This window comes from Vibrio sp. 5S239, assembly GCF_041439575.1.
Lineage (GTDB): Bacteria > Pseudomonadota > Gammaproteobacteria > Enterobacterales > Vibrionaceae > Vibrio > Vibrio kanaloae.
On the sequence record NZ_JBGOOM010000016.1, the window covers coordinates 57,672 to 100,073 of the forward strand.

General features: G+C 44.9%; 35 protein-coding genes and 1 pseudogene (1 of these 36 cut by a window edge). 19 read left to right on the plus strand and 17 right to left on the minus strand.

All coding sequences use genetic code 11. From position 1 onward, the window contains the following. From ACED48_RS13435 to ACED48_RS13465, 7 genes and pseudogenes are all read left to right on the plus strand, one after another. On the plus strand, nucleotides 1-1,411 hold the 3' portion of the coding sequence (locus ACED48_RS13435) for a DEAD/DEAH box helicase (protein ID WP_017055469.1). 1,292 nt of this gene lie to the left of the window's left edge; only the last 1,411 of its 2,703 coding nucleotides appear in the window; its start codon lies beyond the left edge, outside the window; it ends in the stop codon at nucleotides 1,409-1,411. 53 nt (nucleotides 1,412-1,464) lie between these two features. Further along, nucleotides 1,465-4,538 (plus strand): annotated as a pseudogene (locus tag ACED48_RS13440) (TrlF family AAA-like ATPase). Between the two features lie 705 nt (nucleotides 4,539-5,243). Further along, complete coding sequence (locus ACED48_RS13445; RefSeq protein ID WP_017055470.1) at nucleotides 5,244-5,435, plus strand: AlpA family transcriptional regulator; 192 nt, start codon at nucleotides 5,244-5,246, stop codon at nucleotides 5,433-5,435. Between the two features lie 12 nt (nucleotides 5,436-5,447). Continuing rightward, a complete protein-coding gene (locus ACED48_RS13450; protein ID WP_017055471.1) occupies nucleotides 5,448-7,121 on the plus strand; it encodes a DUF927 domain-containing protein in 1,674 nt (557 codons plus the stop codon). A gap of 60 nt (nucleotides 7,122-7,181) precedes the next feature. Further along, on the plus strand, nucleotides 7,182-7,517 hold the full coding sequence (locus tag ACED48_RS13455; RefSeq protein WP_017055472.1) for a helix-turn-helix domain-containing protein: 336 nt from the start codon (nucleotides 7,182-7,184) through the stop codon (nucleotides 7,515-7,517). 163 nt (nucleotides 7,518-7,680) lie between these two features. Next, on the plus strand, nucleotides 7,681-7,806 hold the full coding sequence (locus ACED48_RS13460; protein WP_017055473.1) for a hypothetical protein: 126 nt from the start codon (nucleotides 7,681-7,683) through the stop codon (nucleotides 7,804-7,806). 153 nt (nucleotides 7,807-7,959) lie between these two features. Then, nucleotides 7,960-9,543 (plus strand): hypothetical protein, encoded by a 1,584-nt coding sequence (locus ACED48_RS13465; RefSeq protein ID WP_029626856.1) that lies wholly within the window; start codon nucleotides 7,960-7,962, stop codon nucleotides 9,541-9,543. 53 nt (nucleotides 9,544-9,596) lie between these two features. Here ACED48_RS13465 and ACED48_RS13470 read toward each other — a convergent pair whose 3' ends face one another. The 9 genes from ACED48_RS13470 to ACED48_RS13510 all read right to left on the minus strand — a co-directional run bounded on the left by ACED48_RS13470 (nucleotide 9,597) and on the right by ACED48_RS13510 (nucleotide 17,291). After that, on the minus strand, nucleotides 9,597-10,781 hold the full coding sequence (locus ACED48_RS13470) for a site-specific integrase (RefSeq protein WP_017055475.1): 1,185 nt from the start codon (nucleotides 10,779-10,781) through the stop codon (nucleotides 9,597-9,599). 171 nt (nucleotides 10,782-10,952) lie between these two features. Then, entirely contained in the window at nucleotides 10,953-12,314 is a 1,362-nt protein-coding gene (gene mnmE, locus ACED48_RS13475; RefSeq protein WP_017055476.1) for a tRNA uridine-5-carboxymethylaminomethyl(34) synthesis GTPase MnmE, read from the minus strand. Nucleotides 12,315-12,444: 130 nt separating this feature from the next. Next, a complete protein-coding gene (gene yidC, locus ACED48_RS13480) occupies nucleotides 12,445-14,064 on the minus strand; it encodes a membrane protein insertase YidC (protein WP_017055477.1) in 1,620 nt (539 codons plus the stop codon). 2 nt (nucleotides 14,065-14,066) lie between these two features. Then, on the minus strand, nucleotides 14,067-14,324 hold the full coding sequence (gene yidD, locus ACED48_RS13485; RefSeq protein WP_077681038.1) for a membrane protein insertion efficiency factor YidD: 258 nt from the start codon (nucleotides 14,322-14,324) through the stop codon (nucleotides 14,067-14,069). Further along, nucleotides 14,291-14,614, minus strand: a complete 324-nt coding sequence (gene rnpA, locus ACED48_RS13490) for a ribonuclease P protein component (protein WP_017055478.1) — start codon at nucleotides 14,612-14,614, stop codon at nucleotides 14,291-14,293. Before rnpA ends, yidD begins: the two co-directional genes overlap by 34 nt. A 45-nt stretch (nucleotides 14,615-14,659) precedes the next feature. Beyond that, nucleotides 14,660-14,794, minus strand: coding sequence for a 50S ribosomal protein L34 (gene rpmH / locus ACED48_RS13495; RefSeq protein ID WP_004735800.1), 135 nt, complete (start codon nucleotides 14,792-14,794; stop codon nucleotides 14,660-14,662). A gap of 206 nt (nucleotides 14,795-15,000) precedes the next feature. Beyond that, nucleotides 15,001-15,738: an amino acid ABC transporter ATP-binding protein gene (locus ACED48_RS13500; protein WP_017055479.1), complete on the minus strand. Its 738-nt coding sequence runs from the start codon at nucleotides 15,736-15,738 to the stop codon at nucleotides 15,001-15,003. Next, nucleotides 15,735-16,406, minus strand: a complete 672-nt coding sequence (locus tag ACED48_RS13505) for an amino acid ABC transporter permease (RefSeq protein WP_017055480.1) — start codon at nucleotides 16,404-16,406, stop codon at nucleotides 15,735-15,737. The genes ACED48_RS13500 and ACED48_RS13505 overlap by 4 nt, the downstream gene beginning before the upstream one ends. A 135-nt stretch (nucleotides 16,407-16,541) precedes the next feature. Further along, nucleotides 16,542-17,291 (minus strand): amino acid ABC transporter substrate-binding protein, encoded by a 750-nt coding sequence (locus ACED48_RS13510; RefSeq protein WP_017055481.1) that lies wholly within the window; start codon nucleotides 17,289-17,291, stop codon nucleotides 16,542-16,544. 308 nt (nucleotides 17,292-17,599) lie between these two features. Here ACED48_RS13510 and dnaA point away from each other — a divergent pair, with 308 nt between their 5' ends. The 5 genes from dnaA (at nucleotide 17,600) to ACED48_RS13535 (ending at nucleotide 24,740) form a co-directional block, all read left to right on the plus strand. Next, a complete protein-coding gene (gene dnaA, locus ACED48_RS13515; RefSeq protein WP_017055482.1) occupies nucleotides 17,600-19,021 on the plus strand; it encodes a chromosomal replication initiator protein DnaA in 1,422 nt (473 codons plus the stop codon). Between the two features lie 81 nt (nucleotides 19,022-19,102). After that, nucleotides 19,103-20,203, plus strand: coding sequence for a DNA polymerase III subunit beta (gene dnaN / locus ACED48_RS13520; protein WP_017055483.1), 1,101 nt, complete (start codon nucleotides 19,103-19,105; stop codon nucleotides 20,201-20,203). A gap of 82 nt (nucleotides 20,204-20,285) precedes the next feature. Beyond that, complete coding sequence (gene recF, locus ACED48_RS13525) at nucleotides 20,286-21,365, plus strand: DNA replication/repair protein RecF (protein ID WP_017055484.1); 1,080 nt, start codon at nucleotides 20,286-20,288, stop codon at nucleotides 21,363-21,365. 17 nt (nucleotides 21,366-21,382) lie between these two features. After that, complete coding sequence (gene gyrB, locus ACED48_RS13530) at nucleotides 21,383-23,800, plus strand: DNA topoisomerase (ATP-hydrolyzing) subunit B (RefSeq protein WP_017055485.1); 2,418 nt, start codon at nucleotides 21,383-21,385, stop codon at nucleotides 23,798-23,800. 505 nt (nucleotides 23,801-24,305) lie between these two features. Then, nucleotides 24,306-24,740 carry an Hsp20 family protein gene (locus tag ACED48_RS13535; RefSeq protein WP_017055486.1) on the plus strand — a complete coding sequence of 145 codons (435 nt, stop codon included), beginning with the start codon at nucleotides 24,306-24,308 and terminating at the stop codon, nucleotides 24,738-24,740. Between the two features lie 117 nt (nucleotides 24,741-24,857). Here ACED48_RS13535 and ACED48_RS13540 read toward each other — a convergent pair whose 3' ends face one another. The 4 genes from ACED48_RS13540 to glyQ all read right to left on the minus strand — a co-directional run bounded on the left by ACED48_RS13540 (nucleotide 24,858) and on the right by glyQ (nucleotide 31,647). Next, complete coding sequence (locus ACED48_RS13540) at nucleotides 24,858-26,108, minus strand: valine--pyruvate transaminase (RefSeq protein ID WP_017055487.1); 1,251 nt, start codon at nucleotides 26,106-26,108, stop codon at nucleotides 24,858-24,860. 256 nt (nucleotides 26,109-26,364) lie between these two features. Then, nucleotides 26,365-28,452, minus strand: coding sequence for an alpha-amylase (locus ACED48_RS13545; RefSeq protein ID WP_017055488.1), 2,088 nt, complete (start codon nucleotides 28,450-28,452; stop codon nucleotides 26,365-26,367). 202 nt (nucleotides 28,453-28,654) lie between these two features. Next, complete coding sequence (gene glyS / locus ACED48_RS13550) at nucleotides 28,655-30,721, minus strand: glycine--tRNA ligase subunit beta (RefSeq protein ID WP_017055489.1); 2,067 nt, start codon at nucleotides 30,719-30,721, stop codon at nucleotides 28,655-28,657. Nucleotides 30,722-30,723: 2 nt separating this feature from the next. Beyond that, nucleotides 30,724-31,647, minus strand: a complete 924-nt coding sequence (glyQ, locus tag ACED48_RS13555) for a glycine--tRNA ligase subunit alpha (RefSeq protein ID WP_017055490.1) — start codon at nucleotides 31,645-31,647, stop codon at nucleotides 30,724-30,726. 420 nt (nucleotides 31,648-32,067) lie between these two features. On the opposite strand from glyQ, the gene ACED48_RS13560 reads away from it, so the two are divergent. Both ACED48_RS13560 and ACED48_RS13565 read left to right on the plus strand, forming a co-directional pair. After that, the gene (locus ACED48_RS13560; RefSeq protein WP_017055491.1) at nucleotides 32,068-32,622 is read left to right on the plus strand and encodes a TMEM165/GDT1 family protein; all 555 of its coding nucleotides are present in this window, start codon (nucleotides 32,068-32,070) and stop codon (nucleotides 32,620-32,622) included. A gap of 151 nt (nucleotides 32,623-32,773) precedes the next feature. Beyond that, nucleotides 32,774-33,028, plus strand: coding sequence for a hypothetical protein (locus ACED48_RS13565; RefSeq protein ID WP_004736676.1), 255 nt, complete (start codon nucleotides 32,774-32,776; stop codon nucleotides 33,026-33,028). 83 nt (nucleotides 33,029-33,111) lie between these two features. Here the strand turns inward: ACED48_RS13565 and tusA are convergent, their stop codons facing one another. After that, nucleotides 33,112-33,363 (minus strand): sulfurtransferase TusA, encoded by a 252-nt coding sequence (gene tusA / locus ACED48_RS13570; RefSeq protein ID WP_017055492.1) that lies wholly within the window; start codon nucleotides 33,361-33,363, stop codon nucleotides 33,112-33,114. A 149-nt stretch (nucleotides 33,364-33,512) separates the two neighbouring features. On the opposite strand from tusA, the gene ACED48_RS13575 reads away from it, so the two are divergent. Further along, nucleotides 33,513-33,698 (plus strand): hypothetical protein, encoded by a 186-nt coding sequence (locus ACED48_RS13575; RefSeq protein ID WP_017055493.1) that lies wholly within the window; start codon nucleotides 33,513-33,515, stop codon nucleotides 33,696-33,698. A 156-nt stretch (nucleotides 33,699-33,854) separates the two neighbouring features. Continuing rightward, nucleotides 33,855-34,796, plus strand: a complete 942-nt coding sequence (locus ACED48_RS13580) for a LysR family transcriptional regulator (RefSeq protein ID WP_017055494.1) — start codon at nucleotides 33,855-33,857, stop codon at nucleotides 34,794-34,796. Nucleotides 34,797-34,898: 102 nt separating this feature from the next. On the opposite strand, the gene ACED48_RS13585 is transcribed toward ACED48_RS13580, so the two are convergent. The 3 genes from ACED48_RS13585 to fadB all read right to left on the minus strand — a co-directional run bounded on the left by ACED48_RS13585 (nucleotide 34,899) and on the right by fadB (nucleotide 39,483). Next, nucleotides 34,899-35,879, minus strand: coding sequence for an MDR family oxidoreductase (locus ACED48_RS13585; RefSeq protein ID WP_017055495.1), 981 nt, complete (start codon nucleotides 35,877-35,879; stop codon nucleotides 34,899-34,901). 242 nt (nucleotides 35,880-36,121) lie between these two features. After that, complete coding sequence (gene fadA / locus ACED48_RS13590) at nucleotides 36,122-37,285, minus strand: acetyl-CoA C-acyltransferase FadA (RefSeq protein WP_017055496.1); 1,164 nt, start codon at nucleotides 37,283-37,285, stop codon at nucleotides 36,122-36,124. Nucleotides 37,286-37,311: 26 nt separating this feature from the next. After that, nucleotides 37,312-39,483 (minus strand): fatty acid oxidation complex subunit alpha FadB, encoded by a 2,172-nt coding sequence (gene fadB / locus ACED48_RS13595; protein ID WP_017055497.1) that lies wholly within the window; start codon nucleotides 39,481-39,483, stop codon nucleotides 37,312-37,314. A 227-nt stretch (nucleotides 39,484-39,710) separates the two neighbouring features. Between fadB and ACED48_RS13600 the strand changes: the two genes are divergently transcribed. From ACED48_RS13600 to hemG, 3 genes are read left to right on the plus strand one after another with little or no spacing between them, the layout of a single operon-like run. Next, nucleotides 39,711-40,334, plus strand: coding sequence for a YigZ family protein (locus tag ACED48_RS13600; RefSeq protein ID WP_017055498.1), 624 nt, complete (start codon nucleotides 39,711-39,713; stop codon nucleotides 40,332-40,334). 34 nt (nucleotides 40,335-40,368) lie between these two features. Beyond that, on the plus strand, nucleotides 40,369-41,826 hold the full coding sequence (locus ACED48_RS13605) for a TrkH family potassium uptake protein (protein ID WP_017055499.1): 1,458 nt from the start codon (nucleotides 40,369-40,371) through the stop codon (nucleotides 41,824-41,826). Between the two features lie 9 nt (nucleotides 41,827-41,835). Next, on the plus strand, nucleotides 41,836-42,363 hold the full coding sequence (hemG, locus tag ACED48_RS13610; RefSeq protein WP_017055500.1) for a menaquinone-dependent protoporphyrinogen IX dehydrogenase: 528 nt from the start codon (nucleotides 41,836-41,838) through the stop codon (nucleotides 42,361-42,363). Nucleotides 42,364-42,402 lie beyond the last annotated feature (39 nt).

The following is a 42,402-nucleotide window of genomic DNA, read 5'->3' on the forward strand; positions in this document are numbered from 1 at the left end:
GAACCGTGCCTATGCACATCTTGCTACGTCGAAGTTCGCAAAAGCAGCTCAAGAGCTGACCGATAAGCTCATCGCTATGGGCTTTGAAGAAATGGAGATCGCTGCATTTTTACGAGAGCAGGCTCCGACGGGTGGTCAAGGGGAACTATTTGGTGGTGAGCCGGAGCAATCTAAAGCAAAACCGACACCACCTCCTGCTATTGTTGTAGAGGTTGAGGATCTACCAGACCTAACAGAGCTTTCCGAGTTAGAGAAGAAACAGATCACGATGACTCGGGATGAGCAAACCGACACCGCAGTGGTCAAAGTGACTGGCGAAGTATCACCAAGCATCCAAAAAGCGCTAACGAAGCACGTAAAAGCGGGTAAAAAGCGTAAAGCCTTTGAACGTGATATTCGTGTGCATAATCAGGCTATCGAAGCCACGAAGGCACCTTCAGAACGTGGGGAAAAATTCGGCTCACTTCCTTATCTGTGCATGATGGAACAAGGCGAGTTGGAGCTGGTTGAATCAGAAGTTTTCCTTCACGCACACAGCTGGAATCTGCTCGACTACCCAGCAGAGTTGACCAACTTTGTAATGAACGAGACTAGCAATAGTTTTGCGATTGACATGGACGGTAAGTCTCTCACTTATAAGGTTGCCGATCAAAAAGAAGTCATTGCTTTCAACCAAGGCTTTATTGACGTTACAGAGCAAGATCTCGTCCGCTGGCTAGACAGGGAGTTGCGACAACCAGATGTGCTTCAGCATCAACTTGTTGGCTTCTTGGGTCGTCTAGTCAAAAATTTGCTTCAAAAGCCTAACTTGACCCTTACAGCTTTGGTTCGCAATAAGTTCCCATTGGCCCGTGCTATACGAGATCTTATCCGTTTGTACCGAAAACAAGCTCAGCGAGCTGGATATCAAGCGTGCTTGTTCGGTGCTGAAAGTACAGCTTGTGTATCCGATGAATTCATGTACCACTTCGAGCCGAGCCACTACCCATCTCGTCCACCTTACTACTCTGGTCGCTACAAATTTCAGAAACATTACTTTCCGCAGAACCTTATTGAGGATCTGAAAGCTACAGGTGAGGAATACGAGTGTGCTAAAGCTATAGATGGCCTACCGGAGATAAAACATTGGATTCGCAACCTGGTACGCCGAGATCAAGCTTCATTCTGGTTGCCACTGGCTCATAACAAGTTTTACCCAGACTTTGTATGTGAGCTTAACGATGGCCGCATGCTAGTTGTTGAGTACAAAGGCGAAGCTTATGTAACTAATGACGACTCAGCGGAAAAACGTGCTATCGGTGATAAATGGGCAGAACTGAGCAATGGGAAATGTCTGTTCATTATGGCCGTTGAACAAGACGGGCAAGGCCGAGATGTTCGCCAGCAGATCCAAGCGTTAATTTCGAAATAATAATGAGGGAGCAAGCTTAACAGCTTGCTCCGATAACAAATTAGGAATAGTAGATGGCTAGTAGTAAATATCCTCGTGGTTCTGAATGGCGTAAGTGGGATCTACATATTCATACCCCAGCGTCTTTTCATTGGAATGGCCCAAGATTTAACTCAAATCCGTGTGCACCAGAAAATGCTCCTTTAGTAGATGAAATGATCCATGCAATGAATGCAGCAGAACCAGCTGTATTTGCAATTATGGATTACTGGACTTTTGATGGGTGGTTTGCGTTAAAGCATCGTTTAACACAAGATGATGCTCCCAAACTGGAGAAAACCGTGTTCCCTGGCATTGAGTTGCGGTTAATGGCTCCAATGCGAGGTAGGCTAAATGCACACGTTCTTTTCCTGATAGCATTCCAGATCAAGAACTTGTTGATTTCAAGAGTAAACTACAAATTGCACTAATAAACAGGCCGTTGTCTGATAACGCCTTAATACAAGTTGCGAGAAGCGCTCAACCCGATAAGTTACGACACCACGGTCTAAATCAACAGCGTGTGAATGAATCTGACAGTGAAGCACTCAAAGCGGGATCTATAATCGCTGAAGTCACATGCGAAAGCTACCAAGATGCCATTAGCAATGTAAGCAAAAATCAGGCAATTGGTTACATGCCGTTTAATACTTACGACGGCCTTACTGAAATTGAACGTAATGAGCATTACGCCTACTCATTAACCCTTTTCAAGTCTTCGCCAATCTTTGAAACAAGAGACTACATAACATGGGCAGCGTTCGCTGGTGTAAAGATCACTGAAAATGAACGTTGGTTTGATGCTTTCCAGATAGCTCTGAACAACCAACCTCGACTTGCTGTTTCAGGAAGCGATGCTCATAGATTCACTGGTGAACCAGGAAACAATGATCGCAGGGGGTATGGCGACTACCCGTCAGGAAAGGCAACGTGGATAAAAGCGAACCCAACATTTGAAGGGTTACAGCAAGCAATAAAGGAACCAGCAAAGCGATCATTTATTGGCGCAACTCCTCCAAAGCGACAACTTGTAAGTGAAAACAGAAGTCGTTTCATCGAAAAGCTAGAAGTCAGTAAATCTAGTGGGGCACCACTTTCAGATGCCTGGCTTGACCAAACCGAAATACATCTAAACCATGATTTAGTAGCAATCATTGGCAATAAAGGCAGTGGTAAAAGTGCATTAGCAGATATTGCTGCGCTGCTTGGTAACTCCAAACAAAGCCACCACTTCTCTTTCTTAAAAGAAAATCGTTTCAGGGGGAAAACAGGCGAGCCAGCACGTCACTTCAATGCAAAAGTAACATGGGGTGATGCCGAGAATTTATCTAAAAATCTTAATGAAAACCCAGCAACTGAAAATGTTGAACTCGTAAAGTATATTCCTCAGGGTCACTTTGAAGAACTGTGTAATGCACATGTCTCTGGCCAATCAGATGCTTTCGAGAAAGAGCTAAGATCTGTAATTTTCTCATATGCTGATGATTCTATACGTTTAGGGGCTCATGACTTTGACCAGCTTATCGAGCAGCAAGAAAGTTCACTTCGAAGTCAGCTCGAAAGCTATCGCAGCGAATTGCACAAGATAAATGAACAAATTGCATTCGTTGAAAGTCAGATGACCGATGAAGCGAGAAAAACACTCGAAGAACTATTAGCTCAAAAACAGAGGCTACTCGAAGAACTTATAAAGGTTAAGCCGGAAGAGGTTCCTGAGCCAACGAGTGAGCTCACTACTGAACAACAAGAAGTAGCTGAACAGCTTACTGTAATTAGTCAGGAGCTTGAAGAATTACAGCAACAGCAAGAAACAAATCGAGAAGAGATAACAAAACTAGCAGCAAAGAAAAAAGCATGCAAGAACATCAAAGCAGGCTTTGAAATTGTCAAGCGCGCAGTTAATCAGTTTACTTCTGAGTTTAGCTCTGATGCCAATCTTTTAGGCTTAGACGTCGAGAGATTGATCAAGCTAGAAATTGATGAAAAAGTAATTTCAGATTCCGAGAGCGCTAGCACCACCCGTGACAATGAACTAAAAGAAAGTCAATTGTCACTTGATGCCAAAAAGCAATCACTTACAGAGAAGAAGGCTCCATTAAACGCACAGCTAAATGCACCACAGCAAGCATTTCAGCAATATAAAGAACAACTTAAAGCTTGGGAAGAAAAGAAGACGACGTTATTAGGAACCAAGGATGAACCAGACTCTCTTGAGGGGCTTAAACATAGAAAAGCTCAACTGGACCAGCTGCCAATTCAAAGACAGGAACTACATGAGCAACGACAGGGTTTAACCCGCCAAATATTCAGAGTTCTTAATGAGCAAAAGGCGAATCGAGAGGCACTTTTTGAGCCAGTACAATCTCTCATCCAGAATAACGCCCTGATCCGTGATGAATATAAATTGCAGTTTAGAGCTGAACTGAGTAGTACAACAGACCAAGTTTCGAATAAGTTATTCTCTATTGTAAAGCAAGCATCAGGAGAGTTTAGAGGTGAATCTGAGAGTCTGGCAGTAATGAAAGAGCTAATGGATAAGCACGATCTTGATAACAAAGAGTCTCTTATCGGATTTGTTCAAGAGCTGCACCAAAAGCTAGAGGATGCTTCTAAGAACCCAGTTGGCATAGCTTCACTGCTGCGTAAGGATCGTTCAGCAAATGAAGTTTATGATCTCATCTTTGGCCTAGATTACCTTGAGCCAAGGTACACACTAATGTTCCAAGACGCACAAATTGGACAGCTATCACCAGGGCAAAGAGGTGCATTACTGTTGATTTTCTATCTGCTTGTGGATAAAGGCAATACCCCAATTATCTTAGATCAACCAGAAGAAAATTTGGACAATGAAACAATTGTTAGCCTACTTGTGCCAGTGTTGACTGAAGCAAAACAAAAGCGACAGATCATTATGGTTACACATAATCCAAACCTTGCTGTCGTTTGCGATGCAGAGCAGATAATCCACTGTGAGTTTGACCGAACAAATGGTCACAACATCACATATACACCAGGAGCTATTGAGTGCAGAATCATCAACAACAAGGTGGTTGATGTACTTGAGGGGACTATGCCTGCATTCGACAACCGTAGAGTTAAGTACATGTAAACCCACCACGCCAAGCTTAGCCTGCCAGTGCAACTCTGACAGGTGCCATTTGACGACAATTCTGGAAAGACTTAGATACCAGTAGCAACGCAAGCACTGTAAGGTTTTCCAGATTTTCTATACCGTTGAGGTGTGGAAGTGGACAAGATGTTCTGATGTGAAGAGTAGGGAGGCTTAGACCTTTCCCTGATGCCGTTAACATTAATTATGAGTGCAAACTTTCCCCTGCTGGGTATCTAAAGTTAGCATTTGCTCTGGGCGGAGAAGGTGTACCGTTTTCGTCAAATCGGTACAGTTTTGCAATGTAGTAATTAGCAAAAGTTTATCTATAACAGCTCCTTATATGTACTGTTAGGTTGAGCTGTACCGTTTTATGTGTACCGGATAAAAGCGGTACACTTGGTTGTTCTATCCGTTCAAAGCTTCATGTTTTGCTACTTTCACATGTGAAAGTGAGTCTCTAATCACTATGCGTTAACTATGGTGAGCAACTTAACGCATAGCGCTTTGTGGCTTGGTGAATAATAGTGAAGCAATGCCTACTCACATTACCGCTTCATTATCTGCTTCTGTAATTCTAAACCATGAATTCAATAGGCTTCTTTTCACGCGAAACTGCCCAAAATGGGCCTGAGCACCGCGCGCCTTTGCGTTGCTCACCCTGCAAACTATTTCTTGATTATTCATTAGCTATCAGGAGTAGTTATGACCGCACAAAAACAATCAAATCAGCTATTAAGCTATCAAGAAGTTTGCAAACTAACGCAACTATCTCAAGCGACGATTCGCCGCTATGTAAAAAGCGGTTCTTTTCCTTCTCCAGTGAATTTATCGCCTCGCTCTCGAGCTGTGAGGTTTCGAGTTGAAGATGTGCAGAAGTGGCTTTTGAGCCTGTGATAGGGAGGTCATATGAAGTTTCGTCATCACCATGATCAACTACAGTATTTCTGCCGTGAGCGAGGTTGGCGTTCGTTGAGCTCTTCGGTCAAGGTTCTTGCTAGAACACGTTCACCTGATCGGAAGTCAGGTTTCAGTGCTTGTATTGAAATCATCAATATGGACAAGCAGACGATTCGAATGATAGTACCTGCCAGAAAGATCATGGGAGGGACCAACTATCAATTAAGAGATGAATTATTTGATACCGGTTTTTGGCTGGAGCCTGAGCAAAATGCATGGAATATGGTCCAGCGCTATTTGCGGGAAGAGCTCAAAGCGGCGGAAACGGCCTTTTGTGTTACAAGAACAGGTTGGCATGACAAGGTGTTCGTTACTCCGGAGAAAAGTTTCGGACGGTCAGATGAGTCCTACTACTTTTCTGGTGGGATGGCAGACTCACTCTGTTTGGCAAAAGGGAGCTTAGCGGAATGGCAAAGCGAAGTCGGTTCTTTGTTGGTCAGCAATCCCTTGCTTATATTTTCTGTTGGCGTCGCTTTGGCCGCGCCGCTGCTCAAGCCAGTAGGGATGGAAAGTGCGGCATTCCATGTGATGGGGCCGTCTTCGTCGGGTAAGTCTGTCACATCGTTTGTCGCTGCGTCTGTTTATGCTGATAAGTCTTATATCAAGTCCTGGAAAACAACCGCTAACGGTATTGAGGCGGTTGCATCAGAGCATCATGACATGTTGCTTGTGTTAGATGAGCTAGGGTTGTGCTCGGCGGAAGAAGCCAGTTCTGCGGCTTATCAAATCGTCAACGGATGTGGGAAGCTGCGAGCCACCGAAACAGGCGGCCTGGCGAATATAGCCAATTGGCGAACGCTGACATTGAGTAATGGAGAAGTTGGCCTGACAGAGCTGATGGAGTCCTCTGGTTATCAAGTGAAAGCTGGTCAGCTCATTAGAGTAATCGAAATTCCTGCCGAAGAGCGCTTTGGCTGTTTTGCGGATCTACACCGCTTTTCCTCACCATCTCAGTTTGCTGAGCACTTAGAAAAGCAGACTCAAAAGTACTTTGGCACTTTGTTCACGGCTTGGATGACGCTTATTTCAGATAAGCCCGATCTGGAAGTCGTTTTACAGCGTGAAATCGAAACGCTGAGGCAGCATTGGTCTAAAAGCAATTATTCAGGTCAGGTTCATCGGGTATTGAAGCGCTTTGTCCTTGTTGGTGTCGCGTTGTCTGTTGCATCACGAAACCAGTTAGTGCCGTGGACTGAAGAAGAGTCGTTGTATTCAGTCTATAACGTTTTTAGTCGTTGGATAGCCCATCGAGGGCATCAGCACAATCAAGAAACGTATGAGGTGTTGAGTGCTTTGAAACAAGCTATTCGGTATTGGGAAAATAAGCTTCCTGAATTCTGCACAAGCAGACAGTCAAAGTTTGGTTACTGGCGGCAGGATGGTGATGACGTCCAGTGGCTTATTCACAAACAAGAGTTTGTTAAGCAGCTACGACTGCGTCGTCAGTACAAGAGTCAATTGAGCCCTTTGATTCACAAAGGGTGGTTTGAAACCAATGAAGATCGTAGAGGAACACTTCGGATTATCGAGAAGAAAAACGGTAGTGAGTTTGATCATCGTTTTTTCGCCTTCTGGCCGGAAAAGATCCTCTCTGAGTTGAAGGAGATGGGTATTGATGAATAGTGCATTTCCCAGTTTTCCCACTCTTCCCTGAAATATTTCAACGAGTGAGGAGGTGATACGATGACAACCAACGAGCAAGTTCTTCTTCAATCCATTCTCGCCAAGATTGATCGTGTTGAGCGCGCTGTTCTGGATCAGCGTTTACAGCAACGAAAGGTGGAGTTGCTTGGGAAGGACATTCTAACCGTTGATGAATGTGCTGCCTTGCTGGGTTTATCAACCAACCAGCTTTATAAGCTGACCAGCTCTGCGGAAATACCATTTTTCAAAATTGGCAAACACCTTCGATTTGAGCGTCAAGCCATAATGAAATGGGTTGAGGAGCAGCGTGTTTCATCTCATTATGAGATCGAAAAAAGGGCAGCAAATTATCTCGCCACCGTTTCTCGTAAGTAATACTTTTATAGCAGCGGCCTTAGGCCGCTGAGTCCCTTTGAAAATTAACGTCGTCAAAAAGCCCGGTGTTACCAATGAACCTTTTGATTAGATTTGTACTGTCAGTGCAGAGTTTGTTTTGCGCTTGATGCGAGTAAATCAACATCATTAAAGGAGTAACATCATGTCAAAAGGTTCAAGTAAATCTGGTGGCCGTCCTCAATCATCACATCCAGGACCAGGTGGAAATTGGCCGTCCACGACAGGTCAAAAATCAGGTGGTGGTCGTGGAAATGCTAAAGGTAAGTAATTGATATTTGGTTTTGAGTTAATATGTACTAAAACCAGATTCAATGTGCAGAGTGCTTGTGCACTCTGTACTTTACTGGAGAAAATGGGGCGTGGGGGATCACTGGTGAGCTGTGTTATGACTGTCAGAAGGAGAAAGACTTGATGGATGGATATGATGATGACGATGACTAGGCATTCCTTCCCAACTCTTGGTGAAGCGGTAAAGTTTGTCTTCAACAGTACTGGCTTGTTGGCACAGAAACACAGTCAATCAGTGATACTGGATGACGAAGCAAAGAAAAAAAATATCCAAACTAAGCTAAACAGATTAGCCAAGGAAGATGGTGATCTTGATAAAACCCTTGAGGAGCTTGAGGTTTACTTAATTGGCTTGGTGTATGAAGCGACTCAAGACCCACGGGTTAGTGAAGCACTTCTAGCAAGTGCGAGAGATTTGTATCAGTCCTACAGAGCCACGTTAAGTGATGAAGGTACCTATCTTTCAAGACAGAAAACGATCAAATGGCTTATTGAATACCGTTTGGCTGATCTTGTTATTAAGTCTGCGCATAAATATGCGTTGATGTATGGTGCAGCTGTGAGCAGTTTAAAAGCACCTTGCGAAATTGATTGGTGGTTGCCCACATTTTCGGGAGAGCATGTTTGCTGGCCGTTAGAAAAAGTTTGGCGTTGGATTTATCAAGAATGCGGAACGAATCAAAGTCGATTTCATAATCCTTCAAATTTAGATGGAAGGGCGAGCCAAAATTTGGAAAACGTATCTCGTTGGTTTAACCGAGGACGATTACCCAGTTGGGGAGAGCTACAGAAGAACTTTGAGTATTCGGTTGAGCAACTGGCAAGTTGCGGTGACAAGCGACATGGCAGAAAACTGAGTGCCGAAGATGTTCATCGCTTCACATGTATTCTGTTTCTTGCTCGACTATCGACTGATATTTTTCAGCAGATAAATTCTGCTTTCGGGAGCAGCTTTATTCAACGCTTGGTTGTTCAAATGAAAGCTCAAAACCGTAGAATGGTTAAGTTAAATCAAGAGCTTAAAAAATTGATTTCCGTTGAGTTGTTTGAGATTGGTCCCTTAACTCCACAGCAACACTACGAGTTTTGGTTTCAAAAAGTGGATTTGTACTGGAGGCAGTATGCTCAGCATCTAGCCCAGGACGCAAGTATATTTCAATCGATATTGATAGAGCGAAAAGGCTCTCCGTTTTCACTATCAGAAGTTAAAAGGCTTAGGTGGCGATTTGATGCTTATTTTCTTGCCATGTGTCTAAGGGTGCACCACAAACAAATAGATTCAGATAAGAAAAGCTTTATGCTGAAGTACATGGATGGCGGAAGGCGGAGAAAGTCATCAACCTTATCACTCACGGATATTCAAGACTATCAGCGCAGTATCGATGACGCTGGACATGGTGATACTTTGCACTGGATGGTTGAATGGATGTTCGCTACATATTTTTACCGAAAAGACGATCATCGTTCAGCCTTAGGGCACTATAAAAAAGCGTTTGAGCTTTCCAAGCATAGCGTGGGTCGGGATACGTATCTACTCGTGAACCAATTTGCTGAGTGTTGTGCAAAAAATGACAAATGGCGCGAGTTTAAGAAGTTAGTCGCTTGGGCTTGCCATCAGAAGGTAGAGATTCGCTGGCATAGAGGATTTGATGAGTCCGAAGATGCTGTGAAGGGAGCCTTTGAAATGTTAAAAATCGCTAATTATCCAATCCTATGACTTCAAATTAAGGTGATAGTGAGCAATGTCACCATCACCAGAATAAACGAGTCTTAGGTCGCTGAATCCTTTCCAGAAGAAGCAAAAATATCGGGGAATGTGAGCATGGCTTCCATCCTACGTTGTTCTATGATGTCAGCGTAGATCTCGGTTGTCTTGAGTTCGCTGTGGCCGAGCAGTTTCGATACTGCGTATATATCGATTCCTCGGCTAAGCTGAATTACAGCAAAGGTATGACGACCAGCATGGAATGTAACGTGCTTACTTATTCCAGCAGCCAGAGCCCATCTAAGCAGTTCTACATTTATATAAGAAGAGTATTTCAATCCCTTGAATACGCGCTCGTGAAAGGCTTTGGGGCTACCCAAAAGTGATTCTGCTGACTTTGGTATGTCTAAATACTGAAGGCTCTTAGCATCGCCGTGAGAGAGTTTGACCTGGTCGAAGATAATTCGTTTGTGATTATTGAATGTCTCTATTTCTGACCAAGTAAGTCGATGGATATCGCACCAACGCATCCCCGTTGCACATGAGAACAAAAACGCACGTTTAAGGACTGGGTAGCGACATTCTGTATGAGCTAACGCGTTGACCTCATCCAGTGTTAAATAAACCCGCTTAGTCGTTTTCGCTTTGATACTGGTCACTTGTGAAAGCGGGTTATCGCGAATAATACCTTCTCGATGTGCTTCGTTGATCGCCGCACGAACTTTATTGAAGTAGGAGCTTTGTGTATTGCGAGATAACGGTGTATCACTTTTGGTTTTCGCTTCATTGGTTAGGTAATACTTAAACCCGTCTAACCAGTCTTTATCCAGTTCATCAAAACTAAGATCATGTTTCCCGCAGTAGAACAGTAGGTGCTTACGAGCTGAAAGCCAGATTGAATGGTTGGAGGTTGAGGTGGTTTGTTCTTTGATGTCAATTTGCCGTTGAAAGTAATCAATGAAGCTAGCTGAGAGCTTGGTTCGATCCTCAAAACCATGCTTCTGAGATTGCCACTCAACCAGTCGTTTACTCTTAATGGTTTCGGCGAGAAGCATATGCTCTTTGTTGTGTTGGCGCTGGGTGGGTGTTTTAGGTTTGTCGTGAACGTACAGGTCTAAAGTTTCGTAGCTGCGTTTACGTTTATTTTGGCGTCCACCTAGTGTGTTTGTGGCATAACCATGATCATAAACTAAACGTAGTGAGCGTGTGCCATCAGCTCTAAGTGTTCGTTTTTGAATGGAAATTTTCATTTTAGACTCCATTTGGGCCCCAATCAGTGCGAGTAGCATGTCATGGAGCCCAAATGGGGACTAGATTTGGCAATTAACGGCAACGGATGGAAACAAACGGCAAATGACGATCTAATAAAATCAGTGTGTTATCTACCGTTGCTTGCTGTTGTTTTCCGTTATTTGCCCACTTTACTTCCCGATACAGAATGAAGAGAATATACGACCTAAAAGATCATCTGAGCTGAACTCACCAGTAATCTCATTAAGATGCTGTTGGGTGATACGTAGCTCTTCCGCCAAGATCTCTCCTGCCATGTAACCTTCAAGCTGTTGTTTGCCGATATCTAGGTGATCCGATGCTCTTTCTAAGGCGTCCAAGTGACGGCGACGTGCCATGAAGCCACCTTCATGGCCACCAGCAAAGCCCATGCATTCTTTTAGATGGCTACGTAGTGCATCGATACCTTCGCCTGTTTTAGCTGATAAGCGAATCAAGGTCGGATCGTTAACGTGACAAATTCCTAGCTCTTCATTGGTTTGGTCCGCTTTATTGCGAATCACCGTCATGCCTATGTTATTTGGTAAACGATCAACGAAATCTGGCCAAATATCTTTTGGATCAGTGGCACCTGTAGTCGTTCCGTCCACCATAAATAAAACACGGTCTGCCTGAGAAATTTCTTCCCAAGCGCGTTCTATACCGATTCTTTCTACTTCATCGGAAGCATCACGTAGGCCTGCGGTATCGATAATATGCAATGGCATGCCATCGATATGGATATGTTCACGAAGCACATCTCGTGTGGTACCGGCAATATCGGTCACAATCGCAGACTCTTTGCCTGATAGTGCGTTCAATAGACTGGATTTCCCAGCGTTTGGACGGCCTGCTATCACCACCTTCATACCTTCACGCATGATTGCGCCTTGGTTGGCTTCTTGGCGTACGGATTCGAGGTTGTCGATGATAGCCTGTAAGTCAGCACTTACTTTGCCGTCAGCAAGGAAATCGATTTCTTCTTCAGGGAAGTCGATCGCTGCTTCAACATAGATTCGCAGATGAATCAGTGAATCGACCAGCGTGTTAATGCGCTTAGAGAACTCACCTTGTAGTGATTGAAGCGCCGATTTTGCTGCTTCTTCTGAACTTGCATCAATTAAGTCAGCAATCGCTTCGGCTTGCGTTAAGTCCATTTTGTCGTTCAAGAAGGCACGCTCAGAGAACTCACCTGGACGCGCGGCACGTAGGCCTGAGATAGTTAGGATGTGTTTGATTAGCATGTCCATAACCACTGGGCCACCGTGGCCTTGCAGCTCTAACACGTCTTCGCCAGTGAACGAATGTGGGTTAGGGAAGTAAAGCGCGATACCTTGGTCGAGCTCGATGCCATCGGCAGATTTGAAAGGCAAGTACTCAGCGTAGCGAGGCTTAAGTGTTTTTCCTGTTAGTTCTAGGGCAACCTGAGTCGCCAATGGGCCGGAAACGCGGATAATACCGACGCCACCACGTCCGGGCGCGGTCGCTTGAGCAACAATCGTATCTGTAGTCATAGGTGTGCCTGCTAGCATGTGAAGGCCAAAAAGGGGCGTTCACGATTAATCAATTAGCTGAATTGTAATCAGCTAAAAACAAAAAGGCGACCTTTTGGTCGCCTTTCTTTATCTCTTTCTATTCTTGAACTTACTTAGAATGTAAGCCTTTCTTTTCCAGCGCGCGGTAGATAAGCGTTTGCTGAATCAGAGTTACGATGTTCGATACTAGCCAGTAAAGAACCAGACCTGAAGGGAAGAACAGGAAGAAGAATGTGAACATAACCGGCATAAAGGTCATGATCTTCTGCTGCATTGGATCCGTTACCGTTGTCGGGCTCATCTTCTGGATTAGGAACATTGAAGCACCCATCAGAAGTGGCAAGATGTAGTATGGGTCTTGCGCTGAAAGGTCAGTAATCCAACCGAAAAACGGTGAGTGACGCAGTTCTACAGACTCCATTAATGCCCAGTATAGCGAAATAAATATAGGCATTTGTAAGATGATAGGTAAACAGCCACCTAGTGGGTTTACTTTCTCTTTCTTGTACAATTCCATCATTTCTTGGCTCATGCGTTGACGGTCGTCGCCAATACGCTCACGCATTGCAGTCAGTTTAGGCTGAAGCATGCGCATTTTCGCCATAGATGTGTACTGGGCTTTCGTTAGTGGGTACATAGCACCACGAACGATAAATGTTAGACAGATGATTGCCAGACCCCAGTTCACAACGATGCCTTGAATGAACGAAAGCAGAGTATGAAGTGGTTTAGCAATGAACCACAACCAACCGTAGTCAACTACTAGGTCTAGGCTTGGTGCAACAGCAGCCATTTGATCTTGAAGTTTAGGACCAACCCAAAGTGTTGCTTTGAAGCTCGCTTCGTCGCCAGTCGCGATGGTCTTGTTCGGCATGCGCACACCGATGTCACCAAGGTTTCCGATTACACGAGTGTAAAGGTTGCTGCCTGCTTCGTCGCGTGGGATCCATGCACTTGCAAAGTAGTGTTGAATCATCGCAGCCCAACCCTGACCATTTGCTAGGTTAAGAGACAGGTTGCGATCTTGCATGTCGTCGAAGCTGTATTTTTTGTAACGCGTATCTTCCGTAGAGTAAGCACCACCACGGTACGTTGGCATGGTTAGGCTACCGCCGTCATCCATAACGTTTTGACGTAGGTGAGCGTACATGCCGAATGTCGCGTTGTTACCAGAATTGTTGATTACATCGTATTCAACGTCAATCGCGTAGCTGCCGCGCTTAAGTACGAATGTTTTTGTGTAATCAAGGCCGTTCGCTTGGTAAGTCATTGGGATGCGTAGTTCATCTTGACCTTCAGCTAGAGTAAAGCTGTCTGCTGAAACCGTATAGCTAGGGCGGTTCGTGCTGCTTAAATCGATACCTTGAGGACCCACTAGACCGCTTTGAGCGATAAATTGGTGACCAGGTTCGTTTTTAAGAAGAACAAAAGTGTCTTCAGAATCGAACTCAGCAGAGTAATCATTAAGGTTCGCTTTAACGACATCACCACCAACCGTATCAATTGACAGCGTCAGTACATCAGTTGTTACTGTGATAGCTTTTGCAGCAGCAACTTGACCTGGAGCTGGGTCTAGATCATCTGCATAAGATGGTGCTGGTAGTGTGCTGCCAGATTGTGCCTGCTCAACCGCTTGTGGAGCTGGGTTCTTCGCTACGTTCCATTGTTGGAAAAGTAGGAAAGAAACCAAAGCCAATGCGATTAACAGGATATTACGTTGAGAATCCATCGTTATTTATCTCTGTCTTGTTTTGGGACTGGTGGAACGGGGTCAAAGCCACCTTCATTCAAAGGATGGCATTTTAATAGACGTTTGCCTGATAACCAACACCCTTTTACAAAACCGTGAGCTTTCAACGCTTCTATCGCATATAAAGAGCAGGTTGGAGTAAATCGGCAGCGTGGGCCGATGAGTGGACTAATAAACCATCTATAAAAATAGATGGGTATTAGCGCTATCCACGCGAAGGGCGAGACAGGCGAAGCCATAATTTGTCGAGTAGCTTGAACATTTCTTCATTGCTTAAATCTTGCGCGCTCTTTTTAGCGATTACAACAAAATCTTTGTTAGGGAGTTTGTGTTGAGTGTTACGAAAGCTTTCACGAGTAAGACGCTTGAATCGATTACGACCCACGGCGGTTTTAATCTGCTTTTTCGGAACGGCTAATCCAAGACGAGGATTTGAAAGAGAGTTATTTCGAGCAATGATGGTGAAATGAGGGGAGCCAGCTCGATGAGCTTGCTTGAAGACATTTTGATAATGTTCGGGAGTTAACAAGCGTAACTCCCGACCGAAGGCTAGCTTATTCAAAATAATCAAAGATTACTTAGAAAGACGCTTACGGCCTTTTGCACGACGTGCATTGATTGTTGCGCGACCGTTCTTAGTAGCCATGCGAGCACGGAAACCGTGTGTACGCTTACGCTTTAGAACTGTAGGTTGAAAAGTGCGTTTCATTGTAATTACCTTACTGATCAGTAGTTTTAGGTTTTTGTTAAACCCGGCGTGGGTATTTTTTCTCTTCTTTATATAAGAAAGGAAAACCGACGCCTCTCAACAAAGAGGCGGAATTGTAATCACTGTCACAAAAAGTGTCAATGATTGGGTTAACTAAAATTCCGGTCGGGGGATTATACGTAGAATAACTAAAATCACAAGGATCCTTAGTCGATCCCAACCTTGTTTAAGAATTTCTTTAATTTAGGATCCTGTGGATTACCAAAAATATCCTGTGGAGATCCCTGTTCGACAATGTGGCCATCAGCCATGAAGATCACTCTATCTGCGACCTCTCTCGCGAACTGCATTTCATGGGTAACCACCAGCATGGTTTGATGCTGATTTGCTAATTTTTTCATTAGGTTAAGTACTTCGCCAACCCACTCAGGATCAAGCGCTGATGTAGGTTCATCAAACAACAAAAGTTCTGGCTGAAGTGCCATCGCTCGGCCAATACCAACCCGTTGCTGCTGGCCTCCAGAGAGCGCTGCTGGGTAACTGTCCGATCTGTCACCTAAACCAATGTCATCGAGTATTTGTTGCGCTTTTTCATGGGCTTGTTTACTTTTCCAACCTCGAACAGTAATCAAACCTTCAGCAATGTTCTGCCTCGCGGTTTGGTGAGCAAATAGCGCATAATTTTGGAACACAAACCCCGTCTTACGACGCAGTGCAAGCACCTCTGATTTGGTATGCTTCTGAACATCCACCTTGATATCATCGATCGAAATCGTACCTTGATCGGCTTGCTCTAGAAAATTAACACAACGCAGTAAGGTAGATTTACCAGTACCACTTGAACCTATGATGACAATGATCTCGCCTTGCTTTATTTCTAGGTCGATCCCTTTCAATACTTCAGTGTCACCAAATTGTTTGTGGATATTTTGTAATTTGATCATCGTACGTACGCCTTATTCAGTTTCACTTCGGCCCAAATTTGAATACGAGTAAGGATAACCACCACGCCCCAATAAATCAGCGCTACCGCTAAGAAAGCTTCGAAGAAGCGAAAACTTGAAGAGGCTTCCATCTGAGCTTTAGCCATGATTTCAGCGACACCTAAAGTGAAAGCAAGCGAAGTCGACTTAATCATGTCAATGAAGTAGTTCATCAACGACGGCAATGCGACGCGGGTTGCTTGAGGTAAGATGATTCGACGCATCGCTTGACTGGTTGTCATGCCCACAGATAGGCTGGCTTCCATTTGACTACGGTCAATACCGATAATCGCTGCACGAATACTTTCTGCCATGTAGGCGGCAAAGTGCAGAGTTAAGCCTATGACGGCTGCGCTGAAGGCATCTAGACCAACCATCCACGGGAACACTTGTGGTAAGCCGTAATAAAGAAGAAATAACTGTACTAGCAGTGGGGTGCCGCGAAAGAAGCTGATGTACAGTTGGCTCAACTGATCGAGTACTGGGATTTTGAATACACGAATGTTTGCCAGTATCAAAGAGAGAATCAGAGCAAAGAACAAACCCCAAGTTGCCATCTCCATGGTCGTGCCAAGATACTTCAGCAGTATTGGCAGCAGCTCTAGCATGTAGTTAAAATCAAATCCCATAATCTATCTCATATTTTTATTGGAAGTGTTGTTCTATTTGGAAATACTGTTATATCAGGCTTTTAATCAGTAATACAAAAACAAAAAGCCCACCGCTGTATAAAGCAGTGGGCCTTAAATGGAACGAGTGAGTTATTACTTTTGGGTAATATCCGCCCCAAACCATTTCTGAGAGATACCTTCTAGCGTGCCATCGGCGCGCATTGTTGCTAATGCTTGGTTTACTTCAGCTTGCAGTTTTTTACCCTTGTCGTTGTCAACGAAAGGCCAAGCGTTTTCAATGGTTTCGAATGGCTGACCTGCTAGCTGCAATGGTAGACCTGTCTTCTTAATAAGCTCTAGTGCTGAAAGGCGATCCATTACGAATGCATCGGCACGGCCGAGTGCTACATCATGTTCAATACCTGTATCGTAGGTTTTTACATTGATTTTGCCATCTTTGTCGTAGCTGCGAAGCAGTTGTTCGAAGTTTGAACCCAGGTTTACCGCAACCGTCTTGCCATGTAAGTCTTCGATGCCTTTGATGCTGTCGTTACCTTTACGAACGGTAATCTGTGCGCCATCTACTACGTATGGGTCTGCGAATAGATATTTCGCTTTACGTGCATCCGTCATTGTAATTTGGTTTGAGATCGTATCAATTCGACCCGTTTCAAGAAGACCAAACAGACCTGAAAAGTTTGCAGTCACGTATTCGATCTTGTAGTCGTTACGTTTACCAATCTCATCCCATAAATCCACTTCAAAACCTTGTAGCTGGTCTTGTTTAACGAAAGTGAACGGGAAGTAGCGACCAGACATGCCGACTTTAACTTCAGTCGCAGCTTGAACAGTAGCAGCAGAGAGTGCGATAGCCGCAATTGCAGCCTTAACCCAGTTATTCATTTGGTAACTCCTTATATTTATGGGATTGGATGTTACTGTGAAATGGCTCAATAGAATAAATAACCAGATGTTATTAACCATAACTATATCGTATTCTAATTTGGGGATAACTCGCAAGGATCCGGGCATAAGTAGATCATTGTGTGAGTAAATTAGGGGCAAGATGTGTGGATCTAACTCTTTTCATCCAACTTACTGTGAATAACTTGGATCTTATTCGCTGAATTAGTGATCAATCACTGGCGATCTTACTTATCAACAGGTAAAATCAACGGTCATTTCACATAACTTAAATAGAGTGGGGCACCGTGTCATCTTCGCTTTGGTTGCAGTGTTTGCAACAGCTTCAAGAAGAGTTACCAGCTACAGAATTCAGTATGTGGGTTCGTCCGCTACAAGCGGAGCTCAATGACAATACTCTAACTCTATTTGCACCGAACCGGTTTGTACTTGATTGGGTTCGCGATAAGTATCTAAATAGCATTACCCGTTTGCTGCGAGAACATTGCGGTCATGATATTCCGCATCTTCATTTTGAGATTGGAAGTAAACGAGCCACTGCGACAAAACCTGAGACTATCGCCCCTGCTAGGACACGTACAGCTGCTGATGTAGCTGCTGAATCGTCGGCACCTGCGCAGTTACAAGCTCGTAAGCCTGTCCATAATATCTGGCGTGATGAAGAGCCTGTCGCGGTTGACTTGAATCACCGTTCAAACGTAAACCCAAAACATATGTTCAATAACTTTGTTGAGGGTAAATCAAACCAATTGGGTTTAGCGGCGGCACGTCAGGTTTCAGATAATCCAGGAACGGCCTATAACCCATTGTTTTTATATGGTGGTACTGGTTTAGGTAAAACGCACTTGTTGCATGCTGTAGGTAACGCCATTGTTGATAACAAACCAAACGCTAAAGTGGTGTACATGCACTCTGAGCGCTTTGTTCAGGACATGGTAAAGGCGCTACAAAATAACGCGATTGAAGAATTTAAGCGCTACTACCGCAGTGTTGATGCGCTGCTTATCGATGATATCCAATTCTTCGCCAATAAAGAGCGCTCTCAAGAAGAGTTCTTCCATACTTTTAATGCGCTGCTTGAAGGTAACCAACAGATCATCCTAACGTCTGACCGTTATCCAAAAGAGATCAACGGGGTTGAGGATCGTCTAAAATCTCGCTTCGGTTGGGGTTTGACGGTTGCGATTGAGCCACCAGAGCTTGAGACTCGTGTTGCGATCTTGATGAAGAAAGCAGAAGACCACCAAATTCACCTTGCGGATGAAGTGGCATTCTTTATTGCTAAGCGTTTACGCTCTAACGTTCGTGAGCTAGAAGGCGCATTGAACCGTGTTATTGCGAATGCAAACTTCACTGGCCGCCCGATCACTATCGATTTCGTGCGTGAAGCACTGCGTGACCTACTTGCACTGCAAGAAAAGCTGGTCACTATTGATAACATTCAAAAGACAGTAGCCGAGTACTACAAAATCAAAGTCGCTGATCTATTGTCTAAGCGTCGTTCTCGTTCTGTTGCTCGTCCACGTCAATTGGCGATGGCACTGGCTAAAGAGCTGACTAACCACAGTTTGCCTGAGATTGGCGATGCATTCGGTGGTCGTGACCACACGACGGTACTGCATGCTTGTCGTAAGATTGCTCAGCTGCGTGAAGAGAGCCACGACATTAAAGAAGACTATTCGAACTTGATTCGTACCCTTTCTTCTTAATACACAGTATTCTTAACCTTAATAAGCCGAACTTTGGCCACGTACTATTACGCAGTGCCATTTAGACCGTAAGAGCAAGATATGAAATTTACCATTGAACGTAGTCATCTGATTAAGCCATTACAACAAGTATCTGGCGCACTCGGTGGCAGGCCAACGCTTCCAATTCTAGGAAACCTACTGATTAAAGTAGAAGATAACGTGTTGTCGATGACAGCGACGGATCTAGAAGTTGAACTGATCAGCCGTGTAACGCTTGAAGGTGATTTCGAAGCGGGCAGCATTACCGTACCTTCACGTAAATTCCTAGATATCTGCCGTGGATTGCCAGACAGCTCAGTGATCACTGTGGTATTGGATGGTGACCGTATTCAGGTTCGCTCTGGTCGTAGCCGCTTCTCATTAGCAACATTACCTGCGGCAGACTTCCCAAACATAGAAGACTGGAGCAGTGAAGTTGAAGTGTCTGTGACACAAGCTGAATTGCGCGGTCTTATCGAGAAAACACAATTCTCAATGGCGAACCAAGACGTTCGCTACTACCTCAACGGTATGTTGTTCGAGATTGAAGGTTCGATCCTGCGCAGTGTGGCGACTGATGGTCACCGTATGGCAGTATCTCAAGCGCAACTTGATGCCGATTTTGCTCAGAAGCAGATCATTGTTCCACGTAAAGGTGTTCAAGAGCTAGTCAAGCTGTTGGATGCACCTGAACAGCCTGTAACGCTGCAAATTGGTAACTCTAATGTACGCGCTGAAGTGAACAACTATGTATTCACTTCTAAGCTTGTTGATGGTCGTTTCCCTGATTATCGCCGCGTAATGCCGCAGAATACCACCAAGACATTAGAAGCCGGCTGCGATGAGTTACGTTCAGCGTTTTCTCGCGCGGCGATTCTGTCGAATGAAAAATTCCGTGGTGTTCGCGTTAACCTTGTCGATAGCGAGATGCGTATTACCGCGAACAACCCAGAACAAGAAGAAGCCGAAGAGGTGTTAGACGTCACCTTCTACGGTGACGCGCTAGAAATTGGCTTCAACGTAAGCTACGTATTGGATGTGCTGAACACACTGCGTTGTGAACAGGTTCGTATATCAATGTCAGATGCCAATGCGAGTGCTTTGATTGAGAATGCGCAAGATGACAGCGCGATGTACGTTGTTATGCCAATTCGTTTATAAGCGTTGTTTGTGAATCAACCATGCTTACTGACCAACAACGTTTACCTACTGTGTTGTGATTGAAGATTAATATGAAGACGCTATGCCTTTATCGCGCTTAATCGTTAAGCAGTTTAGAAATATTGAAGCCTGTGACATTCAACCGTCATCAGGCTTTAACTTTCTTATAGGGGCTAACGGAAGCGGCAAAACCAGTGTCCTTGAAGCGGTCTATCTGCTCGGGCACGGTCGCTCATTCAAAAGTTCTCTAACTGGTCGTATCATCCAAAACGAGTGCAGTGAACTGTTTGTACATGGCCGTTTTATGACCTCGGACCAATTTGAGCTGCCAATTGGCATTAATAAGCAGCGTGATGGCTCGACAGAGGTTAAAATAAGCGGCCAAACCGGACAAAAGTTGGCTCAGTTAGCGCAAGTCTTACCTTTGCAGTTGATTCACCCGGAAGGGTTTGATTTACTGACGGATGGACCTAAACATCGCCGTGCATTCATTGATTGGGGAGTTTTCCACAGTGAGTCAGGTTTTTATGATGCTTGGGGCAGGGTAAAGCGGCTCAATAAACAGCGAAACGCATTATTGAAAACAGCCACGCATTATCGAGAGCTGAGCTATTGGGATCAAGAACTGGCCCGTTTAGCTGAAAACATCAGTCATTGGCGTGCCACCTATGTTGAGCAACTTAAAGAAGTCGCCGAAGAGATCTGTGCGACCTTCTTGCCAGAGTTTGAGATAAAGATTAACTATTATCGTGGCTGGGAAAAAGACACGCCATACGCTGAGATACTAGAGAAGAATTTTGAAAGGGATCAGCAGCTTGGTTACACATTTAGTGGGCCAAACAAAGCAGATCTAAAGATAAAAGTGAACGGCACTCCAGTGGAAGATGTCTTGTCACGAGGTCAGTTGAAGTTGATGGTGTGCGCGTTGCGAGTAGCACAAGGGCAACACCTCACTCAAATGACAGGAAAGCAATGTATCTATTTAATAGATGACTTTGCTTCCGAATTAGATAGCCAACGCCGCGCACGTCTTGCTGAGTGCTTAAAGGCGACCGAGGCTCAAGTTTTTGTAAGCTCTATTACCGCTGATCAGATTGCAGATATGCATGATGAAAATAGCAGGATGTTTCATGTGGAACATGGCAAAATAGAGCAAGGATAATTAGTCAGAGAGTAACTATGTCAGATAATTACGATTCATCGAGTATTAAAGTACTGAAGGGTCTGGATGCGGTACGTAAGCGTCCTGGAATGTACATTGGCGACACGGATGATGGTACCGGTCTGCACCACATGGTTTTTGAGGTGGTAGATAACTCTATTGATGAAGCGCTAGCTGGTCACTGTAATGACATCATTGTAACTATCCATGAAGATAGCTCTGTGTCGGTTCGCGATGACGGCCGTGGTATTCCAACAGAATTACACTCAGAAGAGAATGTGTCTGCTGCAGAAGTTATCATGACGGTTCTTCATGCTGGTGGTAAGTTTGATGATAACTCGTACAAAGTATCTGGTGGTCTGCACGGTGTTGGTGTTTCAGTAGTAAACGCACTTTCTAAGCAAGTTACTCTTACTATCCACCGTGGTGGAAAAATTCACACTCAAACATATAACCATGGTGAACCTCAGGCACCACTTGCTATTGTAGGTGATACGGATAGAACCGGAACGGAGATTCGTTTCTGGCCAAGTGAAGAAACATTCACCAATATTGAGTACCATTACGACATCTTAGCTAAGCGTCTACGTGAACTGTCATTCTTGAATTCGGGTGTATCAATCAGGCTGATTGATGAGCGTGAAGAAGACAAAATGGATCACTTCGAATATGAAGGCGGCATTCAAGCGTTTGTTGAACATCTTAATACCAACAAGACCCCAATTATTCAAAAGATCTTTCACTTCGATTCTGAGCGTGATGATGGCATTACCGTCGAAGTTGCGATGCAGTGGAACGATGGTTACCAAGAAAACATTTACTGTTTCACCAATAATATCCCTCAGCGTGATGGTGGTGCTCACTTAGCGGGTTTCCGTTCAGCACTGACCCGTACTTTAAATAGTTTTATGGATAAAGAAGGCTTCTCTAAGAAAGCGAAGACTTCAACATCCGGTGATGATGCTCGTGAAGGTTTGACGGCGATTGTTTCAGTGAAAGTGCCGGATCCTAAGTTTTCAAGCCAAACCAAAGATAAGCTGGTTTCTTCTGAAGTGAAGTCTGCAGTTGAATCTACAATGGGTGAGAAACTATCTGAGTTCCTGATTGAGAACCCAGGTGAAGCGAAAATTGTTTGTTCGAAAATTATCGATGCAGCACGTGCTCGTGATGCAGCGCGTAAAGCTCGTGAGATGACACGTCGTAAAGGTGCATTAGATTTAGCGGGTCTTCCAGGTAAACTTGCTGACTGTCAGGAAAAAGATCCTGCACTGTCTGAACTATACATTGTGGAAGGAGACTCTGCTGGCGGTTCAGCTAAGCAGGGGCGTAATCGTAAGAACCAAGCAATTTTACCGCTTAAAGGTAAAATCCTTAACGTAGAGAAAGCACGTTTCGACAAAATGTTGTCTTCACAAGAAGTTGCAACGCTAATCACAGCCCTTGGTTGTGGTATTGGCCGCGACGAATACAACCCAGACAAACTGCGTTACCACAACATCATCATCATGACCGATGCCGATGTCGATGGTTCTCACATACGTACATTGCTCTTGACGTTCTTCTACCGTCAAATGCCGGAACTGATAGAACGTGGTTACATCTATATTGCTCAGCCACCACTTTTCAAAGTGAAAAAAGGTAAGCAAGAGCAATACATCAAAGATGAAGATGCAATGAATCAGTATCAAGTATCTTTAGCTTTAGACAACGCAGCATTGCATGTGAACTCTGAAGCACCAGCGTTTGCTGGTGAAGGATTAGAGAAGCTTGTTCTGCAATACAATGCCGGTATTAAGCTTGTTGATCGTATGAGTCGCCGTTACCCACGTGCACTTATCCATGAATTGATTTATATGCCACGCTTAACCGCTGAGCAGTGTCATGATGAAGTGGCTGTTGAAGCTTGGGGTAAGCAGCTTGTAGAGCAGCTCAACGCGAAAGAAACGGGTGCTAGCCAATACAATCTTGAGGTTGAAAAGCACGAAGACCTAGGAATAAGTGTTCCTAAGATTGTCGTGCGTACACACGGTGTAACTCATGAGCATTTGTTAAGTATTGACCTAATCAACTCGAAAGAATTTAGTAAATTATCGGATTTATCTGAAGCGCTTGATGGTTTGATTGAAGAAGGTGCTTATATTAAACGTGGTGAGCGAACTCAAGCGGTAACGAGTTTTGTTGAAGCAGTGAACTGGTTGGTTAAAGAGTCTCGTCGTGGTTTAAGCCTGCAACGATACAAAGGTCTAGGTGAGATGAACCCAGATCAGCTTTGGGAGACCACAATGGATCCTGAAAGTCGTCGTATGATGCAAGTAACGATCGAAGATGCGGTTGGCGCAGATCTGTTGTTTACTACGCTGATGGGTGATCAAGTTGAGCCGCGTCGTAACTTCATCGAAGAGAATGCATTGAAGGTAGCTAACCTAGACGTTTAGTATCTTTGATACTTCGCTCTTTCGCTTAATTTCTGTGTCAGAGGTGCTCACATACATTCGTATGCTCCGCGCCTCTTCCTTGAACTAAAACGAAATAGCTTCGTCTCAAAAAACTAAATATATTATTTAAAAGACTGCCCGAAATGGCGGTCTTTTTTGTTTTTTAAGCATTTGAAAAATAATGATTTTGGAAAATAATTGAAAATAATCCCTTGAAACTATTTTGTTCAATCCACATATCTAGTTGTGAAGAGGATGACTGTCTTGCTCTACAAGAGAAGAAACAGAACCTTCATAACCGTTGCTAGAGTATCGCTCAATAGAGGATAACTTTGGCAGCACACAACTTAAAAATTGATTCATTGTCATGTCCCAGCGTTGTCGCCAATAGAGGTGAAACCCGAGGAATGCGAATTGAATCTCTTAGCTGTTTACTGGGTCCCACACAGGTTTGATCCAAGTAAAATTCGCAGCTAAGACTATTGCTTACTAAAAGGATAGCATTATGAGAACTGTAGATTTCACTCCACTTTACCGCAACGCAATCGGCTTTGATCGTCTATTCAACATGATGGAAGCGAACTCATCGAAGAACTCTTCTGGCGGTTACCCTCCATACAACATCGAGCAAAAAGACGAGAACAACTACCGTATTACTATGGCCGTTGCTGGTTTTGCTGATGACCAATTAGATCTGACTCAAAAAGAGAACATGCTAATTGTGAAAGGTGAGCGTAAAGCAGAAGCAGAGAAAACCTTCGTATATCAAGGTATTGCAGAGCGCGATTTCGAGCGTAAATTCCAACTGGCTGACTACGTAAAAGTGGTAGGTGCAAGCATGGAAAATGGTCTTCTTCACATCGACCTAGAACGCGAAATCCCAGAAGCGATGCAACCTCGTAAGATTGCTATCAATGGTAATAGCCTACTAGAAGGTTAATTACTGTTAGCTCCATAGAGCTAAAAATATCGGGAAGTAGAAGTGAAAGAGCACCAGTACCTTGAAGAAGGTCGGTGCTCTTTTTGTATTTGACCTGCCGTAAGCCAAAAGCTCTTATTACTGCTCTGAGTAAGCCTTTTTCACTTCTTCAGCAATGATTGAAATGCCTTTCTGCATCGCCTCATCATCTTGCACGTAGTTCATACGTAAGCACTGGTGAGCATGATCCCACTCATCTTCTTGACCGATAAAGAAGTATTCACCCGGAACAATCAGAACGCCACGGGCTTTGAGGCGGTTGTACAGTTCCATTGTGGTGATAGGCAGTTCATCAAACCATAGCCATAAGAAGATAGCGCCTTCAGGTTTGTGGATACGAAAGCGTGGATCGTCGATAGCGTCTTGCAACAGCTCAACCGCGCGTAGAGATTTCTCTTTGTAGAAAGGCTTAATCACTTCGCTGCTTAAACGTAGTAGATCACCCTTCTCAATCATGTGGTTAGCAATCGCAGGACCAACACTACTTGGTGCTAGGCTGATAATGCCATTCATGTTGGTTAGCGCTTGCGTTACTTCTTCACTCGCAATCACGATACCGCAACGCACACCTGGCAAACCAAGCTTAGACAAGCTCATACACAGAATCGTATTTTCGTTCCAGAATGGTTCCACATCTTCAAAGATGATGTTTGGAAATGGCAGGCCGTAAGCGTTATCGATCAGCAGTGGGATATTGTTCTCTCTCGCGAGTTTGTCCAACTTACGCACTTCCTCATCGGTCAGTACGTTACCCGTAGGATTGGTAGGGCGAGAAGCGCAGATAGCCGCGACCGAGTCATCAACCTTGAGTTGTTCAAAATCGACGTGGTATTTGAACTGGCGGTTTTCTAGTAACTCGATCTCTGGGTGGTAAGAGATAAAGATATCATCATCAATACCCGCGTCGCCGTAGCCGATGTATTCCGGTGCGATCGGCAGTAGGATTTTCTTGTGCGAGCCATCAGGCTGTTGGCCTGCTAGCAGGTTGAATAGGTAGAAGAAGCCACTTTGACTGCCATTAGTCAGGCTGATGTTCTTTTCGCTGATGTCCCAACCATAGGTCTCTTTCAGCATTGCCGCTAACGACTTGATGAAGCTGTCTTTGCCCTGCGGACCATCGTAGTTGGCGAGGGCGGCGATGAGTTCTCCACTGGCGAGCATATCGGCACTGGCTTGGTTAAAGTAATCGAGCATGGCTGGGATAGCGGCTGGGTTGCCACCACCGAGCATGATTGCGCCAGGAGTGCGCAGGCCATCATTCAAATCATCCATTAAACGAGTGATTCCAGAGTATCGATTAAACTTTTCGCCAAACTTAGAGAACTGCATTACTTATTTTACCTAATTCATTGTGATTGCTTGTTATGTGTGATTAAGGCAGACCTTATGCCTGCCATCAGTGTATTCCTTGAACATACCGCAATGTTTTTGCGACGCATAGCGCCAAATGCTCTAACACGTAAAAAACTTCTATAAAGTTTGGTTAATGAGTGACAGCTTGCTTACTGAACGTACCTTTAGTGATAAAAAAAAGGAGAAGCCTAAGCTCCTCCTTTGAGTTTCTACGGTTTACTTCAATGAACGTTTATTTCGAACCTGTATAGACAACCAACACCTTGTCGTCTTGGTATTGGCGTTCGAACGCATAGTAGCCCTTGCTGTTACGGATGATGTGCTTGCCTTGCGCAACGGCTGGGTGGCGTTGGCGGAATTGGCCAAACGCTTGCCAGTGTTCTAGCAACTCTGCACGTTCGCCAGTGATTTGATCCCAAGGCATGTCTGAGCGTGTGCCTTGCATAGGGTCGGAACCTGTTGGGCCAAAGTCTCTTGCAATTTCGTCGCCGTAATAGATCTGCACCGCCCCCGGAGCCAGCATCAATGCGTTTGCTGCCTTGGTCTGTTTAGCAAAGTCGCTGCCGTGCTGTGTCCAGAATAGCGAGGTGTCGTGAGACGATAGGTAACTCAGAACGTTGAATTCGCTGTCGTTGTTGATCTTCTCTGCATAACGAAGGTAATCAGCATCGAGATCGGATAGGCATTTAAGCGCCTTAGGTGCGATATCGCTCTGGAATTCAAAGTTGATGATCGAATCAAAGCCGTTAGCAAAATAGTCTGATTTGACCACGCTGTGCGCCCATACTTCACCAGTCATCCAGAAAGGTAAGTCATCCAAGGCCTTGTCTGGGTTGTTCTGCTTCCACTCGGCAAGTGCCTGGTTAGTGCTCTCTTTAAGCTCAGCCCATGCTTCGAGTTCAACGTGTTTAGCGGTATCGACTCTGAAACCATCGACACCATATTCGCGCACCCAATCCGATAACCAAGTGATTAAATGGTCACGAGGTGTTTTGAGTTCATCGGTCGCGCTGGTGGATTTATTACGATAGAAGTTAGGCAGTCCGGTTGTCTCTGTCGATTCTGTTTTGAAATCGGGCAGGTGCGCCAAAGACATGGTGAGGTTATTGTAGCCCGGAGAGTCATAGGCGCCGATATCGCTACGTAGCCAAGCTTTGCCCCACCACTTTTCCCATGCTTCTTTGTCGCTGTAAGAGATGTAGTTGTTGAAGTAGTGCCAGTTCTGACCTTTAGCGGGTTGCCAATCTGTCCAGTTTTCGCCAAGTGTTTGTTTGGCTTCTTCGTCAGTTAGGTTGAGCTTACCAAAATCAAACTCCTGCATGTCGGCAAGCGTTGCATAGCCCGTGTGGTTCATTACCACATCCCAAACAACGCGAATGCCTTTGCTGTGCGCGGTATCGATGAAGTTTTTCAGCTCGTCTTCGGTGCCCATGTTGTCATCGAGCTTGGTCCAGTCTTGATGGTAGTAACCGTGGTAGCCGTAGTGTTTGAAGTCACCGCGATCACCGCCGCCAACCCAGCCGTGGATTTGCTCTAACGGAGACGTTATCCAGATAGCATTAGCACCGAGTGATTCTATGTAGTCGAGTTTTTCGGTTAAGCCGGCCAAGTCACCACCGTGGAAGGTACCGATTTCGTCTTGTCCATCTTGGCTGCGACTATAACTGTTGTCGTTATCAGGATTACCATTATGGAAACGGTCGGTCATTACGAAGTAAACCGTGGCGTTATCCCAACTAAAGTCAGCTTTGGTTTCTGGTTCTACTTTCTCAAGCAGCAGAACACCTTGGCTGTTTTCTGCAGGCTGCATGGTGATGCTGCCATTCGTTACTGTGACTTGTTTGCCTGAAAGAGCGTCTCTTACCACGGTGCCATCATCAAAGGTTTGAGCAACGTCGATGGTGGTGGGCTCGTCACTAGGAACCGGACAAGCAAAGCTTTGTACTTGTTGTTGCTTCGGCTTTATCTGAACCGTCAGCTCATTGGTTTGTGGGTTGAGCGTAAACTGATAGGTGTTAGCGCGAAAGACCTTGATATCTAATTCAGACTTCTCGGCGCAGTCGTCTAGGCGAAGGGGCTTATTGAATTTGATGCGGTTTTCTTCAGCCAACGCATAGTTGGTGCCACAGGTATTTTGAGTATCGCTGATAGAGAAGGTATAGCTACCTTTAGCGAGTTCCTGTTCTGCGATAACAGTGCCTTTTCCTGTCGATTCAAATACGACAGTGTTGTTATCAATCGTCAGCAATAAGCTGTCATCACTGGTTTGGCTGCATGCGCTGAGTGCGAGTATTGAAAGCGCGAGTACTGTTTTTTTCATTGTTCCCTTCCCCTGAATAAACAGGTCAGTTATAGCAAACAATGCCCTCTACAGTCTGAGCGCTGATTCATTCAGATAATCAATAACACCTCTACAAACAAATGCTTGGTTCACAAAAACAAAAAGGGAAGCTTTCGCTTCCCTTTGGGTGTTTACCGTTAGTTACTCAGAGTATGACTTAGAGCAACTGTCTCACTCGTGCTTATTTTTGCAGTAGAGAGATGTCAGCAATCTGTAGGAACAGGTTACGCAGGTTGTTCAGTAGCGTTAGACGGTTCTTCTTAAGCGCTTCGTCATCAGCCATCACCATTACGTTATCGAAGAATGCATCAACCGGTTCACGTAGATCAGCCAGCTTGCTTAGGGCTTCTTGGTAGTTGCCTGTAGCGAATGCGGGTTCTAGTGCTTCCGTCATTACTTCAACATTTTCAGCCAGCGCTTTCTCTGCGTCTTCTTGAAGAAGAGCAAGGTCGATTTCAGCAGGTAGCTCACCATCGAATTTCGCAAGGATGTTACCTACACGCTTGTTCGCTGCGGCTAGTGCTTCTGCTGCTTCCAGTTCACGGAAGTGAGAAACCGCTTTAACACGTTGGTCAAAGTCTGCTGGCTTAGTTGGACGACGTGCTAGTACCGCTTGGATGATATCAACGCTGAAACCAGCATCTTGGTACCATGCGCGGAAACGACCTAGCATGAAGTCGATTACGTCAGCTTCTACATTGTCGTTGGTAAGCTTGTCGCCTAGTAGTTCTTTCGCTTTACCGATCAGATCGGTTAGGTCTAGGTTGTAGCCGTTTTCAACGATGATACGTAGCACACCTAGAGACGCACGACGAAGTGCAAATGGGTCAGAACCTTTTGGTGCTTGGCCAATACCGAAGATACCTACGATAGTGTCTAGCTTGTCTGCCATTGCAACTGCAGAAGAGATACCCGTGCTTGGTAGATCGTCACCAGCGAAACGAGGCATGTACTGCTCGTAAAGTGCTAGTGCAACTTGCTCGTCTTCACCATCGTGAGTCGCGTAGTGCATGCCCATCACACCTTGAGTATCCGTAAATTCGAATACCATTGATGTCATTAGGTCACACTTAGCCAGTAGGCCAGCACGCTTAGACTTTTCAACGTCAGCATCGATTTGCTCAGCAATGTAGCCTGCAAGCTCTGTGATGCGGTCTGTTTTGTCTTTGATCGTACCCAATTGCTTCTGGAAGATAGCTTGGTCTAGTTCAGCAAGACGGTCGATAAGCGGACGCTTACGGTCTGTGTTGAAGAAGAATTCAGCATCAGCAAGACGCGGACGTACCACTTTCTCGTTACCTTCGATAACGTGACGAGGCTCTTTAGACTCGATGTTTGATACGAAGATAAAGTTAGGAAGTAGCTTCTTGTTTTCGTCGTAAACAGGGAAGTACTTTTGGTCACCTTTCATGGTGTAAACCAAAGCTTCAGAAGGTACTTTTAGGAACTCTTCTTCAAACTTCGCTGTAAGTACTACTGGCCATTCAACCAGAGACGTTACTTCTTCAACAAGGTCATCTTCTAGGTCAGCTTTACCGCCAACCGCTGCTGCCGCTTTTTGAGAGTCAGCAAGGATGATCGCTTTACGCGCTTCGTAATCCGCCATTACTTTACCGCGCTCTTCTAGGATCGCAGGGTATTGGTCAGCAGAATCGATGGTGAACTCTTGTTCGCCCATGAAGCGGTGACCACGGATAGTACGAGCAGATGCTACACCTAGGATTTCGCCTTCAACAAGCTCATCACCTAGTAGTACTGTCAGTGTTTTCACTGGACGGATAAATTGAATGTCTGAGTTACCCCAGCGCATTGCTTTAGGAATTGGTAGGCCAGCCAGTGCTTTCGCAGCGATGTCCATCACCAATTCTTGAACTGGTTTGCCAGCTACTTCTTGTTTGAAAAGAAGCCACTCGCCTTTGTCGGTTTTCAGACGGTCAGCTTGCTCAACAGTGATACCGTTACCGCGAGCCCAGCCTTGTGCCGCTTTCGTTGCGTTGCCTTCCGCATCGAATGCTACTGAGATTGCAGGGCCACGCTTTTCAACCACTTTGTCCGCTTGGCCTTCAGCCAGTGCTGTTACTTTAAGTGCAAGGCGGCGAGGTGCTGCATACCATTTCACGCCTTCGTGAGAAAGCTCAGCCGTTTTAAGACCCGCTTCAAAGTTAGCAGCAAAGGCTTCTGCTAGAGAACGAAGTGCCGTTGGTGGAAGCTCTTCCGTACCCAGTTCAATTAGAAAATTCTTCGCCATGATTACTTCTCCTCGTTTGTCTTTTTACACATCGGGAAGCCAAGCGCTTCTCGTGACGCGTAGTACGCCTCTGCAACAGCTTTAGTCAGGTTGCGGATACGAAGGATGTAACGTTGACGCTCTGTTACAGAGATAGCTTTGCGCGCATCAAGGATGTTGAATGCGTGACCTGCTTTTAGAATGCGCTCGTAAGCTGGAAGCGGCAGTGGCTTCTCAAGCTCAAGTAATTCTTTACACTCTTTTTCGCACTGGTCGAAGAAAGTGAATAGGAAATCTACGTCTGCGTGCTCGAAGTTGTACGTTGATTGCTCAACTTCGTTTTGGTGGAAGATGTCACCGTAAGTCACGTTAGAACCGTCTGGTGCTACGTTCCATACTAGGTCGTAAACTGAGTCTACTTCCTGGATGTACATTGCTAGACGCTCGAGACCGTAAGTGATCTCGCCGGTAACAGGTTTACACTCAAGTCCGCCAACCTGTTGAAAGTAAGTAAACTGAGTGACTTCCATGCCGTTTAGCCATACTTCCCAACCAAGGCCCCATGCGCCTAGTGTTGGGTTTTCCCAGTTATCTTCAACGAAGCGAATGTCGTGAACAAGTGGGTCAACACCAAGAACCTCTAGTGAGCCTAGGTACAACTCTTGGATATTGTCTGGCGATGGTTTTAGCGCTACTTGGAATTGGTAGTAGTGCTGAAGACGGTTAGGGTTTTCACCGTAACGGCCATCAGTAGGACGACGTGAAGGTTGTACGTAAGCTGTAGACATTGGCTCTGGGCCAAGTGCACGTAGACATGTCATTGGGTGAGAGGTGCCAGCACCTACTTCCATATCTAGTGGTTGAACAATGGTACAACCGTTTTGTGCCCAGTAATCCTGCAGCGCGAGGATCATTCCCTGGAAGGTTTTGATATCGTATTTTTGCATAGTCAGGTTCGCGCGATTCTTTTAAATGAGTGATAAAAATAACCTCTGAGTATACCGAGATATTCGTAAAGCGAGTAGGGGTAATCTTGTTTAATTAGTGGTCTAAAATGTCGTTTAGTGGATTTTTTTGCCTTTAATGTTTGTTTTTCGGTACAAGTGGATATTTTGATAAGTTTGACACTTGTTTTTGAGTACGTAGGTGATTAGAATCTCGCGGTCTTTGGGGAGTAGCTTACTTATTCATATCCTATTGAATGAGTTCGTCCGTCAACATAATTGATGCAAAATCATCATGGCGTTCGAGGCAACCACCACCTTGGTGGCGCTTAGCAAGACCTTAGACAAGCATCGTGAACCGGGATGGGGCGCGAGGTTTGTCTTTGGTTAAATATAATAATCTCCGTCCCAAATGAGCATGTCGTGAGCGTTTTAGCAATTTCAATTACAACTGTCGCCTTAGCCGAGATCGGTGATAAGACTCAGTTGCTCTCTCTTTTATTAGCCAGTCGATATCGCAAGCCGATACCTATCATCGCGGCTATCTTCTTTGCCACCATTGCCAATCATGCTCTTGCTGCATGGCTCGGGGTTGTGGTCGCCGATTATTTATCTCCCGAAGTTCTTAAATGGGTGCTGGTGGTCAGTTTCATTGCGATGGCGGGCTGGATTTTGATTCCGGATAAGTTGGATGACGATGAGCAGATCTCAAACCGAGGCCCATTTGTCGCCAGTTTTATCGCTTTCTTTATTGCTGAGATTGGTGATAAAACCCAGATTGCGACCTCCATTCTAGGGGCGCAATATTCAGATGCATTAACGTGGGTGATCTTGGGTACTACGATTGGCATGTTGTTGGCGAATGTGCCTGTGGTGATCATCGGTAAGCTATCCGCTGACAAGATGCCTCTTGATTTGATTCGTAAGATCACAGCCTTATTATTCGTCGGTTTGGCTATCGCTGCTGCGTTCTATTAATGGATAACGTTGAGGCTAATTATACTCAACCAGTAGAGTAATGTGTTGTAGGTCATACTCTTACAGTATTGTGGGAGTTATCGAGCGAATGGACATATAACTGTCATACTTGTCATGATATTTTAATATTGTGAGTTAAGAACACGAGGGCATGATTATGTTGACGCGTTATATGGGTATTACTCCACAAAGCCAAAGCTATCTATTTACCTTTGGTTTGGCTCTTACACTGTTAGGCATGGTGTTGACGGATATGTGGCTGCCAATGGTGGCTGGTTCGATGATTATGACCGGGCTTGCGGTAGAAGCTTGGATTCGAGTCGCGCATATTATTCCTATGCGAAAAGATATCCGAGAAATTCAGCATCAGCTTGAGCATCTGCAAAATAAATCTAGAAATGAATAAACAAAAAGCCGCTCGTACTCTGAGTTCTGTTAAAGAACATAAGGTACGAGCGGCTTTTTTGATACTTGATAGTCGGTGGGGCGTTACGCCTCCAACCCCTTTCTGATCAAATACTGGTACGGCAAAGCTTCAGTCGCTTGGCCGACCAACTGATGATCCATAAACCGACAAAAACTCGGGATGTCACGAGTGGTTGAAGGATCATCAGCTTTTACCAGTAACACATCGCCATCCTGCATGTTTCTAATTGTCTTCCTGACCATCATTACTGGTTCCGGACAACGCAGACCTTCAGCTTCTAAAGTATGGGTTGCCAGTTCAGGTTTGAATGTCATGGTTTGTATCTCTATATCTATCTAACGAGTGAATAATACGTCTGCAGAAAAAATATGCAATAAGTGCTTGGCAAACAGAATCAATTCCTATAACTTAGTTAACAAGTTGATAACAACTTGAAACAAAGGCAACTAGCTAAGGAGTGGCGATGTTGACAGGATTAGATAGATTAACAATTTATTCGGTTCTCTGTTTTATTTCTTTTTGTGCGTTAGTACTGCGTTCATCAACAGAGACCTCACTGATGCCTATTTTTGGCATAGTAGCAACGATAATTGGTATTTGGGTAGAGATGCGCCGTTGGCAAAGCATAGCCGAAGAGCAAGAGCACTAACCCGAGTACAACAAGCGAATTCCGATACGACAACATTCCGACACTATCCCCAAATTTTCTTGGGCTTCCCCGCGTAATTGCGGGATTTTTTTTATCTAAAGCATGCTATAAACAACTTAGTGACCAATGATAATTGTATACAGCTAGGTAAGTGGCGTGGAATTAGAAGACATCTATCGTAGAGACTTGAATTTACTGGTCGCCTTAAAAGTATTGATTGAAGAGGGCAGTGTTAGTCAGGCTGCGCTTCGTCTTAACCTAAGCCAATCGGCAACCAGCCGAGTATTAGGTCGCTTAAGAGAACTGCTCAACGACCCCCTGTTTACACGTCAAGGTCAGCACCTTATCCCCACCAAAAAAGCACTCGAGATCAGCCAGCGTATTGATCAACCTTTAGAATCATTCCGCCAACTGCTTAGCCCTAGTGCTTTCGACCCTTACTATTGCAGTGAACGTTTTTTGATTGCGACCACTGACTATGCGATGCAAACCATCTTGCCGTATGCATTGCCGAAAATTTATGAACAAGCACCTAATATCTCTTTGGAGTTTGCTCCGTTGCAGCATGAACATTTGTTTAAACAACTCAGTACTGAACATGTCGACATGGCGATTTGTCGTCCGAGTGGCAGCATTGAGCCACTTCATCAAGAAGTACTGGGACCAGTCGGCGTGTCGTGCTTGTTATCTAAAAATCACCCTTTGGCAGATAGTTCACTAAGCCTTGAGGATTATGTATCTCTGCCTCACGCGATGATCGCGATCAGTGATGGTGTTAAGGCTTTACTCGATAACGCTTTAGCTAATCAGCAGCCTCGAAAAATGGTTCTGCGCGCTTATCACCTTGAAGCGGCATTGGCGATTGTTGATAGAATGCCGTTGGTGATCACTGTACCTGCTGATTTGGCTTATTTGGTGGCTGAACGTTATGACTTAGTCGTTAAACCACTGCCATTTGAATTTATGCCGTTTGACTACTCACTTATCTGGCACTCGCGTTGTGATTCTTCTGCCTCACAACAATGGCTGAGAAGGGTCGTTAAAGAAGAGTGTGGTGAGTTGATTCAAAAGCGTATTGCGGATGTTGGCTTAGGTTAACTGAGGCTTAGCTTTGGTTTACTCGATCGAAATGACAAAAATGCAAAAGGGCTGATTACGATCAGCCCTTTGTTATTCTAGGTATGGAAGTTTAATTCACAATTACAGTTTAATAACTACACGACCAGTGATTTGACCGTTTGTGATGTCATCTGCAGCTTGAATTGCGTCATCTAAAGACACTTCTTTAGTGGCCTGGCCGTAGAAAGACTCAGGTAGCAACTCAGCTAGTTGTTCCCATGCTTTAATGCGTTTTTCACGAGGGCACATTACCGAGTCCACACCTTGTAGGCGAACGTTACGCAGAATAAATGGCATTACCGTTGTTGGTAAGTCAAAACCACCTGCTAGGCCACACATCGCAACCGCGCCGTTGTAATCAATTTGCGCCAATACTTTAGCAAGTACTTTACTGCCTACCGTATCGATCGCACCAGCCCACAGTTGTTTCTCTAGTGGTTTTGCTGGTTCTTCTAGTTCAGCACGCTCTACAATACGTGTCGCGCCTAGTGATTTTAGTAGTTCACCGTTTTCAGAAGCTCGGCCAGTAACCGCTGCCACTTTATAACCCAGTTGGTTTAGTAGAGTGATAGATACGCTGCCTACGCCGCCACTTGCACCTGTTACTAGGATTTCACCGTCTTCTGGTTTGATGCCTGCATCGACGATAGCTTGTACACAAAGCATTGCTGTGAAGCCAGCAGTACCTATCGCCATGACTTTCTTAGCGTCTAGACTCTTAGGCATAGGCACCAACCAATCACCGTTTAGGCTTGCTTTCTCAGCCATGCCTCCCCAGTGACCTTCACCAACACCCCAACCCGTTAAAACAACTTCGTCGCCTGCTTTGTAGCGAGGGTCATCAGATTGTGAAACCACACCAGAAAGGTCGATACCTGGAACCATAGGGAAGTTGCGAACAATGCGCCCTTTACCTGTAATCGCCAAACCATCTTTGTAGTTTAAAGAAGAGTAACTTACATCAACCTTCACATTACCTTCTGGTAATTGAGACTCATCAATCTGAGAAACTGATGCGATAGTTTTTTTGTCTTCTTGGTTTAGTACAAGTGCTTTAAACATGATCTGCTCCGTAGGAGGAATATTAGGAAACTGAAGTAACTTTAGTTGAATCGTTGGAGAAAAAATAATGAAACATCAACATTGAATCTATGCGTTTTGTGCATAGATATAGGTGGTGCTTTTTGTTTTACCAAGTTCATTGAACGAATCGATAGATTATCGGATGCCGAGTAATAAAAAGTGCAGCTATATAAATATAGCTGCACAAAAGATTACCCTTCAAGTATTACCGTTAGTGATCGCTATGGGCGTTCAAATACCGTTGCAATACCTTGGCCTAAACCAATACACATGGTTGCTAAGCCGTATTTCACGTCTTGTGCTTCCATCAGGTTGATTAGGGTCGTTGAGATACGAGAACCAGAACAGCCTAGTGGGTGACCGAGTGCAATCGCACCGCCGTTAAGGTTAACTTTCTCGTCAACCACATCCAATAGACCTAGGTCTTTAGCACATGGAAGAGATTGAGCAGCAAACGCTTCATTTAGCTCAATCACACCCATGTCTTCAATGGTTAGGCCTGCACGTTTAAGTGCTTTTTGAGTTGCTGGTACTGGGCCGTAACCCATGATTGAAGGATCGCAGCCAGCGATAGCCATCGACTTCACGCGAGCGCGGATCTTAAGGCCAAGCGCGTTGGCTTTATCCTCACTCATGATAAGCATTGCCGATGCACCATCAGACAGAGCTGATGAAGTACCTGCTGTTACCGTGCCGTTTGCTGGGTCAAACACCGGGCGAAGTTGAGACAAGCCTTCAACTGTGGTTTCTGGACGAATTACTTCATCGTAATCCAGAGTGAACAGAGAACCATCTGCCGCGTGAGCTTCGGTTGGTAGGATTTCATTTTTGAAACGCCCTTCAACCGTTGCTGCTTGAGCGCGAGCATGTGATCGTGCTGCGAATGCATCTTGGTCTTCACGGCTAATACCATGCATTTTGCCTAGCATCTCAGCGGTTAGACCCATCATCCCTGCCGCTTTCGCTACGTGCTTAGACATGCCTGGGTGAAAATCAACACCATGGTTCATTGGTACGTGACCCATGTGTTCGACACCACCGATCAGGCAGATTTCAGCATCGCCAACCATGATAGAGCGGGTCGCATCATGCAGAGCTTGCATAGATGAACCACATAAACGGTTGACCGTCACCGCACCAATCTCAATCGGTAGACCAGCAAGCAAAGCTGCGTTACGTGCAACGTTGAAGCCTTGCTCTAGCGTCTGTTGTACACAACCCCAGTAAATGTCTTCAATTTCGACAGGGTTTACTTCTGGGTTGCGCTCTAAAATGCCTTTCATCAAATGTGCAGACAGATCTTCAGCACGAGTGTGACGGAAAGCTCCACCTTTGGAACGTCCCATTGGGGTGCGAAGGCAATCAACAACAACTACATTATTCATTTTGCTATTCCTTTTCCAAATGTGGGTTACAGAGAACTGGCTTGTTGGCTGTCGTAAAAGCTTTCGCCCTTCGCTGCCATATCAAGCAATAGTTGAGGAACTTGGTACATTGCACCTAAGTCTTGGTAGCCTTTCGCCATTTCAACGAAGTTACCAATGCCCACACTGTCTAAGTAGCGGAATACGCCGCCTCTGAATGGAGGGAAGCCTAAACCGTAAACCAGTGCCATATCCGCTTCTTGCGGTGTCGCGATAATACCTTCTTCTAAACAAAGCACCACTTCGTTGATCATTGGAATCATCACGCGCTGGATAATTGTCTGGTCATCAAAGTCTTGTGGCTGTTGGCATACGTCAGCCAAGATAGGAAGAATGTCTTCAGAGAAAGTCTTCTTTGGGCGACCGCGTTTGTCTACGCTGTATGTGTAGAAACCGCTGCCGTTCTTCTGCCCGTATTTTTCAGCGACATAAAGCGCGTCAATCGCATCACGACCTTCTTTACCCATACGCTCTGGGAAACCTTGGGCCATTACGGCTTGTGCGTGGTGTGCTGTATCTAGGCCCACAACGTCTAGCAAGTATGCTGGTCCCATTGGCCAACCGAACTTACGCTCCATCACTTTATCGATCTTAGTGAAGTCAGCACCGTCGCGTAGCAACATGCTGAAACCACCAAAGTAAGGGAAAAGTACACGGTTTACGAAGAAGCCTGGGCAGTCATTAACAACGATAGGGGACTTGCCCATCTTCGCTGCGTAAGCGACTACGCGATTAATTGTTTCTTCTGAAGTATGCTCGCCACGGATGATCTCAACCAAAGGCATGCGATGCACTGGGTTAAAGAAATGCATGCCACAGAAGTTTTCTGGGCGTTTTAGAGATTTCGCTAGCAGGTTGATCGGAATCGTTGAGGTGTTTGATGTAAGCACTGTGTCTTCACCCACTAGACCTTCAACCTCACTCAGCACTGCTGCCTTAACTTTAGGGTTTTCTACAACCGCTTCCACAATCACATCTGATTGCTCAACACCTGCATAATGTAGACTTGGAGTAATAGAAGACAGGATGCCTGCCATCTTGAATCCATCTAGGCGACCGCGTGATAAGCGTTTATTCAACAGCTTAGAAGCTTCATTCATACCAAGATCAAGAGACGCCTGTGCGATGTCTTTCATCATCACTGGCACGCCCTTCAATGCTGACTGGTAAGCAATACCGCCGCCCATGATGCCAGCACCAAGTACCGCTGCGCGTTCAGTCGCTTTATTCGCAGATTTACCAGCCTGTTTTGCTAAGCCTTTTATGTATTGGTCATTCAAGAATAGACCAACCAGTGCTTTCGCTTCTTCAGATTTTGCTAGCTTAACGAAGTGTTTACGTTCGATGTCTAGTGCTGCATCGCGATCGCTACGTGCTGCTTCTTCAATAGCAATCACAGAAGTCATCGGAGCTGGGTAGTGAGGTCCTGCTTTTTGAGCCACTAAGCCCTTAGCCATGGTAAAGCTCATCATCGCTTCGAGTTTGCTTAGTGAAAGCGCTGATGTTTTTTGTTTACGGCGTAGCTGCCAATCGATTTTTTCATTTGCAGCGAGAGAAACAGTATTAATTGCTGAGTCTAGTAGTTGGTCTGTATCAACAATCGCATCTAACAAGCCAATCTTAAGCGCTTCATCAGCACGGCATGCTTTGCCTTGCGTGATAATTTCCATTGCGCTGTCAGCGCCGATAACACGTGGCAGGCGCACACAGCCACCAAAGCCAGGCATGATACCAAGTTTGGTTTCTGGTAGACCGATGCTGGTGGTCTTGTCGCCGATACGAAAGTCGGTTGCTAGGACACATTCACAGCCGCCGCCAAGAGCATGGCCACGCATCATTGAAAGAGTTGGTACAGGAAGATCTTCGAGCTTACTAAAGATTGAATTAGCGAATCTTAACCACTCATCAAGTTCTGCTTCTGGCTTAGCGAATAGGCCAAGAAATTCAGTGATGTCTGCGCCTACAATGAACGCGTCTTTGTTTGAAGTTAAGATTAAACCACGTAATCCAACGTGAGCATTTAGAGCATCTAACGCTTTATCTAGTGATTCTAAAGTAGCAAGGTCGAGTTTGTTTACAGAGGCCGGAGCGCAGAAGTTTAGTTCAGCGATACCGTCTTGTAATTCCTTTACCTGTAGGGTGTTAGCTTGGTAAATCATTGTCTATCTCCATGACATACAATCCACGATTGTTTGAGAGAATCTTGTTATCTTTCTAGTATTGTAGAATACCTGGTAAGACCAGTTGCTTTAGTCTGTACCTCTGTTTAGCTAATTTCAATACATTTTTTAAACAATTGTTTAACATTGTGCGATAGCACAGATCCTCTAACCCTTATTATTCACGCGTGATACACTTCGCTGCTCTTATTAATTAAGTTAACGATATGAATGAACAGCCCTATTTAATACCGTCTGCGTCGGCTCAGTTTGAAGAAGAGATAAAAAAGAGCGTCTTTATTACTCATCTTGCTCATACTCCAAGTGTAGAAGCTGCAAAACAGTTCGTAGAGCAGGTAAAGAAAGAGCATTCTTCAGCGCGACATAATTGTTGGGGTTTTGTTGCAGGGCGACCTGAAGACTCAATGCTTTGGGGCTTTAGCGATGATGGTGAACCCTCAGGTACGGCGGGTAAGCCGATATTGGCGCAATTGTCTGGTTCTGGTGTTGGTGAGTTAACGGCTGTGGTGACTCGTTATTCAGGTGGGATTAAGCTTGGAACGGGTGGCTTGGTTAAGGCTTATGGCGGAGGCGTGCAACAAGCGCTCAAGCAGCTTCAAACTATCGAGAAAAAAATAACCACAAAATTACGGCTAGAGTTAGACTATGGCTTTGTGCCGATCGCACAGTCCATCATGGCTCAGCATCAGGCTGTTGAGGTACAAGCGGATTATGGTGTTCAAGTTGAGCTTATCATTGAGATAGAGCTCCTGCAGGTAGATTCGTTTACCCAGACCATGATCAATAAAAGCGGTGCCAAGGCACTGGTAACGAAAGTTAAAGACAACTAGGAAGTTTGAAGCATTTTGCTTCGTTCAATAGCTCATGCAATTTCGCTCAATTATTCGAATCGTCGGATTATTATTAGCACTTTTTAGTGTATCAATGCTCGCACCTGCGCTCGTCGCACTGATCTATCGAGATGGTGCAGGTGTGCCATTTGTGACGACCTTCTTCGCTCTATTATTTTGTGGAGCGGTTTGCTGGTTTCCAAATCGACGCTATAAACATGAATTGAAAGCGCGTGATGGCTTCTTGATTGTTGTTCTGTTTTGGACGGTAATAGGCAGTGCGGGGGCATTGCCGTTTTTGATCGCCGATAACCCCAATATCTCAGTAACCGATGCCTTTTTTGAATCGTTTTCAGCGTTAACGACGACAGGCGCTACTGTTATTGTTGGCCTCGATGAACTCCCTAAAGCAATCCTGTTTTACCGTCAGTTTCTGCAATGGTTTGGTGGTATGGGTATCATCGTATTAGCCGTGGCTATCCTTCCTGTTCTAGGCATTGGTGGTATGCAGTTATATCGTGCCGAAATCCCAGGTCCGGTAAAAGATAGCAAAATGACTCCGCGTATTGCTGAAACGGCAAAAGCGTTGTGGTACATCTATCTCAGTTTAACCATTGCTTGCGCGGTGGCGTTTTGGCTTGCAGGAATGAGTTTCTTTGATGCAATCAGCCATAGCTTCTCAACCATTGCGATTGGCGGTTTCTCGACTCACGATGCGAGTATGGGTTATTTCAACAGCCCTGCTATCAACATGATTACCGTCGTGTTCCTTCTTATATCTGCGTGTAACTATTCATTACACTTTGCAGCGTTTGCCTCCGGTGGTGTACATCCCAAATATTACTGGAAAGATCCTGAATTCCGGGCTTTTATTTTTATTCAAGCGGTGCTGTTTTTAGTTTGCTTCTTATTATTGCTTAACCATAATTCTTATGACTCGTATTATGATGCTTTTGATCAGGCTTTGTTCCAAACGGTGTCTATATCTACAACTGCTGGTTTCACTACCACTGGTTTTTCTGAGTGGCCATTATTCTTACCTGTTCTGCTTTTGTTCTCTTCTTTTATAGGGGGCTGTGCAGGTTCAACAGGCGGTGGCATGAAAGTCATTCGAATCTTATTGCTCACACTTCAAGGTGCTCGTGAAATGAAGCGTCTTGTTCACCCGCGTGCTGTCTATACCATCAAAGTTGGTGGTTCGGCGTTACCACAACGTGTCGTTGATGCGGTTTGGGGCTTCTTTTCTGCATACGCATTGGTTTTTGTGGTTTGTATGTTGGCTCTTATTGCTACGGGGATGGATGAGCTAAGCGCTTTCTCTGCTGTGGCGGCAACATTGAATAACCTTGGTCCTGGTCTTGGCGAGGTTGCAATGCACTTTGGTGATGTTAATGACAAAGCAAAGTGGGTATTGATAGTGTCTATGTTGTTTGGCCGTTTAGAAATATTCACCTTATTAATTTTATTGACCCCTACGTTTTGGCGTAGCTAAGGACATATTGTGGCAAAAGCTCTATTTTTGTATTCAAGCCGTGAAGGCCAGACCAAGAAAATCTTGAACTATATAAAAGAAGAAATGAATGAGTTCGAATGTGAGCTTCAAAATCTGCACACTATTACTAGTGTCGACTTTGCTCAATACGACAGAGTCTTGATTGGCGCATCTATTCGTTATGGCCACCTTAATAAGAAGCTATATCAGTTCATTGATGCCAATCTTACTCAACTGCAATCAAACAAGGTCGCTTTCTTCTGCGTTAACTTAACGGCTCGTAAAGAAGACCAGGGTAAAGATACCCCTGAAGGTAGCGCTTATATTAAGAAGTTTCTTCTTAAGTCACCGTGGCAGCCAACTTTGATCGGTGTATTCGCGGGGGCTCTCTATTACCCTCGTTATAACTGGTTCGATAAAACCATGATTCGCTTCATTATGAATATGACAGGTGGCGAAACGGATACAACCAAGGAAGTCGAGTACACAAACTGGGAAAAAGTCTCTTTATTCTCTAAGAAATTGCAAGAGATGTAAGAGAAAGCCTACTTTTGAGGCGTTTTGAGTTCTTTTTAA

What these genes read in the sequence shown, in the direction of transcription:
- ACED48_RS13445 (WP_017055470.1), top strand. Translation starts at nt 5,244, where the DNA reads ATGACCGCACAAAAACAATCAAATCAGCTATTAAGCTATCAAGAAGTT.
- ACED48_RS13450 (WP_017055471.1), top strand. Translation starts at nt 5,448, where the DNA reads ATGAAGTTTCGTCATCACCATGATCAACTACAGTATTTCTGCCGTGAG.
- ACED48_RS13455 (WP_017055472.1), top strand. Translation starts at nt 7,182, where the DNA reads ATGACAACCAACGAGCAAGTTCTTCTTCAATCCATTCTCGCCAAGATT.
- ACED48_RS13460 (WP_017055473.1), top strand. Translation starts at nt 7,681, where the DNA reads ATGTCAAAAGGTTCAAGTAAATCTGGTGGCCGTCCTCAATCATCACAT.
- ACED48_RS13465 (WP_029626856.1), top strand. Translation starts at nt 7,960, where the DNA reads ATGATGATGACGATGACTAGGCATTCCTTCCCAACTCTTGGTGAAGCG.
- ACED48_RS13470 (WP_017055475.1), bottom strand. Translation starts at nt 10,781, where the DNA reads ATGAAAATTTCCATTCAAAAACGAACACTTAGAGCTGATGGCACACGC.
- mnmE (WP_017055476.1), bottom strand. Translation starts at nt 12,314, where the DNA reads ATGACTACAGATACGATTGTTGCTCAAGCGACCGCGCCCGGACGTGGT.
- yidC (WP_017055477.1), bottom strand. Translation starts at nt 14,064, where the DNA reads ATGGATTCTCAACGTAATATCCTGTTAATCGCATTGGCTTTGGTTTCT.
- yidD (WP_077681038.1), bottom strand. Translation starts at nt 14,324, where the DNA reads ATGGCTTCGCCTGTCTCGCCCTTCGCGTGGATAGCGCTAATACCCATC.
- rpmH (WP_004735800.1), bottom strand. Translation starts at nt 14,794, where the DNA reads ATGAAACGCACTTTTCAACCTACAGTTCTAAAGCGTAAGCGTACACAC.
- ACED48_RS13500 (WP_017055479.1), bottom strand. Translation starts at nt 15,738, where the DNA reads ATGATCAAATTACAAAATATCCACAAACAATTTGGTGACACTGAAGTA.
- ACED48_RS13505 (WP_017055480.1), bottom strand. Translation starts at nt 16,406, where the DNA reads ATGGGATTTGATTTTAACTACATGCTAGAGCTGCTGCCAATACTGCTG.
- ACED48_RS13510 (WP_017055481.1), bottom strand. Translation starts at nt 17,291, where the DNA reads ATGAATAACTGGGTTAAGGCTGCAATTGCGGCTATCGCACTCTCTGCT.
- dnaN (WP_017055483.1), top strand. Translation starts at nt 19,103, where the DNA reads ATGAAATTTACCATTGAACGTAGTCATCTGATTAAGCCATTACAACAA.
- recF (WP_017055484.1), top strand. Translation starts at nt 20,286, where the DNA reads ATGCCTTTATCGCGCTTAATCGTTAAGCAGTTTAGAAATATTGAAGCC.
- gyrB (WP_017055485.1), top strand. Translation starts at nt 21,383, where the DNA reads ATGTCAGATAATTACGATTCATCGAGTATTAAAGTACTGAAGGGTCTG.
- ACED48_RS13535 (WP_017055486.1), top strand. Translation starts at nt 24,306, where the DNA reads ATGAGAACTGTAGATTTCACTCCACTTTACCGCAACGCAATCGGCTTT.
- ACED48_RS13540 (WP_017055487.1), bottom strand. Translation starts at nt 26,108, where the DNA reads ATGCAGTTCTCTAAGTTTGGCGAAAAGTTTAATCGATACTCTGGAATC.
- ACED48_RS13545 (WP_017055488.1), bottom strand. Translation starts at nt 28,452, where the DNA reads ATGAAAAAAACAGTACTCGCGCTTTCAATACTCGCACTCAGCGCATGC.
- glyS (WP_017055489.1), bottom strand. Translation starts at nt 30,721, where the DNA reads ATGGCGAAGAATTTTCTAATTGAACTGGGTACGGAAGAGCTTCCACCA.
- glyQ (WP_017055490.1), bottom strand. Translation starts at nt 31,647, where the DNA reads ATGCAAAAATACGATATCAAAACCTTCCAGGGAATGATCCTCGCGCTG.
- ACED48_RS13565 (WP_004736676.1), top strand. Translation starts at nt 32,774, where the DNA reads ATGATTATGTTGACGCGTTATATGGGTATTACTCCACAAAGCCAAAGC.
- tusA (WP_017055492.1), bottom strand. Translation starts at nt 33,363, where the DNA reads ATGACATTCAAACCTGAACTGGCAACCCATACTTTAGAAGCTGAAGGT.
- ACED48_RS13575 (WP_017055493.1), top strand. Translation starts at nt 33,513, where the DNA reads ATGTTGACAGGATTAGATAGATTAACAATTTATTCGGTTCTCTGTTTT.
- ACED48_RS13585 (WP_017055495.1), bottom strand. Translation starts at nt 35,879, where the DNA reads ATGTTTAAAGCACTTGTACTAAACCAAGAAGACAAAAAAACTATCGCA.
- fadA (WP_017055496.1), bottom strand. Translation starts at nt 37,285, where the DNA reads ATGAATAATGTAGTTGTTGTTGATTGCCTTCGCACCCCAATGGGACGT.
- fadB (WP_017055497.1), bottom strand. Translation starts at nt 39,483, where the DNA reads ATGATTTACCAAGCTAACACCCTACAGGTAAAGGAATTACAAGACGGT.
- ACED48_RS13600 (WP_017055498.1), top strand. Translation starts at nt 39,711, where the DNA reads ATGAATGAACAGCCCTATTTAATACCGTCTGCGTCGGCTCAGTTTGAA.
- ACED48_RS13605 (WP_017055499.1), top strand. Translation starts at nt 40,369, where the DNA reads ATGCAATTTCGCTCAATTATTCGAATCGTCGGATTATTATTAGCACTT.